A 57671-nucleotide genomic window follows, 5' to 3' on the forward strand; every position below is an offset into this window, starting at 1 on the left:
TACGTAGCCGGGGTTTTTTGCGTCTGGGGCTTAGGGTTTAGGCCTTTGGACGTACCGCTACCTTTTAGCGGTTGCGTGTGTTTGCTGTTGCTGCTTATACTCAATTGTATCTTGTCGGTTTTGAGGTTGTCAGTTTGAGTCGCCGTTTTTTGCTTTTATCTCTTTGTGTTTTTTCATTGTTGCCTTTATCCGCTCTAAGGGCGAGTGAGTGCTCTGTGTTAACTGCCGCAGGTAATGTGGAGTATTCCCCTTATTTATGGCGCCAAGGCGGAGATAGCGGAGAAGTTATTGGGGCTAACCGACTGGTAATTGATGAAATAGCTAGACGCTTAGATATTACTATTCAGTTATTAGATGTTGGATCTTGGGCGCGTGCGCAGGAGATGCTGAAGCGAGGGAAGGTAGACTTGATGGCGGGTATTTTTTATACAGAGCCGCGTACTATGTATATGAATTATATTTCCCCAGCTTTTTTTAAGACAGCCAGTGTGGTTTGGCGTAAATCGAATACGCAAGCCTCCTATAATTCCCGAGATGATTTAATCGATTTGCATGGTGTGACTGTCATCAATAATAGTTTTGGGCAGGGTTTTGATGAATATGCGAAAGAAAAGCTGAATCTAACTTATGTTCCCTCTTTAGGGCAGGCCTTTTTAATGCTTGATCGAGGCCGAGCTGATTATGTGCTGTATGAGAAAAATCCAGGTTTAGCTTACGCAGAGTTGCTCGGTTATAAAGGGCACTTTGATGTTCTAGAGCCGCCAATTAGTGCTGAAGGTCTTCATTTGGCAATATCTAAAAAATCAAAATGTAATACGGCCATCTTGAGAAAGCGCTTGGCGCTAGTGATCGCCGATATGCAAACTGAGGGTTTTATGGATCAGGCGCTATCTAAAGGCTTTGAAAACTGGCGCCTCTTTTTGGATTAATGCTGTTCTAAGCGACTCTTAAAAAACAATTTTGTTTAATTATGCCCTTTTCGCAATTGCGGAATAGACAGAAAGCGCCTTTATAGCATAAAATACAGCCGGTTTGCCTATAGCAAACCTTTTGTACAAGTTTCTTAACAAGGAAGCGAGGCTGAATTTCGGTTTGCCTCGCTTTTTTGCACGTATCGTTTCTGATTTTGTTGTTGCACATTTTGCGAGGAGGTTCAATTGGCGAGACCAGCCATTCTTGCTCTTGAAGACGGAAGTATATTCAAGGGCGTAGCCATTGGCGCAGACGGGCAGTCTAGCGGCGAGGTTGTATTTAATACCTCTATGACGGGTTATCAGGAAATTCTGACAGACCCTTCTTATTGTCGTCAGATAGTAACCCTTACTTATCCTCACATAGGTAACACTGGTACCAATACTGAGGATGAAGAGTCGTCTCGTACTTGGGCTGCGGGTTTAGTTATCCGCGATCTCCCTTTGGTTGCGAGTAACTTTCGTAACGAAAAAAACCTAGATGATTATCTGAAAGATAACAATATTGTAGGTATTGCAGACATTGATACACGTCGCTTAACTCGAATACTTCGTGAGAAAGGTTCGTTAAGTGGCTGTATTATGGCCGGTGATATTGATGAGGCTAAGGCGCTTTCTGATGCTAAGTCTTTTCCTGGCTTAAAGGGGATGGATCTTGCTCAGGTTGTTACTACTGAAACAGCTTATGAGTGGAACTCGTCAACTTGGAAACTAGGTTCAGGTCATGCTGATCTTGATCCAAAGTCTCAGCCTTTCCATGTTGTTGCTTATGATTACGGTGTCAAACGCAATATTTTGCGTATGTTGGTTGAGCGCGGTTGTCGTTTAACTGTAGTGCCAGCAAAAACTCCAGCTGCTGATGTCTTAGCTATGAATCCTGATGGTGTGTTTTTGTCTAATGGTCCAGGCGATCCAGAACCATGTGACTACGCTATTGCTGCAATTTCCGAGATCTGTAAAACAGATGTACCTGTTTTTGGGATCTGTTTGGGTCATCAGCTTTTAGCGTTGGCATCAGGTGCTAAAACGGTGAAAATGAAATTTGGTCATCACGGTGCTAACCATCCAGTTCAAGATTTAGATGGTAAGCAGGTAATGATCACATCTCAGAATCATGGTTTTGCGGTTGATGAGGATGCGCTTCCTGCGACGTTACGTGCAACGCATAAGTCATTATTTGATGGCTCTTTGCAAGGTATTGAGCGTACTGACCGTGCGGCGTTTAGTTTTCAGGGGCACCCTGAGGCGAGTCCGGGTCCGCATGATGTCGCGCCTCTGTTTGATCGCTTCATTGCTGATATGAAAGCAGCTAAAGCGTAAGTCATCTATAACCTAGAAATTAGGTTGTTTGAAACGATACAGGGAGGGTGTGAATTGTCCGCCTTCCTCAGCTTCTAACTGATACGACTGGTTTAATACCGATGCCAAAACGTACTGATATAAAAAGTATTTTGATTCTTGGTGCAGGTCCGATTGTAATTGGGCAAGCATGTGAATTTGATTATTCTGGCGCGCAAGCGTGTAAAGCTCTGCGTGAAGAGGGTTATCGAGTTATTCTTGTTAACTCTAACCCCGCTACTATTATGACTGACCCTGCGATGGCTGATTCTACTTATATCGAGCCTATCAATTGGAAAACAGTTGAAAAAATTATAGCGAAAGAACGCCCTGAAGCATTATTGCCTACAATGGGTGGGCAGACCGCTTTGAACTGTGCGCTTGATCTTGAGCGTGAAGGGGTTCTGGAAAAATATGGCGTTGAGATGATCGGCGCTAATGCTGATACTATCGATAAAGCTGAAGACCGCAACCGCTTTGATAAAGCGATGAAAGCTATAGGTCTTGAGTGTCCTCGTGCAGCTATTGCTCATAGTATGGAAGAAGCGCTTCAGGTTCAGGCTCAGCTTGGTTTTCCATGTATTATCCGACCTTCTTTTACTATGGGAGGTACCGGTGGCGGTATCGCTTATAACAAAGAAGAGTTTATCGAGATCTGTGAGCGTGGCTTAGATCTATCTCCAACAACAGAGCTATTGATTGATGAGTCTCTGATTGGTTGGAAAGAGTATGAGATGGAAGTTGTTCGTGATAAAAACGACAACTGCATTATTGTTTGTGCGATTGAAAACTTTGATGCAATGGGTGTACATACAGGCGACTCTATCACTGTTGCGCCAGCACAAACATTGACGGATAAAGAATATCAGATCATGCGTAACGCTTCTTTGGCGGTATTGCGTGAGATTGGTGTTGAGACGGGTGGTTCTAACGTTCAGTTTGGCGTAAACCCAGTTGATGGCCGTATGGTCGTTATCGAGATGAACCCGCGTGTATCTCGTTCATCAGCTTTAGCATCTAAAGCAACCGGTTTCCCGATTGCGAAAGTGGCTGCGAAGCTCGCTATTGGTTACACGCTGGATGAACTACAGAATGATATTACCGGCGGTCGTACACCTGCATCTTTCGAGCCTTCGATTGATTATGTTGTTACTAAGATACCGCGTTTTACCTTTGAGAAATTCCCACAAGCTAATGATCGTCTAACGACTCAAATGAAGTCGGTAGGTGAAGTTATGGCGATAGGCCGTACACAGCAAGAATCACTGCAGAAAGCGTTGCGTGGTTTAGAGGTTGGTGCGACTGGTTTTGACTCTATTATTGATATTGAGAGCGATGATGCTCGCGCCACCATTGTGCGTGAGATGAAAGAGCCGGGTGCTGAGCGTGTCTGGTATCTGGGCGATGCTTTCCGTTTAGGGATGACGGTCGAAGAGCTGTATGAAATTAGCGGTATTGATCCGTGGTTCCTTGTTCAAGTCGAAGATATTATCAAAGACGAGTTACGTGTATCTGAAATCGCGATGACTGATCTAGATAAAGATGCCGTCTTCAAGCTGAAGCGTAAAGGTTTCTCTGATGAGCGTTTGGCTAAGCTGCTTGGCGTATCAGAAAAACAGTTCCGTAAGCACCGTCATAATCTAGATGTTCGTCCTGTTTATAAACGTGTAGATACTTGTGCCGCTGAGTTTGCATCTGATACTGCCTATATGTATTCCACCTACGAAGAAGAGTGTGAAGCTAATCCGACAGACCGTGAGAAAATCATGGTTATCGGTGGCGGTCCTAACCGTATAGGTCAAGGTATCGAATTTGATTACTGCTGTGTTCATGCTGCGCTTGCTGCGCGTGACGATGGCTTTGAAACAATTATGGTTAATTGTAACCCTGAGACTGTTTCAACAGATTATGATACATCTGATCGCTTATTCTTTGAGCCGATCACGCTTGAAGATGTTTTGGAAATTGTACACGTTGAGAAGCCTAAAGGAGTCATTGTTCAGTATGGTGGTCAAACGCCGCTGAAGCTTGCAGTTGCTCTTGAGCAAGCGGGCGTGCCGGTTATTGGTACCTCACCTGAAGCGATTGATCGTGCAGAAGACCGTGAGCAGTTCCAGCAGATGCTTAAGCGTTTAGGTCTTAAGCAGCCTGAGAACGCGACAGTTCGCTCTTTAGAAGAAGCGATTATTGAAGCGGGTAAACTAGGTTATCCTCTGGTTGTTCGTCCATCTTATGTTTTGGGTGGTCGTGCAATGGAAATAGTGTACAAAGAGGAAGAACTACGCCGTTATATGACAACTGCGGTTCAGGTTTCTAATGACGCGCCTGTACTATTGGATCATTTCCTTAATGCGGCTATCGAAATTGATATTGATGCCGTATGTGATGGTGAAACTGTAGTTATCGGTGCAATCATGCAGCATATCGAGCAGGCGGGGGTTCACTCAGGTGACTCTGCATGTTCTTTCCCTCCATACAGTCTCCCGGCTGATGTGCAGGATGATATGCGGGAAATGATTCGTAAAATGGCGCTAGAGCTTGGCGTCGTTGGCTTGATGAATGCGCAGTTAGCTTATCAAGATGGTGAAATTTATGTGATTGAGGTTAACCCTCGTGCATCACGTACTGTGCCATTTGTATCTAAATGTATTGGTGTATCTTTAGCTAAAATTGGCGCTCAAGTGATGACTGGTAAGTCTCTGAAAGAGCTTGGTTTTACTGAAGAAATTGTGCCTAAGCTATTTAATGTCAAGGAAGCTGTTTTCCCATTTAATAAGTTCCAAGGCGTTGACCCAATCTTATCACCAGAGATGAAATCTACGGGTGAAGTGATGGGCGTAGGTGCGACCTTTGGTGAGGCCTTTATGAAGGCTCAGATCGGTGCCGGTGAGACTATGCCGCAAGCGGGTCTGGCATTTATCTCTGTACGTGAAGTCGATAAAGAAGCATCTATGCAGGTTGCCAAAGACCTTGTTGAGCTGGGCTTTTCGCTTGTAGCTACACGGGGTACTGCCGCATTAATGGAAAAACATGGTTTAGAGGCGAAAATTGTCAATAAAGTCATGGAAGGTCGTCCCAATATAGTGGATATGATCAAAAATGACGAAATTGCTTATATTATCAATACGACAGAAGGCCGTAAGGCAATTGAAGACTCTGCTGATATTCGTCGTAGTGCACTCCAGCATAAAGTTCCTTATACAACGACCTTGGCGGGTGCTGAAGCGATTACCATGGCGTTGCAATATGGCGAAGAGAAAGAAGTTCGTCGTATTCAAGACATAGGAGCTTAAGATGATTAGAGTACCGATGACTGCTGCTGGCGAGAAAGCGCTTCGTGCTGAGCTTGAGCAGCTAAAAACAGTTGATCGTCCACGTGTTATTGCTGATATTGCAGAGGCGCGGGAACACGGAGATCTAAAAGAAAATGCTGAATACCACGCGGCCCGTGAACAACAAGGCTTTATTGAGGGGCGTATTCAGGATTTAGAATCTAAGCTGTCAAACTGCCAAGTGATCGATGTTTCAGCGATCCCTGCAACAGGTAAAGTTATTTTTGGTACTACAGTGACAATCATTAATCTCGATACTGAAGAGTCTAAGACTTATCAGATTGTTGGAGATGATGAGGCTGATATCAAAGCGGGTAAAATATCGGTTAATTCCCCGATAGCACGGGGTTTAGTTGGCAAAGAAGAGGGTGATGTCGTTAATATTCAGACGCCGGGTGGTGCGACTGAATTTGAAATTGACGAAGTTGCTCACATCTAAAGCGATAAATAAAAAGGGGTGCCAGTTGGCACCCCTTTTTTGTATATAGATAATTCTTAACGAAGAAGATTGGATAGTTTAGGATTAGGTTCTAACGCTTTTCTGTAGATGAGCGCTATATGTCCAATTTCTTGTATGAGTTCTGCTTCAACGATTGAGCATAGTTCGCGTATAATGAGTTTCTTTGTATCTCGATCACCAACAGCAAACTTTACTTTGATTAATTCGTGATCTTCTAGAGCGCGATCGACCTCAAGTTGAACTGCTTCAGTTAAGCCTTTACCTGCTACAGTAACAACAGGGTTTAGTTTGTGACCAAGAGTGCGATAATGCTTCTTTTGCTCAGGATTCAAGCTCATATTAAAATACGCTGCCTTAAAGTGTTTTGATGAGCTTAGAGCTCAGAAAAGATAATATAACAATTTTACAACAGTTGTTCGCAGCTTAGTAGCGTACAACGCTTAAATCAGAGAGCAAGTGGTTAGTGGCGAAATCAGCAAGCAGTGAGCGTTGGCTAAAAGAACATTTTGATGATCACTATGTGAAACAAGCAAAAGAGCATGGTTATCGCTCCCGTGCGAGTTTCAAGCTTATTGAGCTTGATACAAAAGATAAATTATTCAAACCCGGCATGACTGTTGTGGACTTAGGTGCGGCCCCAGGTGGCTGGTCTCAAGTGGCGGCAGAGCGTGTTGGTGATCGGGGGCGAGTGGTTGCGTCTGATATATTGCCTATGGATGGAATGTCGGGAGTTGAGTTCGTGCAGGGTGATTTTACAGAGGAAGCTGTTTTGCAACAGATACTTTCTGCTTTAGGAGATGAACCGGCAGACCTTGTAATTTCAGATATGGCCCCCAATATGAGTGGTATGTCAGCAGTTGATCAGCCTGCGGCTATGTATTTGGTGGAGTTAGCCTTAGATATGGCGCGTGAGGTACTTAAGCCCGGCGGAAATTTTGTCGCTAAAGTATTTCAAGGCGAAGGTTTTGATCAGTATTTGCAAGATATGCGTACAAGTTTTAATAAAGTGGTCACCCGTAAGCCTGATTCTTCTCGTGCTCGGTCACGAGAAGTGTATTTATTAGGTAAAGGTTTTAAAGGGTAGGCCGTGTTTTAGTGGTCAAGTGTGGCCGCATAGTATAGTGTTTAGCGTCTCCAAGTAGAGCGCCAAGCTTAATCAGCAAATTGAGGGTATTCCATTGAATGATATGGCGAAAAATCTGGTTTTGTGGCTAGTGATCGCAGCGGTATTGCTGACAGTATTTAATAACTTTAATGAAAGTGCGGAATCTAAACGTCTTAGCTATTCTGAATTTGTTTCAGAAGTGAAAGCCGGAAGTGTAGAAAAAGTCATTATTGACGGTTATACAATCCAAGGGCACCGTAGTAATGGTGAGACATTTGAGACAACGCGACCAGCGTTGCAGGATCCTAAACTTGTTGATGACCTGTTTGCGAATGATGTAGTTATTGAGGGTAAACAACCAGAACAGCAGAGCATTTGGACTCAGCTGTTAGTTGCTTCCTTCCCTATATTAGTCATTATCGCTGTATTTATGTTCTTTATGCGTCAGATGCAAGGGGGTGGCGGTAAAGGCGGCCCTATGTCGTTTGGTAAATCCAAAGCGCGGATGATGGGTGAAGATCAGATTCAGACTACATTTGATGACGTGGCCGGTGTTGAAGAAGCGAAAGAGGATGTCCGTGAGTTAGTTGATTTTCTTCGTGATCCAGGTAAATTTCAGCGTCTTGGCGGTCATATTCCCCGTGGTGTACTTATGTCGGGTAGCCCCGGTACAGGTAAAACCCTATTGGCGAAAGCGATAGCGGGCGAAGCAAAAGTACCTTTCTTTACCATCTCAGGTTCTGATTTTGTTGAGATGTTTGTAGGTGTAGGTGCATCCCGTGTTCGTGATATGTTTGAGCAAGCGAAAAAGAACGCACCTTGTATTATCTTTATAGATGAGATCGATGCTGTTGGTCGTCACCGTGGTGTAGGCATGGGCGGCGGTAATGATGAGCGAGAGCAAACATTAAACCAGTTGTTAGTTGAAATGGATGGCTTTGAAGGTAATGAAGGCATTATTGTTATCGCGGCAACTAACCGACCTGATGTGTTGGATCCAGCATTATTACGTCCAGGACGTTTTGATAGGCAGGTACATGTAGGTCTTCCAGATATTCGTGGTAGAGAGAAAATCCTTAAAGTGCATATGCGGAAAGTGCCTTTAGGAGATGACGTAAAACCTGAGCTGATTGCCCGTGGTACGCCTGGTTTCTCTGGTGCTGATTTGGCAAATTTGGTCAATGAAGCCGCTCTTTTTGCCGCACGAGGCGGTAAACGTACCGTTAGAATGGAACAGTTTGAAAAAGCAAAAGACAAAATCATGATGGGCGCCGAGCGTAAATCGATGGTGATGTCTGAGAAGGAACGCTTGAATACAGCGTACCATGAAGCGGGGCACGCGATTGTTGGTCGTTTAATGCCTGAACATGATCCTGTATACAAAGTGTCCATTATTCCTCGTGGTCGTGCCTTAGGTGTGACTATGTTTTTGCCTTTGGAAGATCGCTATAGTCATAGCCGTCAGTCGATTATGTCCAACATCTGTTCGTTATATGGTGGTCGAATTGCTGAGGAGATGACCTTAGGTAAAGATGGTGTGACTACAGGTGCTTCTAACGATATACAGAGAGCGACTTCTTTTGCTCGGAGTATGGTTGCGAAGTGGGGTTTGACCGATGAGATGGGGCCTCTGCTATATGATGAGGAAGAGTCTGATCCGTTTAACCGTGGCTATGGTCAAGGCGCTAAACCGCTTGCTGAGGAAACTCAACGTAAAATCGATATGGAAACCCGTAAGATTATCGATGAATGTTACAAGCGTGCTGAGAAGATCCTCGTAGATAATCGCGATATTCTTGAGTCTATGTGCGCTGCACTTATGAAGTATGAAACTATTGATAGTAGTCAGATAGATGAGTTGATGGAGCGTAAGCCTGTTTCTCCGCCTGAAGGTTGGGTTGAGGGTGATGACAGTGAAGGTGATAAGCCTGCTGCATCGGCAGATGAGTCGACTAAACCATCCGCCGATGAAGTGGATATGAATGAAGGTGATGAGGGCGTTGATCCAGATGTGCCTGATTCATCAGATAAAAATATTCACTAATTATCAGGTGGATTGAAAGATAAAAGGCTAGCTTTGTAACGAAGCTGGCCTTTTTTAATATGTTAAACAACCAGAATAAGGCAGATACTATGCGTGAATTTCAGTTTGGCACGCGTACCTTAGATTTATCATACACGCATGTGATGGGTATTCTTAATGTCACGCCTGATTCGTTTTCCGATGGCGGAGTGTTGCATAACGGCGGTTCAGTTCAGTTAGATAAAATTCTAATTCAAGCTGAAAAAATGATCGGTGATGGCGCAACCATTTTGGATATTGGTGGTGAGTCAACGAGGCCTGGTGCTGTACCTGTATCGCTTCAGGAGGAAAAAGAGCGAGTGTTGCCGGTCATCGAGAAGATAGCCCAAGAGTTTGATGTGGTTATCTCTATCGATACCAGCGCTCCTGAACTCATAACAGAGGCGGCCAAGTTAGGCGCAGGACTGATTAACGATGTTCGTGCTTTAGGGCGAGAGGGGGCCTTAGAAGCGGCCTCTAGCACAGACTTACCTGTTTGCCTGATGCATATGTTGGGAAGTCCTGCGACTATGCAGGATCGTCCAGAGTATGCTGATGTTTTGGATGATGTCAGCGATTTCTTTGCCGAGCGTGTTTTGGCTTGTGAAGCTTCAGGTATAGCTAAAGAGCGCCTTATTCTTGATCCAGGTTTTGGTTTTGGTAAAACCGTGGAGCATAATCTAAGGCTGATGAATAATATATCTCAATTGCATGCATTTGGGTTGCCTTTGTTGATCGGTACTTCTCGTAAATCGATGCTGGGTGCGGTGTTAAATCGAGAAGTTGACCAGCGTTTGGCCGGTGGTTTAGCTACTGTTGTTATGTCGGTGATGCAAGGCGCCGCCATTGTTCGAGTGCATGATGTTAAAGAAACTGCGGATGCAGTAAAAATGACCCGCGCCGTTATGGCTGAAGCGGTTATTAAATAGAGGGAAGAAGATGACAAAGCGCTATTTTGGGACTGACGGTATTCGCGGTAGGGTTGGGCAGTTTCCAGTGACGCCAGACTTTGTTCTGAAGTTGGGTTGGGCGGCAGGTAAGGTCTTTGCTCGAGAGGGTTATAGTAAAATTTTGATCGGCAAAGATACGCGTATTTCCGGTTATATGTTTGAATCTGCTTTAGAGGCAGGTTTGTCTGCGGCGGGTGTGGATGTGCTGTTAACAGGCCCAATGCCTACACCGGCCGTCGCTTACTTAGCAAGAACCTTTCGTGCGGATGCGGGGATTGTGATTAGTGCGTCTCATAATCCTTTTTATGATAACGGCATTAAATTCTTCTCATCTGAAGGGACAAAGCTACCTGATGATGTTGAGCAAGCGATAGAAGCGCAAATGGATATAGCGATGACGACAGTGGATTCGTCTGAGCTGGGTAAAGCAAAAAGGATTGTTGATGCCGCTGGACGCTATATTGAATTTTGTAAAGCTACAGCGGGAGGCATCTCGCTAAAAGGATTAAAAATCATTTTAGACTGCGCAAATGGCGCAACTTACCATGTGGCTCCTTCTGTATTTACTGAATTAGGTGCAAAGGTTATTGAGATCGCATCCTCTCCAGATGGTTTGAATATAAATGAAAACTGTGGTGCTACAGAAACTGAACGTTTACGTACCGTTGTGTTGGCTGAAAAAGCGGATTTAGGTATAGCGTTGGATGGCGATGGTGATCGCGTCATCATGGTGGATCAGGATGGGCAGGAGGTTGATGGCGATGAGCTGTTATTTATTATCGCTGCCCAGATGCGCCGCGAAGGTGTATTCACCGGTGGCGTTGTCGGAACATTGATGAGTAATTTTGGACTCGAGCAGGCGTTCGTGCGTGAGAATATTCCATTTATCAGAGCAAGTGTAGGCGATCGTTATGTCATGGAGCAGTTGTACCTGAATGACTGGATTTTAGGTGGAGAAAGCTCCGGACATATTGTTTGTCGTCACCTGACAACGACTGGAGATGGAACTGTTGCTGCGTTACAAGTACTAAAAGCTATTGTTGAAACCGGTAAAACTTTGGCCGAGCTGCGTCATGGTATGACTAAAATGCCGCAAGTGATGATTAACGTGCGAGTGGCTCAAAAAGTTAATATTAATGAGATTGACAGTATTCAGCAGGCTGTTGTCAATGCAGAGAAAAAACTCGGCGAGCGGGGACGCATTTTGTTGCGCCCTTCGGGTACAGAGCCTTTGGTTCGAGTCATGGTTGAAGGGGAAGATGCGGATGAAGTGGCTAATCTCTGTCAACAGCTCGCGACCGATGTTGAAAAAGCCTTGATGGAGCTTGAAACTTAAGTGTAAGCCAGTTAATATTTGCGCCTCTTGAAATAGGGGGTATTAATGCGCAGAGCTTTAGTTGCCGGAAACTGGAAGATGAATGGCCGAACTGACTTCATTAATAAATTAATGAATGAGTTAGTTTCTGGTATTCAAACTTCAGCCGTTGATGTGCTAGTGTGTCCGCCTGCGATATACCTATCCCAAGTGAAGTCGCTGTCAGGTTCGTTCATTGCTGTGGGTGCACAGAATGTGAGCGAAAACCCAGACGGGGCTTTTACGGGCGAAATTTCACTGCCGATGTTGAGTGACTTAGGATGTGAGTATGTGATCCTAGGACATTCGGAACGTCGCAGTCTGTATGCAGAAACTGATTTAGTGGTTGCTGATAAGTTTATCGCAACAGTGGCTGCAGGGTTAAAGCCTATTCTTTGTGTAGGTGAAACTCTTGAAGAACGAGAGCAAGGTAAGACACTTGATGTTGTTGGACGTCAGTTAAAGGCAGTAATTGATGCTGCTGGAATTGATAAGTTTGCGGATGCTGTTATTGCCTATGAGCCTGTATGGGCAATAGGTACAGGTAAAACCGCGACATCTGAACAAGCGCAAGATGTACATGCTGCAATTCGCGCAATGATCGCAGAGTATGATGCAAAAACTGCATCAGCTACCCGTATCTTATACGGTGGTAGTGTCAATGCGGGAAATGCTGCAGAGTTGTTCGCGAACGATGACGTTGATGGAGGGCTAGTAGGTGGAGCCTCTCTTAAAGCAAATGATTTTATTGCCATCTGCCATGCGGCAGGTGCATAAATAGACGGTTAAACAATGGAAACAGTAGTTCTGATTATTCATGTGTTGTTAGCAGCGGCTGTAATTGGTCTGATTTTGCTGCAACAGGGCAAAGGCGCTGAAGCAGGTGCCTCTTTCGGTGCAGGCGCTTCCCAGACTGTTTTCGGTAGTACGGGTAGTGGTAACTTTCTGTCTCGTATGACGGGTATTGTTGCTGCAGGCATTTTTGTAACAAGCTTTATCTTAGCTATCTATGCTAAAGAGAAAGCAGAATCTATTGGTGACGCGGGAATCCCAGCAGCTACGGTTGTTGAGAGTCAAGCCCCTGCGCTACCTGCTGAGCCTCAGCTTCCTGCTTTGGAAGAGGAAGGAAAGGTTGTAGCGCCTGTTGAGTCAGATATTCCAAAAGCTGACTAATGGGTCGTAAAGGTTTGATGCCCAAGTGGTGGAATTGGTAGACACGCTACCTTGAGGGGGTAGTGGCCGTCAGGCCGTGCCGGTTCAAGTCCGGCCTTGGGCACCATTAATCTTGATTAAGGTCGCTGGTACATATACAATTTGCACCAGTTTTGATGCGGGGTGGAGCAGCTTGGTAGCTCGTCGGGCTCATAACCCGAAGGTCGTTGGTTCAAATCCAGCCCCCGCTACCAACCTTATTTAGCGTAAGGCCCCTTTTTAGGGGCTTTTTCGTCAGTGAATTACAGTATAAGAATATCTATACTGTAGGTCGGGAATGGGTCATTAGACCCATTTTTTGTTTGTGAAATTTGTAAATGCTTTAGTTAACTTATTGAAATATAAGAAATAAGCGTTTAAGTGTTAGTACGGGTGGGTTGTTCGTGTCAGCGAAAATGAAACTGTTACAAGAGTTAATTGAACCGTCAGTAATTGCGTTGGGGGTTGAGCTCTGGGGTATTGAGTTTCTCTCACAGGGAAAACACAGCACCTTAAGGGTGTACATTGATTCTGAAAATGGCATTAGCGTAGATGACTGCGCAAAGGTAAGTCATCAGATCAGTGGAATTATGGATGTTGAAGATCCGATAGCAGGAAATTATACCTTAGAGGTATCGTCGCCTGGTGTGGATCGTCCGTTATTTACTTTAGAACAGTTTGCGGCCTATGCCGGTTCTCATATCCAGCTGCGTTTGCGCATAGCATATGAAGGGCGTCGTAAGTTCAAAGGTATTTTAAATGGTATTGAAGGCGACGACATACTTGTCGTTGTTGATGATGAAGAATATATGCTGCCGATTGAGTATATCGATCGGGCAAACATTATCCCTCAGTTCTAAATATAGAATTGGGGTCTTGGGTGAGGCAGAGGCATGAATAAAGAGATTCTGTTGGTAGCAGAAGCAGTTTCTAACGAAAAAGAAGTTCCGAAAGAAGTTATTTTCGAAGCTATCGAAGTTGCATTGGCAACGGCGACAAAAAAACGTTATGACGAAGAAGCTGATATTCGCGTAGTAATTGATCGCGCAACAGGCGATTACGAAACATTCCGTCGTTGGTTAGTTGTAACCAACGAGGTTGTACCTGCACTAGGTACAGAGTTAACAATGCAGGAAGCTGAAGAGATTGATACAGCGCTGCAGCCAGGTGATATCCACGAAGAGCAGGTTGAATCTGTTAAGTTTGGTCGTATTGCGGCACAAACGGCTAAACAAGTTATCGTACAGAAAGTACGTGAAGCTGAAAGAGCAAAAGTGGTTGAACTCTATCGTGATCGCCAAGGTGAGTTGATCTCGGGCAGTGTCAAAAAAGTTACACGCGATAATATTATAGTGGACTTAGGTAACAACGCTGAAGCGTTGTTACCACGTGACCAGTTGATTCAGCGTGAAACGTTCCGCATGGGTGATCGTGTTCGTGCTGTTTTACTTGAAGTTCGCTCTGAAGGTCGCGGGCCTCAGTTAATTATGAGCCGTGCGTGCAACGAGATGTTGATTGAGTTGTTTCGTATTGAAGTGCCTGAAATTTCGGAAGAGGTTATCGAGATTCGAGCCGCTTCCCGTGATTTAGGTTCTCGTGCGAAAATTGCTGTAAAAACAAATGATGGCCGTATCGATCCGGTTGGTGCTTGTGTTGGTATGCGAGGTTCTCGTGTGCAAGCTGTATCAAATGAATTGAACGGTGAGCGTGTTGATATTGTGTTGTGGGATGATAATCCTGCACAGTTAGTGATTAACGCAATGGCGCCTGCTGAAGTTGCATCGATTGTCCTAGATGAAGAAACTCATTCTATGGATGTTGCTGTTGCAAGTGAAAATCTTGCTATGGCTATTGGCCGTAACGGACAAAATGTACGTTTGGCATCTGAGCTAACGGGCTGGGAACTTAACGTCATGACTGAAGAGGATGCACAGAATAAGCATCAATCTGAAGTTGGTTCTGTCATTGGTCAGTTTGTTGATCATCTTGATGTGGACGAAGACGTTGCAGAAGTATTAGTTGGCGAAGGCTTCACTACACTGGAAGAGGTTGCTTATGTTCCAGTTGATGAGATGCTTGAAATTGATGGATTCGATGAAGATATCGTCAATGAGCTGCGAAAACGTGCTAAAGACGCACTGCTTAACTTGGCGATAGCCAATGAAGAGCAACTGGATAAAGCAGAACCCGCTGCAGATCTTCTTGAGATGGAGGGAATGGATAAGCATTTAGCTTTCATTCTTGCTGCTCAAGGCATCATTACGATGGAAGATTTGGCGGAACAATCTATTGATGATTTGATAGATATCGAAGACCTGGACGAAGAACGAGCCGCATCGTTAATCATGACTGCTCGTGCTCCATGGTTTGCAGAAGAAGAGTAAGGTTAACGGAAGAGGAGCCCCTTAATAATGGCCGAAGTAACAGTAAAGCAACTCGCCGAAATGGTTGGTGTTTCCGTTGATCGTTTGCTCGAGCAAATGAAGGAAGCAGGTATATCTGGTAAGAATGTTGGCGCTGAAGTATCTGAATCAGAGCGTCAAACATTGCTGAATCATCTTAAGCGTAGTCACGGTGAAGATGCAGCAGATGGTGAACCAAAGAAAATCACTTTAAAGCGTAAAACTACATCTCAGCTTAAAGTGTCAGGTTCATCAGGTAAGAAGAAAACAGTTAATGTAGAAGTACGTAAAAAGCGTACCTATGTTAAACGCTCAGAAGTTGAAGGTGGTGATGAGCCAACTGAAACAGTTGACGAAGCTGCATTAGAAGCTCAGAAAGCTGAAGAATTGCGTTTAGAAGAAGAGCGTAAGCAGCAGGAAGCGAAAGAACAAGCTGCACGCGAAGCGGCTGAAGCAGAAGCTGCTAAAGAACGTGAAACTAAGCAAGAGCAGAGCCGAGAGCAAGAAGAAGTTGATGTTCAGCGTAAGCAGAAAGAAGCTGAAGAAGCGGCTCGTTTAAAACGTGAAGAGGAAGAAGAAGCTCGCCGTCGTAAGGCTGAAGCTGAAGCTGAAGCACGCTTTAAAGCACAAGAACAAGCTAAGAAGAAAGAGCCAGCGTCACAAGATAATCGTCGCGGTAAAGGCAAAAATAACCGTGGTGATAATCGTAACGATAACCGTCGTGGCGGGAAAATTAGCCGTAATCGCGGTAAAAATGGTCGTCCTCTTTCTAACAAGCCAAACGAACATGGCTTTAAAGAACCAACAACTCAGCAAGTCATTGATGTAACTGTTCCTGAAAGTATTACTGTTGCAGAATTAGCGAAGAAAATGAACGTTAAAGCTGCAGAAGTGATCAAGGTTATGTTTGGTATGGGCGCTATGGCGACTATTAACCAAGTGATTGACCAAGAAACAGGTATGCTTGTTGTAGAAGAGATGGGTCATACGCCAATCGCACTTCAAGAGAATGCGGTTGAAGAAGCGTTGATGGAAAGTATTCAAGCAATGCAGGGTGAGCAGGAAAGTCGCGCACCGGTTGTTACTGTTATGGGTCACGTTGACCATGGTAAAACATCATTGTTGGACTATATACGTTCATCACGTGTAGCTTCCGGTGAGTCCGGCGGTATTACGCAGCACATTGGTGCTTATCATGTAGAAACAGATAATGGCATGGTTACTTTCTTAGATACACCGGGACATGCTGCTTTTACAGCGATGCGTGCGCGTGGTGCTTCTGTAACTGATATCGTTATTCTTGTTGTGGCTGCTGATGATGGTGTAATGCCTCAGACTGAAGAAGCGGTACAGCATGCTAAAGCTGCGGGTGTACCACTCGTTGTTGCGGTCAATAAAATTGATAAAGAGCAAGCTGATCCTGATCGTGTTAAGAATGAACTTGCAGCACTGGATGTTATCCCTGAAGAGTGGGGTGGTGAAAATCAGTTTGTAAGTGTATCGGCTAAAACAGGCCAAGGTATTGATGAATTATTAGATGCAGTGTTACTGCAATCTGAAATTCTTGAACTAACTGCAGTGCCTAAGGCTCCAGCTCAAGGTGTAGTTGTTGAGTCCCGTCTTGATAAAGGCCGTGGTCCAGTTGCAACGGTACTGATCCAAAACGGAACCTTGGAAAAAGGTGATATCGTTCTTGCCGGTCTACATTATGGTCGTATTCGTGCGATGCTGGATGAAAATGGTAAGCCTATTCATGGTGCAGGTCCTGCTATCCCGGTTGAGATTCAAGGCCTAGATGGTACGCCTAATGCTGGTGATGAATTCACTGTTGTTAGCAGCGAGAAGAAAGCGCGTGAGATTGCACTGTTCCGTCAAGGTAAATACCGTGATGTGAAATTGGCCCGCCAGCAGAAATCTAAACTAGAAAACTTGTTTGCTAACATGCAAGCCGGTGATGTTAAAACTTTCAATATTGTCCTTAAAACAGACGTACGTGGTTCATTGGAAGCGCTAACTCACGCATTGGAAGATCTATCTACCGATGAAGTAAAAGTGAATATCGTTTCTGGCGGTGTTGGTGGTATTGCTGAGACTGATGCTAACCTTGCGGTTACAGCATCTGCATTGATGGTTGGTTTCAACGTCCGTGCTGATCAGCAGGCTCGTCAGGTAATGGAACGTGAAGGCATCGAACTTCGTTACTACAGCGTAATCTACGATATTATTGATGACGTTAAGCAGGCGATGGGCGGTCTTCTTTCTCCTGAATACCGTGAAGAGATCGTTGGTATTGCTGAAGTACGTGATGTATTTAAAGCACCTAAGATTGGTCTTGTGGCTGGTTGTATGGTTACTGAAGGTACAGTTTTCCGTAACAAGCGTATTCGTGTACTGCGTGACAACGTGGTTATCTATGAGGGCGAATTAGAATCTCTACGTCGCTTTAAAGATAACGTAAACGAAGTTCGTCAGGGTATGGAATGTGGTATCGGCGTTAAGAACTATAACGACGTTAAAGTAGGAGACCAGATTGAGGTCTTCGACACAGTCGAAGTTCAACGTACACTTTAAGGTAATAGATAACCTTTATGGCACGCGATTATAGTCGTACATCAAGGATTGCGGACCAGCTCCAACGTGAGCTGGCCCAGCTTATCCAGTTAGAAATTAAAGATCCTCGTCTTGGTATGGTGACAGTAAGCTATGCCAAGGTGAGTAAAGATCTTGGCTACGCTGATGTTTACATCACTGTTTTACCGCTTAATGGTAAAGATGAAGATGAAGCAATAGTTGATTCACTAAAAGTGCTTAATAATGCGGCCGGTTTCCTAAGAGGGGCGCTGGCTAAACAAGTTAAGTTACGAGTGATGCCGCAGTTGCGTTTCCATTTCGATGAAACTATCGAACGTGGTCGTCACTTGCATCATCTGATTGAGGCCGCAGTGCGCCAAGAAAATCAGAATTCAAATAACGACACCGACGGAGAGTAATGCGTGGGTCGTCGTAGAAACCGAGGCCGGGCGGTCGACGGTGTATTTCTGTTAAATAAACCGCCAGGTATCTCTTCTAATTTTGCTCTTCAACAAGTGCGTCGTCTTTATGGTGCCGCTAAAGGTGGGCATACAGGCGCGCTAGATCCTCTGGCAACCGGTATGCTTCCTATCTGTTTAGGTGAAGCGACAAAGTTTTCACAGCATCTGTTAGATTCAGATAAACGCTACATAACCACCGCAAAGCTAGGGATAAGAACAGACTCTAGTGATGCTGATGGCGTGGTTGTTGAAGAAAAACCTGTACCAGAAAATCTAACCGAAGCACAGATTGAGCAGTTTCTCGTCGAGCATTTTAGCGGCGAAATAGAACAAGTGCCGTCCATGTTTTCTGCGCTAAAGCATCAAGGCCAGCCTTTATATAAACTGGCACGCCAAGGGATCAAGATAGAAGTTAAGCCGCGTAAGGTCATTATCCACGAGATAAAAATGACGGCCTTTCGAGGTGATGAAATTGATCTTGAAGTGTATTGCTCAAAAGGGACTTACATCCGTTCAATTGTCGAAGATCTAGGCCACCTTATAGGCTGTGGAGCCCATGTAAAAATGCTGCATCGAAAAGATGTCGGCGCATTTACAGCGGACCAGATGATGACATTGGATGAGCTGCGTCAAAATGTACCGGAAAATGCCGATGAAGAGGCCCTAAAGGGCATACAATTTGAGCTAGATAAGCTATTATTGCCAGCGTGGGCAGCAGTGGCTGATTTGCCAGCGGTGCAACTTGATCCCTCCCAGTCGAAACTTTTGCTTCATGGTCATCATGTGTTATCGAATGAAGCACAAAAATATGAGACGGGTGGTTTGGTGCGTTTATTTGCATCTGCAACTGAGGTAGATCCTGAGCGTTTTTTGGGTGTTGCTGAGGTTAGCGATGAAGGAGCATTTAAGCCTAAACGGCTTATTTGTACTGAAAACGACCAATAGTACTAATTAAATAGAATTTTTTAGGTGTCTAAAGAGGCCTAAATAATGTGGCGTTGTACTGAAAATATGCTCGGTGCATCGTTTCTTTCAAATCCAGCGGCTAAATAACAGCCGTGTGCATATTTTTTTAGGAGAATGAAAATGGCATTAACTGCTGAAAATAAAGCGGCAATCGTTGCAGATTTCGCTCGCGCTGAAGGCGATACTGGTTCCCCAGAAGTTCAGGTAGCTTTGCTAACTGCTAACATCGAAGGCTTACAGGGTCACTTCAAAGTGAACAAGCATGACCATCACTCTCGTCGCGGTCTAATCCGCATGGTAAACCAGCGTCGTAAATTGCTGGATTACTTGAAAGGTAAAGATGCAGATCGTTACCTAGAGTTGATCAAGCGTCTTGGTCTACGTCGCTAAGTTAGTGTAAGTTTCTCAGGGCCATACATTGTATGGCCCTGATTTTATCTGAGGCAGTAAAGTAGTTAACAATTTCATCCCGCCTGTACTTCAATACACTTTTGGTTTTTATATAAAGAGTTTATTGAAGTACTGGCACTACTTAGGTATGGATGTTAACTCGCTGCGGCCTCATCCAATTTTAAGGAAATTATTGTGTTTCAAGTAACTACTAAAACATTTCAGTTTGGTGGTCAGGAAGTAACTATCGAAACTGGTCGCGTTGCGCGTCAGGCGACAGGTGCTGTTCTGGTCAAAATGGGCGGTAACGAAGTACTTTGTACGGTTGTTGGTGCTAAAGAAGAAAAACCAGGTCAAGGTTTCTTCCCTCTATCTGTTCACTACCAAGAGAAATACTACTCTGTTGGTCGTATTCCGGGTGGCTTCTTTAAGCGTGAAGCGCGTCCATCTGAGAAAGAGACTTTAACATCACGTCTAATCGACCGTCCAATTCGTCCATTGTTCCCGAAAGGCTACATGAACGAAGTACAGGTTGTTTGTACGGTTATGTCTGCAGATAAAAAGAATGATCCTGATATCGCTGCAATGATTGGTACATCCGCTGCACTTGCGATCTCTGGTATTCCATTCCAAGGTCCAATCGGTGCTGCACGTGTAGGCTTCACTGAGCAAGATGGTTATATTCTTAACCCAAGCTATGAGCAGCTTGCTACGTCTGAACTAGACATGGTAGTTGCGGGTACGGCTGACGCAGTATTGATGGTTGAGTCCCAAGCACAAGAGCTTTCAGAAGATGAGATGCTAGGTGCTGTTCTTTTTGCTCATCAAGAGATGCAAGCGGTTGTTACGGCGATTAACGAGCTATCTGCTGAAGCAGGTAAAGAAGCTTGGGTATGGACGCCGAAAGAAAAAGACGAGGAGCTTGTTGCTAAAGTACGTGCTGAAGTGGCTGAAGGTATTGCAGCTGCGTACCAAGTTGCAGACAAAATGCAGCGTCAAAACGCATTAGCTGAACTTCGCGCTAAAGCGGTTGAAGCGCTTTGTGGTGAAGAAGAAGGTCAGCCTTCTGCAAGCGATGTGTCTAGCATTGTTAGCTCACTTGAAAAAGAGATCGTACGTGCGCGCATCGTAAGTGGCGAGCCACGTATTGATGGTCGTGATAATAAAACTGTTCGTGCTATTGATGTACAGATCGATGTACTACAAGGTACTCATGGTTCTTCATTGTTCACACGTGGCGAAACGCAGTCTATTGTTACATGTACTTTAGGTACTGCACGTGATCAGCAGATCATCGATGCAATCGAAGGCGAGCGTAAAGACCCGTTCATGTTGCACTACAATTTCCCTCCATACTCTGTAGGTGAATGTGGTCGTATGATGGGTGCTGGTCGTCGTGAAATCGGTCATGGTCGTCTAGCCCGTCGTGGTGTTGCTGCGGTTCTACCAACACAAGAAGAGTTCCCATACACAATCCGTATCGTATCTGAGATCACTGAATCAAACGGTTCAAGCTCTATGGCATCGGTATGTGGTGCATCTCTATCTATGATGGATGCGGGTGTTCCTCTTAAGGCACCAGTTGCGGGTATCGCAATGGGTCTTGTTAAAGAAGAGAACGGCTTTGCTGTCCTAACTGATATTCTAGGTGATGAAGATCACTTAGGTGACATGGACTTTAAAGTGGCAGGTACTGAAACCGGTATTACTGCACTTCAGATGGATATCAAAATTACAGGTATCACTGAAGAGATCATGGATATAGCGCTTGAACAGGCATATGAAGCACGTGTTCATATCCTTAAAGAGATGGCTAAAGTTATCGGTTACGCTCGTCCAGAGCTTCCAGATAATGCACCAGCGTTGACTCAGCTTAAGATCAACCCTGAGAAGATCCGTGATGTTATCGGTAAAGGTGGTGCAACTATCCGTGCACTGACTGAAGAGACTGGCGCATCTATTGATATCGAAGATGATGGTACGGTCCGTGTTTATGCAGCTGATAAAGCAGCAGCAAAAGCCGCTACTGATAAGATCCTAGAGATCACTGCAGAAGCTGAGATCGGCAAAGTTTACGAAGGTAAAGTTGTTCGTATCGAAGACTTCGGTGCTTTCGTTAATATCTTACCAGGCAAAGATGGTCTAGTTCATATTTCTCAGATCGATAACAAACGTGTTGAGAAAGTAACAGATTACATCCAGATGGATCAGATGGTTAAGGTTAAAGTTCTGGACGTAGACCAGCGCGGCCGTATTAAACTATCTATGAAAGATCTAATTGCTGACAATGAAGTAAGCTAAGCATTGCTGCATAACACTTAGCTTCGGCTAAGATGGATTAAAAAACCGCCTTTGGTAACAATGGCGGTTTTTTTGTGCTGTTTTTTTACAAACAGTGGATAAGTAAAAGCGGGTTTGTTGATCATAGGTTTTAGGGGCTGATAACTTATCCCATAAATCTGTGGATAACTTCGTTAGTAGTCTGAGTGCTGATCGCTGGGAGCCACTAATAGTGAGGGGTGCCGAGAATTGGTTATATTTTTATCAGCGGTGGAAAACGCTTAAAATCTATCCATCATTTCGCCTAATGTTGCGATTGCTGTGATCTGTTCATTACTTTGCGTGTAATGGGCATAGCAGAGTCGGATATGGTGATTGAAGCGGTTATCTGCACAAAAAAGATTGCCTGGGGATATACCGATTCCTGCGGTTAACGCTTGTTGAAATAACTGATCACTGGCGACTCGCTCAGGTAGATTAAACCACTGTAAAATACCCCCTTGCGGTTTTATAAACATGGTTTCTTTGGGCCAAAAGCGCCTTACATCTTCTGTTAGCATATCAACACGTTCACTATAGATTCGGCTCACTTGCGCTAGGTGGCGACGGTAACGACGGCCAATGAGTAGTTCGCTAACAGCTTGCTGTGTAATGGCCGGACACGCGATATTTGTGACAAATTTATAGTAATTGATTTTGTCATAATAGCGTCCAGGAAGCACCCAGCCGAGTCGTATGTCTACATCGATGGTTTTTGAAAAAGAGCCGCAGTGGAGCACTCTTTGCTCCGTATCTAAAGCTTTTAATGGGGTTGGGCGTTGCTGGTTATAGCTGAGTTCTGCAAAAACATCATCTTCAATTAAGGCTATATCCCAGCGATTAGCTAGATCTATAAGCCGTTTGCGGGTCGATAAATCTAAGTTGAAACCGAGTGGGTTATTGAAGCTTGGATTAGTGAGCACGGCTTTAATCGGCCAGCGTTCTAGTGCACTTTCTAAAGCATCTAGGTTAGTACCTTGTATTGGGTCGGAGGGAAGCTCGATCACCTTTAAGCCTAATGCCTCTATGCATTGCAGTGTCCCGTAGTAGCAAGGAGACTCGACGGCAATGGTATCCCCTGCTTCGGCAACAGCACGTAGGCAGAGTGAGACCGCTTCCTGCCCCCCTTGGGTGATGACAATATCTTCACTATTGCAGGCGATAGAAGTGGAATTAAGGTGGTCAGCTAGGGCTTTTCGGAGTCTTGGGTCACCGGGTGGCGTGCTGTAATGACTTCTGCGTCGGCTGCTCTCTAGTGCCCATCGACGAGCGGTTTTAGCAAGTTGTTGATAATACCAGCCAACTGTTGGCCAGCGTGAATCTGGATAAGCAGAACCAAGAGCTAGGTTTCCAGGTTGGTTGGCTGAGCCTAATACACTAAAGGCGGTTGCACCCATGGTGACTTTTCTTGGTTTCAGGGGAGGGCTGTTTTTTAGTTGTGCCGAAACAAAAAAGCCCTGTCTATCTTTTACTTGGAGTTGTTTTAGGTTTTCCAGCTCAGTTAGTGCTCGAATGATGGTGTTTTTACTTAATTGATATTGCTGGCTGAGTGCTCTTATTGAGGGTAGGCGGGAGCCTGGTGGAAGGTCACCTTGTTCTATACGTAATTGAAGTTTCTGCACTAAGTGTTCATATTTTTTCATGGGTACAGCTTACTTTAATTTATTGATAAATTCATATATTGCTTCTCTGTACCCTAAAAGGTCGATGTTTTGTGTCCCTTTTCTGCTTGGACTCTAGCCTCTACAGTGTGCTTTTTTGTAATAGATATGTGGGGATTAACCTAATGCTGAGTCGGCAGCAAAAATTAACATTAGTACCTTGGGCTTTTGTCGGTATTTGGAGCACAGGTTTTATCGGTGCTAAGTATGCTGTGCCTTATATGGAGCCGTTTAGTGTTTTATTTTTGCGTATGTTTCTCACCTTGATCGTCTTTGCAGCTCTTATGTTTTGGCGCAAGCCTCAATGGTGTTCTCCTAAGCAAGCGGGTCACCAGATGGTGGTTGGGTTGTTGGTACATGCCTGTTATTTAGGTGGTGTTTTTGTTGCTATTGATTGGGCGCTACCGGCGGGTATTACTTCATTAATTATGGGGGTTCAGCCTCTATTGACTGCGTTAATTGGTTGGTTGTGGATAAGTGAGCGCTTACATAAAGCTCAGTGGTTAGGCCTGGTGCTTGGCTTTTTGGGTGTGTTGCTCGTGGTGAGTCAGAACGGCGCTCAAAATTCTGATGCTGCCGGTTGGGATGCATGGACCGCGGCGATTGTTGCTTTGTTGGCGATCTCTATTGGTACGCTCTATCAGAAACGTTTTGGCGGCGGTGTAGACTTGATGGTTGGCGCTTTCTATCAATATTTAGTGACAGCTATTGTGATGGCATTGCTGGCTTGGCAGTTTGATTCGGGTGAGGTGATTTGGAGTTGGCCCTTATTAGGTGCTGTTTTATGGATGGTGTTAGCTTTATCTGTGACAGCTATTTTACTGTTTCTTGTCATGATCCGTGAGGGGGAAGCGAGTAAGGTTGTTAGTTACTTTTATTTAGTGCCGCCATTGACTGCACTGGAAGCTTGGCTTCTTTTTGATGAAACACTGAATATTTATGCGCTATGCGGTATAGGCGTTACTGTAGCGGGTGTCTATCTGGCGGTTAAGCGTAGGGTATAGATTAAAACAGGCTAGTGTTTGCTAGCCTGTGGATAGCTTACATCTTGTGAGTTAGACGGATCAGCTTGAAGTTACCATTAGACATAATACATTCAGCTTGATGGAAGTATTTGAGGGCTTTGCGTTCTAATGGGATATGCATATTTGTAACAAAACAAGCAATACCTTGTTCATTGAGGTGATCATGGGCAGCTTTAAGAAAGCGATCGGTCAAGTCGCCATCCACGGCAAAGCCTGCGTGGAAGGGCGGATTGCAGACAATTAGATCAAACTTTTCACTAATGCCTTGTGCACAGTTAGCGGCGATGACCTTCGCATTGATGGGGTAGCGGGCAAAGTTACGTTCACAAGCAATAATAGCTGCAGCGTTGTTGTCTGTGGCCGTTACGGGGATGTCTAAGTGTGTCAGGTTGAGGGATAAGTAACCATAACCGCAGCCGAGATCTAGCGCACTTTTAGGAGGTTCAGGTAGGGTCATCAAAAAGCTATCTAAATGTTCTATTAGGTAAGCGCTGCCTTTATCTATTTTATCCCAGCCAAAGATCCCCGGTTTGCTCTGGTACTCAAATCTATCATCGGTACAACCTGTGCGCAGTTGGTGATAGTTTTTATCATCTAGGATGTCGTCGCTGTGTTCGTTGGTTTTTATGAGTTGGGCGAGCCATGTGTCTTTGTCTTTTTTACTGTTTTCACCCATACCAAAAAGCTTTTTAGCTTTTGTGAAATAGGTTTTTATGCCTTCGTTTTTATTACCGGCAAGAATTAGTTCGCCACCAACTTTTAGGCAGCGATAGGCTTCATTAATCAGGTGGTGGGCAACTAGTTTCTCTTTAGATACTCTATAAATGACACGCTCCAAGCTATTATCTTCAATAATGGAGAGATCATAGTCGGAGAAAAATGTTGTCCACCCTTGTCGCTGTAATTGAGCTTGAAGGTCTAAGCGATTAGTAATGCAGGTGACAGCATCGTTAGGCTGAAGGTTGGCGGCAAGTAAATTTTCATCCGCTAGCCACAGACTTTTTGTTTTTGCGCTCTTAATATAGGGAGCAAGTAGAGGAAACGCTGAATCACTCATCGGATGCTGTTGATCTCTTCGTCAGTTAAAAAGCGATATTCACCAAGCTCTAGTTCTTCATCAAGTTCAATTTGGCCTATTTTAGCTCTATGTAACTCTTCTACTTTGTTACCAATAGCAGCAAACATGCGCTTAACTTGATGATAGCGCCCCTCAGTTAAAATGACTTCGGCTTCGTGGCTACTAACAATGGTTAATTCTGCTGGTTTAGTGCGAACTTTGTCATTGATAAGAGTCAGCCCTTTCGCAAACTTTTCTATCGCATCCTCAGGGATAGGGTCAGCAGTGATTACTTGATAGAGCTTGCCGGTTTTATGTTTCGGTGAGGTGATTCTATGTGCCCATTGGCCATCGGTTGTAATAAGCACAAGTCCCGTGGTATCTACATCTAGTCGGCCACATATTGTAAGTTCATTCGCTCTTGGTAGATCGATAAAACTTAAAACGCTAGGGTGTGTACCGTCATCATTGGAGCAGACGCAGCCTATAGGTTTATTCAACATCAGGTATTTTTCCCCTGGTGCTTCTAGTGGATAGCCACTGAGGTATACCTCATCTTCAATCTCATCTATATGTAAGGCTGGATTGGATACCTCTTCGCCATTGAGTGTGACTTCGCCTGTTTTAAGAAAGCGGCGAACCTCTTTACGAGAAAAACCAGAAGACTGAGAAAGGTATTTATCTAGGCGCATGTAAGTACTTTTTTAGTAACTCGGTGAGTGAAGAATGGAATAAAGCAGCTATTATATCTGAAGGAGCTTATCCCCTACAGCCTGCGGCGTTTTTTACCTGCGCATTTTAGGCTAATATACGCGCCTTAACCGTGGAGCCTGCTTGTGAAATTGTTTGTAGATAACCTTACCAATGTGGATTTTTCCTATTTGCACCCTCAAAGAGGGTTATTGGGAGAGTCGTGGCTTGTTCAGCTGGAACTTGATGGCAGCTTGAATGATCAAGGGATGATTTGTGATTTTGGTATTGTTAAAAAAGAAGTTAAAAAGTGGTTCGATCTTTGGATTGATCATGCGTTGGTTGTGCCAACGGGGTTGCCAGAGTTGGTGTATAGGGTTGATGCCGGTTATACCGCGGTTGAGTGGGCTTATCCTAATGGCGAACGCTTTTCTTGTCGCTCGCCTGAAGCGGCTATCTGTTTAGTGGATATGGCTGAGATTAACGAAGCTACACTGGCTGATTGGTGTCAGGGAAAATTGCTTGAGTTGTTTCCCGGCGAAGTTAAGGGTTTAACCATTCGCTTTGTACCGGAAAAAATTGATGGGGCTTTTTATCATTACAGTCATGGCTTGCAGAAGCATGATGGTAATTGTCAGCGCATTGCTCATGGCCATCGTTCTAAAATTGAGTTGTTCATCAATGGACAGCGGGATAGATCTTTAGAAGCGGAGTGGGCGGAGCGGTTTAAGGATATATACATAGGCTCAGCGTCCCATGTAACATCCCAAAGTGATGATGAGCATAACTATGCTTACCAAGCCCCACAGGGCCGGTTTGAAATTAGTTTGCCTGCTCGGGTTTGTTACATAATCGATACGGATTCTACGGTGGAATTGATTGCCTCCCATTTGGCTAAGCAAATCAAGTTAAGTTACCCCAATGACCGGGTCATGGTTAAAGCGTATGAAGGGGTTGGTAAGGGAGCAATCGCAGAGGCGTAGTTATTGCCTGTTAGTGTGAATTAAAGAAAAAAACCGCAGAAAACTGCGGTTTTTTTATGTAAGGGAGGGGCGTTAATTAACCCCTCTTATCGCTATTAGCTACGTTCAACGGCTAATGCTGTACCCATACCGCCACCAATACAGAGTGTCGCTAGGCCTTTCTTAGCATCGCGTCGAGCCATCTCATGTAGAAGGCTTACGAATATACGACAACCTGAGGCACCAATAGGGTGACCCATAGCGATTGCGCCGCCGTTAACGTTGACCTTGTCAGTATCCCAGCCTAGGTCTTTATTTACAGACATGGCTTGAGCAGCAAAGGCTTCGTTTGCTTCAATTAGGTCAAGGTCGTCAACGCTCCAGCCTGCTTTAGCAAGGGCTTTCTGAGTCGCGCAGATTGGGCCTGTGCCCATGATTGCGGGATCAACACCTGCAGAGGCATAGGCTTTGACAGTCGCAAGAACAGGAAGACCTAATTCAGCCGCTTTCTCCGCTGAACATACGATCACAGCCGCAGCACCATCATTAATTGTTGAGGAGTTACCCGCTGTTACTGTGCCATCTTTTTTGAAGGCAGGGCGTAGTTTAGCCAGTGCTTCGGGTGTGCAGCCAAAACGTGGCTGTTCATCCGTATCAAATACGATAGGGTCGCCTTTACGTTGTGGAATCGTTACAGGGATGATTTCATCCTTAAAACGACCAGCTGTTACTGCAGCTTCTGCTTTGTTTTGAGATGCTGATGCGAAGGCGTCTTGCTCTTCGCGAGTAAAGCCATATTTATCTACGATGTTTTCAGTCGTGATACCCATATGGTAATCGTTGAAAGCATCCCATAGGCCATCCTTAATCATGGAGTCGATCATTTTCCAGTCGCCCATGCGAGCACCATTACGGGAATTTGGTAGGACATGAGGGGCTACACTCATGTTTTCCTGACCACCCGCAATGATAAGTTCTGCATCACCGCAACGAATGGCTTGTGTTGCCATCTGAATGGCTTTTAGACCAGAACCACATACTTTGTTGATCGTAAGTGCTGATACCTCATTTGACAATCCTGCATTTAGGGTTGCCTGGCGTGCTGGATTTTGACCGCAGCCTGCCGTTAAAACCTGGCCTAGAATAACTTCATCTACTTGATTTGGGTCTAAGTTGATTTTCTCAAGTAAACCTTTGATTACAGTTGCACCTAGATCAGATGCAGCGATTTTAGAAAGTGAACCACCAAAAGTACCAACTGCGGTACGGCCCGCAGCAACAATTACAACGTCACGCATTCGAAATGCCTCTTAGCTTAGCTATGTACAAAATTCATTCACGATGATCATAAGCCATATAGATGACTTGATTGTTTCAGGTGAAAAGCGGCATTTATACAAAAACCTTTATATGTCATTCCATCTTGCATGACTGGTTTAAAAACCGTTTTTCTATGCAGCAATACTATTCATATAGTTTTTATTGCATTGCAGGAACTCATCGTTCTTGCAGTCTGCGCGACCAGAGCCCTGCTTGTCAAGCCACGAAAGTAGGGGGCTTATAAGACTTACGTTGATGATTAGATATTTTGCGCTGCAAAATAAAAGCGGGAAGGATAGAGTTAAGAAATATGAAAACTAAGCTAATTCAGCGGGTTCCGAGCGAGGTTTCCTCGCTCGGGATGTGATTTATAGATCGATTTGAAGGTTATCAATAAGACGAGCTGCCCCTATATAAGCTGCAGCTAAAATAACAATTTGATGATCTGTGTCGGTTGCTGGTTGTAAATCACTTCGGCGGCAGATCTTATAATAATCTCTTTTAAAACCAGCAGCTTCTAGAGTAGCTTGAGCTTGCTCTTCGATTTCGTTAAAGGCTTTATTGCCACTCACAATCGCTGTCTTAGCTGTTTGCAGTGTTTGGTTAAGTAGAGGGGCAATCTCAAGTTCTGATGGTGTTAGATAGCCGTTACGGGAACTTAAAGCGAGTCCCTTATCATCACGAGCAATGGGGGCGCCTTGGATCTCAACAGGCAGACTGAGATCTTCGGTCATTCGACGAATGACCATCAATTGTTGAAAATCTTTTTCGCCAAAGATAGCAACATCAGGCTGTACCATGCCGAAAAGCTTACAAACAACCGTAGCGACGCCACGGAAATGTCCGGGGCGTGTTATGCCACAGTACATGTCTGAGATAACAGGTACTTCAACTTGGGTCTGGGCTTCTCGACCGTGGGGATAGACCTCTGCATCTGTAGGTGCAAATAGGTAATCACAACCTCGGGAGGATAGCTTTTCCTGATCCTGCTTAAGTGTCCTAGGATAGCTGTCTAAATCTTCACCTGCGCCAAATTGTAGCGGATTAACGAAAATAGAGGAGACAACAATATCGCTAGTGGACTTTGCTTGGTCTATTAGTTGTAGATGACCTTCATGTAGGTTGCCCATAGTAGGAACAAAACCTATGCGCCGACCTTGCAAACGCTCCTGTTTGAGAGCAGCTCGTAATTCGGCAATCGAGTGTATAGTTTGCATGCTTATTCGAATCCGTGTTCCTGTGCGGGGAAAGTGCCATCTTTAACCTCTTTAATATAGAGGGATATAGCAGCTTCAATACTGTCGGCATTTTGCATAAAGTTTTTAACAAACTTAGGGCTTCGGCCGGGTGTGAGGCCTAGCATATCGTGCATAACCAATACCTGTGCATCGGTATCTGACCCAGCACCGATACCAATAACAGGAATATCGAGCGCTAAAGTGATCTCTTCTGCTAAAAGTGAAGGTACGCACTCTAATAAGATAATGCTTGCGCCTGCATCTTGTAATAAGACGGCATCATTCAGCATCTGCTTGGCGCTTTCTGTATCGCGCCCTTGAACGCGATAGCCGCCGAGCTTGTTTACGGTTTGTGGTGTTAGGCCTAAATGAGCGCAGACGGGAATACCACGTTCTGCCAGCATAGATACTGTATCAGAAAGCCATGCGCCACCTTCTAGCTTCACCATGTTTGCACCGGCTTGCATAAGTGCCGCGGAACTGTCCATCGCCTGTTCAGGTGTTGAATAGCTCATAAACGGGAGGTCAGCCATGATTAAACTACCCTGATTGCCTCGGGCAACCGACTGGGTGTGATAAGCCATCTCTTCAACGGTCACAGGGAGCGTGCTGTCGTTTCCCTGAAGTACCATACCTAAAGAGTCGCCTACCAGAATGACTTCGGTACCAGCAGAACTGATCAGGTGAGAGAAACAAGCATCGTAGGCAGTTAGAACTGCGAACTTCTCGCCGGCCTTTTTCATTGATGACAACGTGTGCAGAGTTATTTTGCTCATGGAATTAGCTTCCTAATATTACGCGTTGGCGCGATTATACCTATATCTTTAGCAGGCTGCCCATAGGACATGCTGTTAATAGTTCAGATAAAGGTAAGCCTTTTGGCATAGAAAGGTGCGGATTAATTTCCGCTAAGGGGTATAGAACAAAGCTACGTTCATACATATAGGGATGGGGAATACTAAGGCGCTCGGTTTCTATGATCTGATGACCGTAGAGCAAGATATCAAGATCGAGTGTTCTTGGGCCCCAATGCCTCTCCCTGATGCGTTGGTGCTTCTGTTCTAAAAGCTGTAGCTGATCTAGTAAAGCTTCAGGGGAGAGCTCTGTTTCTATCTCTGCTACTGCATTAATAAAGTCTGGCTGGTCTTGTGGGCCGACGGGTGTTGAGGCGTATAAAGACGATGCGTTAATTAGTTCGCACTTGTCTAGTAATGCTAGCTCGTTTAACGCACTTGATACTTGCTGTATTGGGTCGTCTAAATTACTACCTAAACCAATAAAACAACGGAATTTAACTTTCATTGCCTGAGCGTTCTTTTTTTGGTTTATATGTTTTTTTTCGGCGTGTACGGCGAGGCTTATCTATTTTATCTAAGCCATTTAGCATTTCGTCTTGTGCTTCGCTATTCACATTTTGGAAATCAGTCCACCACTGGCTTAACCCATCAAGTTGTTCGCCACTGCTTTCTCGTAGGAGTAGTAGGTCGTAGGCGGCTCTGAATCTTGGCATTTCCATTAGACGATGAGCGCGATGACCTTGACGGCGAGGCAAGCGCAACTGCATCTCCCAGATCTCTCGGATTGGAGTCGAAAAACGGCGAGGAATGGCTGTAGAACGCACCTGTTCCGCAATGACCTGATTCGCTGCTTCATGCAAAGCGGGCAGTGGAGGCATTTTTTTCTCACGCATTAGCTTTTGCATACGTTTCTGTGTGGGATACCAGAGGATAGCTGCGAACAGAAAAGCAGGGGTTACACTTTTTCTTTGTGCTAAGCGTCGGTCTGTATTTTTTAATGCATTCTCAATAAGCCTTTCCATAGGAACATCTAATTGAGGATCGTTCAGTAAGTCTTGGACTTGAGAGAAAAGAGGTTCAAATAGCTCAAGGCGTCGAAGTTGCTGGTAGGATTTGAGTGCGTGCCCAGACTGAAATAATTTTAATGTTTCATCAAATAAACGAGCGGGAGCTATACGCTTTAGCATGGGCGCTAAAGGTCGGATAGGGCTTTCAGATGCTGGCTCAATCGTGAAATCAAGTTTAGCGGCAAAACGAGCGGCCCTTAGCATGCGGACAGGGTCTTCTTTATAGCGATCTTCTGGATCGCCGATCATGCGCAGCACACCTTTTTGTAAGTCTTCGAAGCCGTTGGTGAAATCGTATACGCAATGGTCTTTCGGACAGTAATATAAAGCATTAACTGTAAAGTCTCTGCGTAGGGCATCATCTTCTATAGTGCCATAAACATTATCACGCAGGATCATTCCGCTATCGCACTGTTCACCGGAGCCATCTTCTGGCTGGCTATCATGGCTCGCTCTAAAGGTTGCAACTTCTATTAAGTCACGGCCAAAACGGACATGAACAAGTTTAAAACGACGGCCAATCAGGCGACCGCGGCGGAATAGCTCAGCCGCTTCTTCTGGGTGAGCGTTAGTTGTAACGTCGAAGTCTTTAGGTTTTTTATTCAGTAATAAATCACGAATACAGCCCCCGACTAGTAAACCGTCATAGCCTGCATCTTGCAGGCGATAGGCTACTTTAAGAGCGTTGTCATCTAAAAGTCGACGGGGAATTTTATGCTCTTCTTCTGTTATCCGGTGCTTTTTAGCTTCGGTTATTATTGCAGAAGTCGGCATTGAGCCATCATCATTTTTTGTTTGTGGGTTGCCGCGGAATACTTTACCCAGCGCTTTGCTAATGGTTTTAAGCAATTTAGTGCCTATTTAATACAAATTTAATATCTAGTATGAGGGTTTGTAGGCTAGGTGTCTTAGAAGGATTTTAAGTGGTAATGATCCTTTTAGCCGTTCCCTTATAAAAAATCGGGTGCGCAATCATACCATTGATAGAGGGTATAATGGGAGTGCTAGCTGGTTTCAATTATTATTCGGAAAGAGGGGGATGGAATAGCTGACCGCATCTCAGGTAACAACTGCTATATATGTTTCTTAGCTTGTTGTTATTTTTTCTAAGAGCCTTCTAGATCGTTACAACTTCGCTACGATCAGCTTTACTAAACCTCATTATTATTTTTATTCGAGGCGGGTGCTTTTAAATTCTAATTCCAGTTTTTATTTTTATTGGTGGTCTAGATTTTAAAGCGTGCTTCTTTTTGTTTTCGAACTAATAGAGTGCATGACATGTGCCAGTTTTTAAAAGTCCTTTTAAAACATGGTGTTATTATTTTGTTGTTATTGGGCTACCTACTTTGGTACTTATTTTGTTACTAGTTGTTACGCTAAGTTGTGCTGCGTGGGTAGTAAGGTAACACCTGCTTTGTTACCGTTGCGGGTGAGGTGTCATACCTTTATCTAATTGAATTATAATGTATTTGTTTATTTTCGTGCTTTGCGAGGAATACCTAATTTTTGGCGGCGTTCCCATAAGCACTTTCGACTAACCCCTAGTTTTTTCGCTAGCTCTGTTTCACTCAATTTATCTTGGTTTTCTATAACAAAACGTTGAAAGTAATCATCTAAAGATAAGTTGGCTTGTTCTTCAGTGCTTAAAGAAAGATCGGGTTCGGGGGTTCTTGCGGCAAACTGGGTTTCTAGTTCATCCAAGGAGGTTTTAGGTATGTCGAGACCTAAGTCTTCTAAAGTGATTACAGTGCCTTCTGCAAGAATTACTGCGCGTTCAATTGCATTTTCTAGTTCTCGAACATTACCTGGCCAACGATAGGTGCGCATAGCTTGTCTTGCCTCATGGGAAAAATGAGACTCAGCTGTATTCATTCGTTGGCAAGCATTGGCTAGCATTTTATCTGCAATTTCAAGGATATCTGAACCGCGTTCCCTTAGCGGTGGGATACGTAACTCCATTACATAAAGTCGGTAATAGAGATCTTCACGGAAATTATTTTGCTTGGCGAGCTCTTTTAAATTTCGATGAGTTGCTGCTATAAGTCGCACATCCACTTTCTTTGAGTGGACTGAGCCGACGCGGCGAATTTCACCCTCTTGTAAAAAGCGCAGGAGCCTTGCTTGAGCTTCGAGGGGTAGTTCGCCAATCTCATCGAGGAATAATGTGCCGCCATCAGCCGCTTCTAAAAGCCCGCTGCGACCTGTATTTGCACCGGTAAAGGCCCCTTTTTCATGACCAAATAGTTCTGATTCTATTAAGCTTTCAGGTATAGCGGCACAGTTAACCGATATCATTGGTATATGAGCACGTGTGCTTTGCTCATGAATGGAGCGAGCGGCTAGCTCTTTACCTGTACCCGATTCGCCTTGAATAAGGACCGTTGCATTGGTGCGAGCCACCTTTGTAATACGTTTTGCAAGTTCTTGCATAGATGAGCAAGAACCAAAAATCTGAGTTTGATCTGTAGAGCCATTATCGCTCTCTACTCGAGGGGCTTGAGTTCCGTTAGTTGTATTGTTTTCAATTATTTTTCTTACAGAGAGTAGCATTTCATCATGATCAAATGGCTTTGCAATGTAATCTACCGCGCCGAGTTTCATAGCATCAACTGCTGAGCGAAGGCTGGCATAGCTGGTCATAATGAGTACAGGAACGGATTTAGCTAAAGAGATAAGGTCTGTACCGGGAGCGCCTGGCAAGCGAAGGTCGCTGATGATTAGATTGAAATCGTCTAGTTTGAAACGACTGGTTGCTTCATCAACTGATGCGGCATCATCAACATTAAAATCGTTCTTTTCGAGTAATCTGCGTAACGCAGCTCGAATAATTGTTTCATCTTCTACAATCAGAATACGGCTCATAGGCTCTCTACCTTACATCCCACTATCTCGCGCGGTCAGGATCTTCTGTCCATCTCAGACGCGGGAGCGTTATTGCCACTTGAGTGCCTTTCTTCTGTTTTTTGTTGGCCGGGCTTAGTATCTCAATACTACCATAATGCTCTTCAATTATGTTATAGACTAATGATAGTCCTAAGCCGGTACCTTGACCTGGATCTTTTGTTGTAAAGAAGGGTTCGAATAGCCGGTCTTGAGATTCTGCTGTTATACCGCTGCCTTCATCGGTTACACGCAAAATTACAATTTCGTTTGTTTCTTCTGCTTCGAGCCATATAGTGTCTTGGTTTTTTGAGGCATCGCTGGCGTTCTGTAATAAGTTCACAAAAACTTGATGCATCTGTTGTGGATCACCCATGATTCTTAAATTATTAGGGATCTGATTAATATATTTTAAATGCTTGCCGTGGCTATCTAATGATAGGAGGTGTATCGCTTCTTCTGCGCATTGAGCGAGAGAGACGGGCAATTGTTCACGATCAGCTTCCGGTCTGCCGGCATGAGCAAATCGAACCAATGATTGCACTATTCGGCTAATACGTTTGGTTTGATCAACGATTTGGTCGCCTGTTTCTAAAATATATGGGTTTTTTGTTTCTAGTTTAAGATTTTGTGCTAAACAGGCGATGCCGGTCACTGGATTACCTATTTCGTGGGCAACCCCTGCCGCAAAGCGACCAATGGAGGCTAAACGTTCATTGTGGGCCAGTTTGTCCTGCATGTTTTTTGTATCTGTATCATTTTCTAATAGGATAACCATGCCGATATCTCTACGTTCCTTAAGAATCGACTTATGCAGGCTAAACCAGTGCGTGTGTCCGTCAATAATAAGTTTTTGCCCTAGCTGGTGGGCAATGGGAGCATCGACGAACTGTTCTAGCACTTGGCTCCAAGGATTGCTGTTACTGCTTAGGGCGCTGCCGATCACCTCTTCGTTGCGTATATGCGTTAAACGCTCCATCTCATGATTCCAAAACAGTACCTGGCCTTCTGTATCTAAAGTGCACACCCCTATAGGTAGTTTTTGCAGGGTCAGGCGGTGGTAGCGTCGCATTTCGTCAAGTTCAGCGGCAAGGCCGGTTAGTTGTAATTGATAGTCTTCTAATTGATTTTCAATTAAGTGCACATTACTGGCTTTGAAACCAACTCCCATAGGATCAGCCGGACGGTCAATAGGTTCGAGTAAAGCGGCGGCTTCTACTGGGCCTAGTAGTCCAGAAAGGTTGTTTTCTAGCATGGCCCGTAGTCGAAGTAGATCAACAGGGCGAATACTATCAGGGTGGATATTCATACTATCTAAGGCTTGCTGAACTTCTCTTTCTGCTGCTTTTCGCCCCAGCCTAGAGGCTAGCATCTCCGTAAAATCGCTGATACGAGAGGCTCGTAAGTTGGTTGTATTTGTTTTTTGGAGTGCATTCATTAAACAAGCTTGAGCGGCCTGGGATTCCTCCGTCGATTGATGAGTAAAAATCGAAACAATGCTCATAACCGCTGTATTCACTAACAGTGAAAGGATCGCAATATGATCCCAATTACTATCGTTAATATTGAAAGGTAATGTTTCTGCGGGTGATGCACTCAATACGGGAATAAGCATGCTGAATAGCCAGATTCCCATGCCTGATAGCAAGCCTAATAGTAATCCCCAGCGATTAGCGTGCTGCCAAAAAAGGGTAACAAGTAACCCCGGTAAAAATTGTAGAAAGGCAACTATAGCGACAATCCCCATTTGATGGAGGTCGAAGTGGTTACCTATTAAACGGTAGAACAGATAACTACCTAATATCATCGCCATGATTAGAATACGTCTAAGCCAAAGTAGACGTGCGTAAAAGCGAGGTGTTTTAGGTTTTGGTATAAGGGGTAAGATCACATGGTTTTGTAGCATAGAGGCAAGCGCTACCGTAGCAACGATCATAATACCGCTGGCTGCTGATAGCCCACCGATAAACGCTAGAACGGTTAACCATGAAGAATCTAATAGTAGTCCTATATTTAGGATAATAAATTGTGGATCACCTCCGACGTTTAAGGATTGTCCGGCCCAAATGATAGGGGGAACTGAACAAGCGAGTAAAAGTAGGAAAAGGGGCATGGCCCAAGTGGCTTTGTAGAGTGTTTCATCTGAGGCGTTTTCGGTAAACAACATATGAAAAGTATGGGGCATTACAATCGTGGCGGTAAAAAAGGCTAATATAAGCGTGCGCCAAGCTTCACTGTTAACGGGGGTTTTTAGTTGTTCTAGTACCTCCGGGTGATCTGTGATGAAACTCTCAGTGCCTCCTATGCCGCCTAAAATGCCAAAAATGGCGAAGCCTGCTATGACCAATAAAGCACTTAGCTTAATGACGGATTCAACCGCCATCGCGACCATCAAACCGTGGTGATTGGTTCTTAATGAAGCGTGTCTCGCCCCAAAGAGGATAGAAAATAGCGCGATAATAAAACAGAATCCTATACTGATCTGATTCGCGCTAAATTGATCATTCAGTATATACAACGTATCGGAAACAGCTTGTATCTGAATTGATAGCATGGGCAGTGTGGCGAATACAGAGATGAGTGCTGTTAAAGTGCCTATTGCCCCGCTTCTAAACCTAAAAGCAAATAGGTCGGGTAGGGAGCTTAATTGATAAGTACGGGTTATGCGTAAGATCGGGATAAGCAAAGCAGGTGCTAATAGGAATGTCAGTACTGGGCCAAAATATGATCCAAAAAAGTTATAGCCTGATTCCTTGGCTAGGCTGAATGCCCCGTAGAAGGTCCAGACGCTGGCGTAAACACCAATAGAAAGCACATGGGTTAGAGGATGGCGAACGATCTTTTTGGGTAGAGCTCCTCGTTCAGTTAGGTAAGCGGTCCCAAAGAGGAATAATAGGTAGGCAACGCCAATTAATATTAGGGAGGGCAAACTAAACATCGGAGCGTTTCCTATCAATTAGGAAGGCGATGGCAATAACCGCCAGCCAAATGATATAAGGTAAAAACCAAGGTGTATCCATGCTTTGCCAGCTATCAATAACGAGAGGGACCACTAAATAAAGCATAATTACTAACAGGATAAGTAAGCGATGAAAATACATAAATTATTCGCTCCTATCGACCGGTTTGGCTAGCGTTTGGCTAATCTTTTCTAGATCCCAGTTTTCAATTCCCCAACGAATAATTTCATCTCTACTTGCATCGAGTAATTCGCTCGGTGGTTGTTGGTCTAAAAATACAAGCACGTTGAATAGGGAGGGAACGATATTATCTAACTTCAGTGCGGGTGCAAATGTTTGTTTACTGAGCTTTTGGCCCTGTGTGTTACTCGCGACAGGGATATGGGCATAGGCTGGTGTTGGATAATCGAGTAGTTGTTGTAGGTGGATCTGTCGCGGAGTTTCATTGAGTAGATCTGAGCCTCTAACCACGTGAGTCACTCCTTGTAGATAGTCATCAACAACGACTGCGAGTAGATAAGCGTATAGATTATCGCGCCGATAAACAACGAAATCACCGCTCTGACTTAGGGAGCTAAGGTATGGGCCTTGGATTTGGTCATTGAAACTGATCGAGATGTTTTTACATTTAATACGAATGGCACATTGTGCGTCGTTGTTGGGGGGATTTAACAAGCAGTGACGGTCATATGTTGAGCTGTTACTGCGCGCTAAAATCTCTTTCCGTGAACAATCGCAGCGGTAGGCATAGTGTTCTGATAATAGAGTATCTAGAGCATCTTGGTAGTAGTGGTGGCGTTTACTTTGAAAGCTTAGTTCTTCATCCCAATAGAGGCCAAAAGCATCGAGAATTTTTGGGAATTGCTCTTTTGCACCCGTTTGTTCGCGGGGCGGGTCAAGATCTTCAATGCGAAGTAGCCATTTGCCGCCGTTAGCTCGAGCGTCAAGGAAGCTGGCAAACGCGGCGATTAGCGAGCCAAAATGAAGAGGCCCTGTTGGGGATGGGGCAAATCGACCGATATAGGTCACAAGGTTTATCCTAAAGAGCCAGCCTTGGGCCGGCTCTATATCGGATTAGCGACCGAGTTGTTTTTCTTTAATCTCAGCCAACGTTTTGCAATCGATGCAAAGTGACGCTGTTGGACGAGCTTCAAGACGGCGGATACCTATTTCAATGCCACAAGCATCGCAGTACCCATATTCATCTTCATCGATAAGATCCAATGATTCATTGATTTTTTTAATCAACTTGCGTTCACGGTCACGAGTTCGAAGTTCGAGGCTAAATTCCTCTTCCTGACTGGCTCGGTCACTTGGGTCTGCAAAGTTGGATGGCTCTTCCCGTAAATGGTGAATAGTGCTGTCCACCTCTTCCATGAGTTCTTGTTTCCAAGCCCCAAGAATGTTGCGGAAGTGCTCTTTGTGCTTTTCATTCATGTACTCCTCACCTTCAGTAATCTGGTAAGGATCAAAATGTGTGAAAGATTCGCTCTTGTTTGGCATAAGCGCTGCCTCACTCTTTTGCGTAAGCCATCATTAGGATGACTTCACTTGCCCGTGTTATTAATGCAAGAAATGCATTTAGCATGAAAGGCAGGCAAATTACCAGATGCGCTGCCGTTGTGCTAGCCCTAAATTTGTTCAATAGACACCTAAGAGTAATAAATTAGGCTTGGTTTTTGCTTTAACCCTTGAAAGTAGAGGCTTGCGGCGTTGTTTTGATTATTACTTTGTTGAATCTAGGTATACTTAACTTATTTGTTGTGGAATCAGGAATCAATATGAGTTTTCAGCCTTCTAAGCGTGTTGCTGAGATCGAAACCTTTAAAGTAATGGATCTCTTAAAGAGAGCTAAGCAATTAGATGCGGCTGGATTTGATGTAGTGCATATGGAGGCCGGCGAACCTGATTTCGCTACCGCTCCTGCGATAGCTGAAGCCGCAAAAGCAGCGATCGATAAAGGCTTTACCCAATATACACCTGCGGCGGGTATTCCAGAGTTACGTGAAGCGATCAGCCAGTGGTATCAGCATAAATATAATTTAGATATTTCAGCGGAGCGAATTATTGTTACGACGGGTGCGTCCAGCGCGTTGTTGATGATTTTTTCATTGCTTACTGATGCGGGTGATAGTTTTATGATGGCGGATCCAGGTTATCCCTGTAATCGCCAATTTTTACGCTTCTTAGAAGCTAAGTCTCAGCTTGTACCTGTAGATGCGGAACAGAATTTCCAACTGAATGCGGAATTAGTTAAACAGTATTGGCGACCAGAAACTGCAGGTGTGCTACTCGCCTCTCCTGCGAACCCAACGGGGGCTGTTGTACCTTATGACGAGCTTGTTGCTATCGCTGCCGAGGTTAAGCGGCAACATGGTTCGCTTGTAGTGGATGAGCTTTATCACGGTTTGACCTACGAGGCGGATACGCCTTCGGTATTAGCGATTGATCCCGATGCTTTTGTTATTAATAGTTTCTCTAAATATTTTGGTATGACCGGGTGGCGGTTAGGTTGGCTGGTAGCTCCTGCTGATGTAGCGCCAGAATTAGAAAAACTCGCACAAAACTTAATGATCTCTCCCCATACGATCTCCCAATATGCGGCATTAGCTGCATTTGAACCTGACACTATTGCCCTTTTTGAAGAACGTAAAGATCAGTTTAGATTACGTCGAAATCTGCTTGTTAAAGGGTTGAGGGAATTAGGTTTTTCTATACCTGTTATGCCAGAAGGAGCCTTTTATGTTTATGCGGGGGCGCAACATCTAACCAATAATACCTTTGATTACTGTTGGTCGTTATTAGAAGAGAATCATATTGCTGCCACCCCTGGATTAGATTTTGGCCGCCATCGCTGTAATGAATATATACGTTTTTCGTACACTACGGGCTTGGACCGAATAGAGCTGGCACTTGAACGTTTAGAGAAAAGGATTAAAGGTTTATGAAGCTAGATAATTTAATTCAAGGCCGACTAGTTAAACGTTATAAGCGGTTTCTTGCAGATATAGTGCTTGATAATGGGGCTGAGGTTACCGCTCACTGCCCTAACACAGGTTCAATGAAAAATTGCGCGGATGAAGGTAGTCGGGTTTGGGTGCTTGATAGCCAAAATGAAAAGCGAAAGTATCCCCTTGGTTGGGAGCTTGTTGAGGTTGAGGGTCAATACCTTGCCTGTATCAATACCGGACGGGCGAATAAGCTGGTTAAGGAGGCGATAGAGAACGGTACGATTAAAACCTTGCAAGGCTATGAGTCCATACGACAAGAGGTTAAATATGGGGAAAATAGTCGTATCGATCTATTGCTAGAAGATCAGGAAAAAGGACGGGTCTGGGTTGAAGTTAAGAATGTCACGCTGCTCGAAGAGGATAATCTAGGTAGTTTTCCTGATGCTGTTACGGTGCGGGGTGCGAAACATCTACGTGAGCTGATGGCGATGGTCGAGCAGGGGGATCGTGCAGTTATGTTATTTTGTGTGCCCCATACAGGTATTGAGCGTGTCAGACCTGCAGATCATATAGATCCTGAATATGGGCGTTTGCTCCGAGAAGCTAAAGCGGCGGGAGTTGAGGTGATTGCCTATGGTGCTGATATCAGTGAAGCACAGATTAGTCTTGTACGTGAATTACCGGTCGTGCTTTAAATACCCTCTTAAAGATCAATCAGTATGTCATCGCCTTGGCGGATAAATGCAATTTTATTAAGTTGATCTTCCACGCAAGGCCCTGCGATACATTCGCCTGTATCGATTTTAAATAAGGCCCCGTGCGTTGCACATTGAATAAAGGTTTTTTCATAATCTAAAAACTGATCGGGCTGCCATTCCAATGGAATGCTGCGGTGGGGGCAGCTGTTTTCGTATATGTAGATCTCATTTCGATAATTTAAAGCGACTAGCTTTTTGCCTTGGATCTCAAATCCTTTAGCATCCCCTTCGGGAATATCTGAATAGGAGCATAATTTGATCATTAAAAAATAACTTCCTGGATTCTAAGTTGCTCTAATAATCGGTTGATTGCATCATCATCATCGGTTTCAACGATAACGGTGATCTTCTCTTCTTCAGGTGTTAATGGCTGCTCATGCTGTTTTTGCTCTTGCATTACCGAAATGTCAGCGTCTGAGGCATCACTTCCTTCACTTTCTCGGCGTTTTAGGCGAGCTTCTATTAGTTTTTGTTCGCATTGACAGCTAATGATTCTGATAGGAATACCGCGTTTTTTAGCGAGATCAATATAGCTCTGTCGGGTGCGCTGGCGAATAAAGGTGGCATCAACAATAACGGAATAGCCGTTATGCAGTAGATTGGAGCTTGTATCAAACAGTAAATTGAAAGTATGAGCGTTCATCTTAGGGCTATAAAGCTCGAGTTTTTCGCCTTTTAAACTCAGTTCCCTAAAGAGGCGTTTACGCTCAACATCGGATCGAATTCTAATGGTATCTGTAGTATCAACGAGCTGCTGACTTAAATGACTTTTTCCGCTACCTGATACTCCATGCATTAAAAACAGGGTGGGTTTAGGTTTATGTACATAATAATCGGTAAGGCGGAGGTATCGTCGCAGGCTGTTCATATCATGCATATCACCTAATACGGAAACCTTGGCGCGCACCATTGAACGGTAGGCTTTGTAGAAATTCAAAAGCGGTAGGGCTTGGTAGTCACCACTAATCTCTAAATATCTATTGAGGCAACGGTTAGCCCAACGGAATTCGCCATTTGCTTCTAGGTCCATCAGTAGAAAAGCAATATCACTGATTGTATCTATCCAACGAAACTGCAAGTTAAACTCTATACAATCAAATAGACGCAGCTCGTTGTTATAAAGTGTGATATTGGAAAGGTGAAGGTCGCCATGACACTCTCGTACATGACCTTCTAGTTTCCGCTGTTGCATGAGTGGCGTTAACTTGCGGAAACGCTGAGCAATGTACATTGATAATTGTTGAACTTTATCGCAATCATCTAAGTTCGTTGTGTGCTCTAAGGTGTCGAGTATATGCGTGAAGTTATCGGCAACAACGTCCCAAATAGTATCGGGCTCCCCCCAAGGACTATCTTGAGCGACAATAGGGACTACACTATGGAATTCGGCAACTTGTTCAGCCAGTGTGTCAATCCAGCTGGCTTCAAAGCGTTGGTTTGCTAAAAGTAGGTCAAGGCGTTGTTCTGTATCGAATTGATGCATCTGTACTGCGTATTCGATAGCTGAGTCGTTGTCTGCAATATCAAAGATCGGCTGCTCTTCAGTGCCGCCAATAGCGATGACCCGCTGATAGATATCTGGTGCAAGGCGCTGGTTAAGACGCAGTTCTTCCTCACAAAAGTGCTGTCGCTTAAGGAGCGTGGTAAAATCCAGAAAACCAAAGTCCACTGGCTTTTTAATCTTATAGGCATACTTGCCCGTTAAGATTAGCCAGGAGATATGGGTTTCTATCAACTCGATCTTATCAACCGGATGAGGATAGAAATCCGCTTTTTGTAGAGAATCTAACAGCGTCATAAAGGTTCTAAATAATTTATTAGGTCGGGTTAGCTGCTTTTTCGCTAGCCCCAAGGACAGGCATTATACTTAGCGAATGGCAAAAAAGAGAGCACCAAAATCATCAAGTCGAGGTAGAGCATCAAAAAAACCTCGCAGTTTCTTAAAAAAGACACTGTTTTTATTATTAAAACTTTCGCTGCTAGGCCTTGTTCTAGGCGGTATTGGATTGATTTATCTGGACGTCCAAGTAAAAAATAAATTTGAAGGTAAACGCTGGGCATTACCTGCAAAGGTCTATGCGCGACCCTTGGAACTTTATGCGGGACAGGTACTAGATCGAGAAGCGCTGAAGCAGGAATTAAAAGGGCTTGGCTATCGTTTTGTTAATCGGGCTGATCGTCCGGGTATGGTTGAATGGGCATCAAGTCGAGCGCGGGTTTATACGCGTGGTTTTAGCTTTCCGGATAGTGATGAGCCTGCTAGAAGGTTGATGCTTAACTTTAGTGGAAAGCAGTTAAGCTCGATTAGAGATGATCGAGGTAAAAATATCTCCCTAAGCCGTTTAGAGCCTATTCTTATTGGCGGTATTTATCCGAAAGATAACGAAGATCGCGACCTTATTCGGTTAGATCAAGCGCCTGAGGCTTTGCTATCTGCTCTTATTCAAATAGAGGATAGAGATTATTACAACCATTTTGGTATCTCACTAAAAGGCATAGCCCGAGCTATGGTGGTGAATGTCAAAGCGGGGCGTTTTATTCAGGGTGGTAGTACCTTAACACAGCAGTTGATTAAAAATTTCTATCTAACCTCTGATCGTACGCTGGCAAGGAAGTTGATGGAGCTTCCTATGGCTGTGTTACTGGATCTGCACTACAGCAAAGATGAGATTCTTGAGGCATATCTTAATGAGGTCTATTTAGGTCAGGCGGGTTCTCGTGCGGTTCATGGCTTTGGATTAGCGAGCCAGTACTATTTTGCGCAGCCTATTAATGAGCTTAAGCTTCATCAAGTTGCTCTATTGGCCGGTCTTGTGAAAGGGCCTTCTTATTATGATCCGAGACGCCACCCAGAAAGAGCTAAGGCGCGTCGGGATCTTGTGTTGAAGGTCTTGCAAGAGCAAGATGTTATTAGCATGAAGGAACGCTTGGATGCAGAAAAACGCCCGTTAGGCATAGTAAAACAACGCAGCTTACATAAAGGGGCATACCCTGCATATTTAGATCTAGTTAAACGTCAGTTGAGAGAGGAATACCCTGAGGAAGTTCTCAATTCAGAAGGGTTAAGAGTTTTCACAAGTCTTAATCCAACCGTACAAGCACATAGTGAGTCTGCATTAGCAACAACCGTGACTGCGTTGCAGAAGCGTTACGGAAAACCGGTCAAAGAACTTCAAGGTGGCATGGTTGTAACCGATCCACAAACAGGGGAGGTGCTAGCGCTGGTGGGGGGGCGTAATGCTCGCTATCAAGGTTTTAATCGGGCACTTGATGCACAGCGTTCAATCGGATCATTAGTTAAGCCTGCGGTTTATTTGGCGGGGCTTGAGGAGGGTTATACGCTTGCAACCTTACTTGATGATCAACCAGTCAGTGTGCCGCTGCCAAATGGTAAAAGTTGGGTGCCCCAGAACTTTGACCATGTGAGTCATGGCAAGGTCCCTTATTTTCGCGCATTAGCAAAGTCCTACAATCAAAGTACAGCGCAATTAGGGATGGCGATAGGTTTAGACCGTGTTATCGACATGTTGCAGCGTTTAGGCATTAGCCGCAAACCTAAACCTTACCCTTCATTGCTACTAGGCGCAGAATCAATGAGTCCATTTGAGATTGCGACGGTCTACCAAACCATTGCAGCTAATGGCTTTAGAGCGCCGATGAGAGCGATACGTTTAGTGACGGATTCAGAAGGTGTGGAGTTGTCACGTTACCCCTTTGATGTAAAACAAGTGGTGTCAGCGGAGAATATGCACTTGATCCAATACGCTTTACAAGCCGTAACGCGGGAAGGGACAGGACGAGCGGTTTATAACCGCTTACCCGCGGCTTTAAATGTGGCGGGTAAAACCGGCACGAGTAATGATCAACGTGATAGCTGGTTTGCTGGTTTTGCGGGTGACCGTATGGCAGTGGTGTGGTTGGGACTAGATAATAACGGTAAGTTACCTTTTACGGGCTCTGGTGGCGCGTTAAAAGTATGGACCGAATTAATGGTTAAAGAGCAACCGCATTCCTTTATGTCAGTACAACCGGAAGGTATTGAGTATCATTGGATCGAAGAAAGTACAGGGTTATTGTCTGCCGAACAGTGTGAAGGTGTGAGACAATTACCGTTCATAAAAGGTACAGCTCCGCAAGAATATGCTGTGTGTGCTGATAATCAAAAGAATGAATCTTTGGATTGGTTTAAAAGATGGTTCAGGTAGCAATGTTGCAGACAGCAGTTCAGACAAGAAAATTACGTATGAGTACGGCTGTTAAAGCTGTGTGTGTGAGCTTCGCTATATTAGGGTTGGCTGGATGTGTAAGTGGAACAGGAGGCTATCGCCCGCCGGTTGAGGATAGAACCGAGCAAGGTGGTGTTATTCAGCCAGTAGAGTCAGGATCAACAGGTGTTATTGTAAAACCCGCTGTTATTAGTGAGAGTAGAACCGAGCAGCAAGTATCTGTGCCTGTACCTACTCCAATGACATCAAGGCCGCAAAATCCTGCTGTGATAGCCTTATTGAAAAGTGCCGATCAGCAGAAAAATAGTGGTTCGATGCAGGCCGCGGAAAGTAGTTTAGAGCGGGCCCAGCGTATCGCACCACGAGATCCAGAGATTTATTATCAGTGGGCCGATATTCGACGGCTTGAGGGGCAGTGGTCTCAAGCAGAACAATTGGCTCTTAAAGGTACTAATATGGCCATAGGTGATGCAGTTATGTTGCGTCGCTTATGGCTATTGATTGCTGATATTCGATCAGGTATTGGCGATAGTGCAGGGGCTAAGCAAGCGAAGAATAAGGCTTTTAGCTACTAAATTAAGAATACTTGATGACTATAGAAAGGGACGCCAATGCGTCCCTTTTTTTATGCTCAGTCCTAACAGAAGTTATCCACTGCTAGAGTTTGCTTTTTCGAAGTGTTGCGGAGAGCATAAATAAAGAGATACCTAAGAAAAAATGACTCCCAATACTGTTTTGTAGAGAAGGTATCAAAGAGCCTTGGCTGAATAGCAATAAGCTTAGGGCAAAGAAAATAGCTGCGGTTATACCGGGTATGCGAGCTAATGGGGATGGTGTCTTTAACAGACTTACAAAGAGCGCTATTACCGTTAATACCACCATTATTTGACTATATTGCACCCCGAAATCGGCCCGTCGAGTGACTTCGAATAATGCGAATAATGCTAGCAGCCAGCGTCCCCACGCAGGTTTTGACCACTTGAAATTCCAAGCAAGGTCGACAAATGCGCTGGCAATAAAGGGAATGCCCGCGAAGAATGCAAGGTTGTCCAACATCAGCTTTAGTGTCTGTATCTCTTGTGCTGGCAGGTATATAAGTAGTGAGCCAGCAGCAGAACAAGCAATAAACACTGATGCTAGGCAAAGAACCATGCAGGCGCGTTGATCTTTTTGCTCACTAATATTGTAGCTGCGCCGTGCCAGAAGCAGGGCGCCTACAAATAAAAACAGATCGATGAGTAAGAAGAAAATTGTCATTTGAGGGTCGCAAATACTTTATCAGCGGCAGCAATAGTCGCCTCAATATCTTCTTGGGTATGAGCCGCTGAAATAAAGCCCGCTTCAAATGCCGATGGCGCTAAGTAAATCCCTTGTTCCAACATACCGTGGAAAAATGCAGAGAACTTATCAGCATCACAAAGCATTGTTTCTGAGAAGCTTGTCACCTGTTTTTGATCGGTAAAGAATAGGCCAAACATTCCCCCTACACGACTAGTCGTGAATGGAACGCCATTTGCCATCGCTACGGCTTCTAACCCTTCGGTTAAAAGTTCCACCTTTGCGCTTAACTGTTCGTAAAAGCCCGGAGCTGAAATGGCATTTAACATAGTTAAGCCTGCTGCCATCGCAAGAGGATTGCCGGATAGCGTACCTGCTTGGTAGACCGGGCCTAAAGGTGCGATATGGGACATGATCTCTTTTTTGCCACCAAAGGCACCGACCGGTAAACCACCGCCAATGACTTTACCTAAAGTGGTTAGATCAGGTTTGATATTGTAGACCGCTTGAGCACCGCCTAAAGCAACGCGGAAACCGGTCATGACTTCATCAAAAATAAGTACAGTGCCATATTCATCACAAACTTCACGCAAGCCTTCTAAAAATCCAGGAGAAGGAGGGATGCAGTTCATGTTACCGGCAACAGGTTCAACAATGATGCAAGCGATCTGATCACCACAGTCTGCAAATGCTTTGCGGACATTGTCTATGTCGTTATAAGTTAGGGTGATTGTGTGTTCGGCTAGTGAAGCGGGTACGCCTGGAGAGCTGGGTTCGCCTAAGGTCAGCATGCCAGAGCCTGCTTTTACTAATAGCGAATCTGAATGGCCATGATAGCAACCTTCGAATTTGATGATTTTGTCACGTTTTGTGAAGCCGCGAGCGAGACGAATTGCGCTCATCGTTGCTTCTGTTCCGGAGCTGACCATACGAACCATATCCATAGAGGGCATGATGTCGCAAACTTTATCAGCCATCTCTATTTCGATCTCTGTTGGCGCGCCGAAACCAAGGCCGTTATCTAAAGAGGCTTTGACTGCATCGATTACTGCTGTATTACAATGACCTAAGATCATGGGCCCCCATGAACCGACATAATCTATATATTTATTGTCATCTTCATCAAACAGGTAGGCGCCTTGACCGCGTTTAAAGAAAATTGGTGTGCCGCCGACGCCTTTGAATGCGCGTACAGGAGAGTTTACTCCGCCAGGGATATGGATTTGTGCGGCTTGAAAGAGTTCTTCGGAACGGGACATCTGTCTATACTCTCTAAAATTCAGTTATTAAATTGCTGGTGGAATTGTTGGGCGGTTGCTTTTATGTCGTTCTGGGCATAAAGCGCGTGAATCACAGCAACCATATCCGCACCGGCAGCGATAATTTTGCTTGCATTATCCACGCTAATGCCTCCAATCGCCACTACTGGTAGGGTAAGTTTTTGCTTGGCTAGTTGCATTAATTCGAGTGGGGCAGGTTTCGCGTTAGGTTTGGTTTTGGATGGGAAGAACGCGCCAAACGCTACATAATCAGCACCTTGTTGCTCAGCTTTTTCGGCAAGCGGGAGTGAATCGTGGCAGGTTATTCCTATGATTGCGTCATTGCCTAATCTATCTCTGGCATCTTTTAGTTCACCATCACTTTGTCCCAAATGAACCCCCGCAGCGCCAGTGCTTAATGCCAGTTCAATATCATCATTAATGATGAGTGCGACGTTATAGCTTTGGCATAAGTTGTTCAGCGCGCTCGCTTCATTCTGCCTTTTCACAGGGTCAGAGGATTTATCTCTATACTGAATAAGGTGGGCGCCACCTAAAATACTAAGTTCAACTTGGGTCAACATTTGATCAAGTGTAGGCATAAGTACAGAGTCTGTAATGCCGTATAATCCGGATAAGGCTGTTCGCATATATAATATTGCCGGTAAAATTAGTTTTCGCGATAAAACGCTTCAATTTGATCGCGAGTAAGAAGGCCAAGAACCTCGTTGCGATCTGTCACAATGCATAAAGCTTCGACCCCATCTCTAGTCATCTGCTCTAGTGCTTGCTGCAGTGTGGCTTTGCTGTCAATCATACTCGTATCAAGCCTAAGGGCAGGAATTCTAAGTAAATCAATCAGCTCTTCTGATGATGACGCTTGTTGTACCGCCGTATGCAAATCGCCAGGAGAGAGTAGTATATACTTACTCTCTTCTGTTATTAGCAGCCAGCTTGGAGAGCTTTCGAGTATTTTACTCGCGCCTTGAGTGGAGATGGTTGGATCACTATTAATAAAATTACGATTCATCAAGCTTTGTGCCGATGAAGAATTCAGCATTTGGGTGAGAGGCCGGTAGCGATAATCCATTCCTTGAAGATGCATACTTATGACAAAAATGGAGGGCATCTTGAATACGTATCTAGCAATAAGGTTGGAGACAACAATTGATATCATCGCTGGAAAGATAATGTTTGGATTGCCGGTTAGTTCTAAAATAGCAACTAATGCGGCCATAGGCGCGTTAGCGACGGCTCCCATCATGCTCCCCATGCCTAGAAGGGCATAAAAACCAGGATGAGCTACGGTTTGATTAACTGCGCTGCTGCCTAAAATGCCTAATAAACCACCGGCTATAGCTCCAATAAAAAAGGTGGGACCGATTAAGCCTGCCGGCATGCCAAGTCCCAAGACGATGGGAGTTAATAAACACTTAGCGATAAGTATCCCAAAGAGTAAACCCAGTCCTATCTCCCCCTGTAGAGCGGAGGTTACAGTGTCATATCCCATCCCCATAACTTGAGGATAGAAAACAGCCACGCTACCTGTGAGTACGCCTGCCAGCAGAAGTCTAGATTTATAACCAAACGTCGAATGATTAGACCATTGCATTGCTGCTTTCATTAGCGCAATAAAAATTACAGCGAGTAAACCAATGATACCGCCAAGAAACGCCACATAAGGTATCTCCTGCAACGATTCTATCTGCATAGTAGGTACGGTAAGTGCCCAAGCATTGCCAAACATAAACTGCACGACTAATGCACCGGTCGCTGCGGAGACCATAACCGGCATAAAGCCGATTACCGTGTACTCGAGAAGTACCACCTCCATCGCAAAAACAACCCCTGCGAGGGGGGTGTTAAATGTTGCGGCTATGCCCGCTGCAGAACCACATCCAACTAAAATTCTTAAGGTGTTATTGGGTAAGTTCAGGCGTTGGCCGAGCTGGCTTCCGCAGGCTGCACCTAAATGTATAGCCGGCCCCTCTTTACCAACTGAGTGCCCAAATAGTAAAGCGAGGGCTGCCACAAAAAACTGTATTATTGCGTTAGTTATAGGTAGATAGCCCTGATGGTAAGCCATGCGTTCAAGGAGGTGAGTAATACCAACCTTTCGATTGAGGGGTGTGACTCTCGATAGAATAGCGATCAGTACTAGGCTGCCGATAATGGGCAGAAGAAAATGAAGCCAAGTGGGTAGGCCTTCAAAATTTTCACTGTCTTGATTAGGTAATAGGTGCTCTAACGGCGTTTCAAGTAGTGTTCGGAATGAGCCTAACACTAAGCCGCAAATGAGACCGCATAGGATACCTAATATAACCATTTGTGGGAGCGCTTCACCGTATGCTAGACGATGGCGAAACTGCTTCATGGAAAATGTGTTTCGAAACATTATATTTATTACTTAATTGAGAGGCCTTGGCTTGGCGGCTAGATCTTAGTATACGTTAACAGTACATCAACGCTAAGTGCTTGTGATGTGGTTTTTTTGATGTGGAACTATTATAGCCATCAAAATAGTATGTATATGTTAAATAAGGAGGGGATTAAGGCGTGACAATCTCTTTAATTGGACTGCTTATTCCAAGGCTTTCGTATGCCTCAACTGACAGATAAAGAGTATAAGGTGTTTGTTTATTGAAGTGTCTGTCTTATGGATTTAACTCAAAACATGGGAAATATAAATTTTTGCTGTTATTCCAAAAAGTGTTAGGCCCGTTATTAAGCCTAAAAAAATAACGCGTCCTTCTCTATTCGCTCCTGCCTTAAGTGATACGTGCCATACGCTCCAAAGTTTAAAAACAATCATTCCTATTACTGCAAAAAAGACAAAAATTTCCCCTGTAGACCAGATGACCATAGTGCACTTCCTTATAATATTCATTTGACATGAATATTATATATAAATAACATGTATTTCAAATAAATGTTATGGTTTTTGTGTTTTGGGGTGGAGCTAGGTTGTGAAAAGATCAGAAATTCTTAAGCCTTTAAGTCGAGAGCATCATATGGCATTGGTTCATGCAAAACGGCTGTTAGCGTTTTCTGATCAAGAGGCTAAAGCGATGCTGGATTATTGGTGCGAAGTGAAAACAGTCGTGCTTGCTGATCTTAATCGTCACTTCGAAGAGGAAGAGTGCTTAGTTCAGGATGTTAATGAGCCATTGTTGGCCCGTTTTTATGATGAACATCGACAATTACGAACACTGATGCACGCCGATAATGTTAAGCAGCTGAAGACCTTTGCGATGCTGCTGACCGATCATATACGTTTTGAAGAACGGGAACTGTTTCCGTGTTTGGAAAGCGTTCATTACGCCAGACTATGTCGAAATAGAGAGGGTTAACATTTAATTTTAGTGCTCCTCTATTTCTATCTAAATGAAATAAAACCTCAAATTTTATAGATCAGTAAGGGTGATTATGCAAACTGAAACAATGACCATTGTAAAATCGACTGTGCCTGTTATTCAGGCATCAGGTGAAGCTATTACAAAGCATTTTTATGAGCTGCTATTTGCAGAAAATCCAGAACTGCAGCATGTTTTTAATATGGCCAGTCAGGCCAGTGGGCGTCAGCAATCAACCTTAGCGGCGGCTATATTAGGCTATGCTGCGAATATTGATAATCTTGGGGCATTAGGCGGGACGGTCGAAAAAATTGCGACTAAACATTTTAGTCTTGATATTTCCCCTGCTCAATATGAGATCGTCGGACGAAATCTGCTTAAAGCGATTCGAGATGTGCTTGGTAAAGAAGTGGCTACTGAGAGTGTATTAAAGGCTTGGGAGGAGGCTTATCAGCAGTTAGCGAAGATTTTGATCGGGCGGGAGCAGCAACTTTATGCAAATGCTGAAGCTGAAGGCTGGATTGGGTTTAAGGCATTTAGTGTGAGTAATATAGTTGAGGAAAGTGACGAGATTCGTTCAATCTACCTGAAACCAGTAGATGGTGAACCGCTCCCTTCTTATCGTGCTGGGCAATTTCTCAGCGTTAAGATAGTTAACTCAGAGTGGGAGCATGAAGAGATTCGTCAATATAGTCTTTCTGACAGCTACTCCCCTGATGAATATCGTATATCCGTTAAGCGGGAACCAGCGCCGACGGCTGAGATACCAGAAGGGCGGGTGTCTAACTACCTGCATACGCAGCTTGAGATAGGTAGCCATTTAGCTATTCATATGCCAGGGGGTGATCTGTTTTTGAAAGACAATAGCCGGCCTGTTGTTTTGCTGAGTGGTGGCGTTGGTATTACGCCGATGCTAAGCATGCTAAATGAGCTGGTGAAGAATCAGGATGCGCGGGACATTGTTTGGCTGCATGGAACCCGTAATCGCCATACCCATGCGTTTGGGCAGCATATAGCGAAATTGAAACGGGACGTTCCTGGATTAACGGCACTCACTTTTTATGAGGATGTTTCGGGGGCCCAAGAGGGGGTTGATTACGATAGTCAGGGTTATATTACGTCTGATTGGATTGAGCGTTGCTGTCCGATTGATGCTGAGTATTATTTTTGTGGGCCTCTGCCCTTTATGAAAGTAATTTATCGTCAATTAAAGGCGCAGAAAATCGATGATAATCGACTTCATTATGAGGTGTTCGGGCCAAGTGAAAGTCTTAACTAATTTCATAGATAAAGATTGAGAGGCGTTAAAACCTACAGCGATTTTTTGATATGGATATTATGAGCACTTCTGCTATTGCGTGACAATTAAACGGGGTATAGTTGCGTATATCCCGTTTTATTTATTAGAGATATTAATCGCTTCAGGAGTGTCTATGAGATTAAGCGCTTTTACCGACTTTGGTTTGCGAACCTTGATTTATCTTGCCAGCCTAGAGGAGAAGCGATTAAGCAGTGTGGCGGAAGTATCCGCTGTTTATCAGGTATCTCAGAGTCATATGGTTAAAGTGATCGGGCAGTTGGCAAAGCTAGGTTATGTGCAAACGATTCGTGGTAAAAATGGTGGAATCCGATTAGGGGCTTCTCCAGAGATGATTAATATTGGCGAGGTTATAGAGCAGCTGGAAAACCACCTAGATGGTGTGGACTGCCTGTCAACTGACTGTCAGCTGCTTCCCTGTTGCGAGTTGAAAAAAGCGTTAGTTGAAGGGATGAAGGCTTTTACGGATACCATGCGGAAATATACGTTGGAGGATTTAACGGCAAATAAAAATGAGCTGATTCCGTTGCTGCTTGTGAGCTGAGCGGGCTGAAAGCTCCTTGATTGTAAGATGCATAGCTGTTGAATTTTTCTCTCCTGTGTTTGTTAGACGATACTCGTTCCCCATCTTTTTCCCTTAAGTCATTCTCTGTAAAGATAATTTTTTAGATTCTGGTTAGGTGCAATTTGGCATATATAAAAAATTATGTCGCTTCATTTGATTTGGTGCGTATTTCATCGGTAATCTTTGTTTCTGTAAGTATTCCTGCGGGAATCTATTTCAAATTATCGATTTAGTAGTTATTGAATTATAGCTTTGTAGTAATATATACAATCGTTTTTTAAACTCGATGAGAGGTTATTGTGATTAAGGTAGGTATTGTCGGTGGCACAGGGTATACAGGCGTAGAATTACTACGGTTGTTGGCAAATCATCCCGAAGCTGTGGTTGAGGTAATCACTTCTCGATCTGAAGAGGGAATTAGCATAGCTGACATGTATCCTAATCTCCGAGGTATTTATGACCTTAAGTTCTCAGTGCCTGATGTTAAAACGTTAAGTGCATGTGATGTCGTGTTTTTTGCTACTCCTCACGGGGTTGCCATGAAGATGGCAGCAGAGCTTATAGATAATGGTGTCAAAGTTATCGATTTAGGTGCAGATTTCCGTATTAAAGATCTTGATGTTTGGTCTCAATGGTATGGTATGGAGCATACGTCTCCAGAGATGGCTGAGCTGGCTGTTTATGGTTTACCTGAAGTGAATCGGGAGCAAATCAAAGAGGCTAAATTAATAGCCTGTCCAGGCTGTTATCCGACAGCAACGCAGCTTGCTTTTCTGCCGCTACTGGAGAATAAGCTTATTGATCATCGTCGTCTTATTGCTGATTGTAAATCCGGTGTGAGCGGTGGCGGGCGCGGAGCCAAAGTCGGCATGCTTATGTGTGAAGCTAGTGAAAGTATGATGGCCTATGGTGTTCATGGGCACCGTCATCTACCTGAAATTAAGCAAGGCTTGGCGCTAGTGACTGAAAGACCGGTGAATCTGACCTTTGTCCCCCATTTAACACCGATGATTCGGGGTATTCACTCTACCTGCTACGGAGTTTTAAAAGATCCGGTTGAGCATGATCTACAGCGTTTGTTTGAAGAGCGTTACGCCGATGAGCCGTTTGTTGATGTGATGCCTGCTGGTAGCCATCCCCAAACGCGGAGTGTTAAAGGCGGCAATATGTGTCGTATTAGTATTCATCGCCCACAGAATGACGATACTGTGGTCGTGCTTTCGGTTATCGATAACTTAGTAAAAGGTGCTGCAGGTCAGGCGATTCAGAATATGAATATTATGTTCGGTATTAATGAGGCTTCAGGACTAAATGTTGTCGGCTTAATGCCTTAATACTTGACTAAATTGGTTGGTTAAGGTGATAATTACACTCTACCTGTGGGTAGGGTGTATATTAAAAGATCGGTATATGTGCTGAATCAAATACCGAAATAGTCCCTGTGCTCATATACTAAGTACCTAAAAGTACCTAAAAAGTACCTAGAAGAAGTATCTATGATAGAAACTGTCGATCCAAGCCTAGAGTCTCCTATGTTGTTTACTGAGGCTGCGGCTGCAAAAGTACAATCTCTAATTGATGAAGAGGAAAACGATAACTTGAAACTACGTGTGTTTATCACAGGTGGTGGTTGTGCTGGTTTCTCTTACGGTTTTACCTTTGATGAGCAGGCTGCGGAAGATGATACAATCGTTGAGCGCGATGGCGTAACTATGGTTGTTGACCCTATGAGCTTCCAGTACTTAGCGGGCGCAGAAGTGGACTTTAAAGAGGGTTTGCAGGGATCACAGTTCGTTATTAATAATCCAAATGCAACAACAACTTGTGGTTGCGGTTCCTCCTTCTCTATTTGATCCTGATCATTAGGGCTATGGATGATTGATTCATAGCCTATTCATATCCCTTCTGCTCTGATATAAGAGATAATTATCCCTTAAGGAGAGTATATGCGCCTTTTATTTACGAGCTTGCTTTTTCTGGTCTCTAGCTTTTGTTCGGCTGATTCGCTGCCGCAATCTCCTGTGGCTCCTGAGGTTGCGAATCCGCATTATCTAGCGCTAATAAAAACAAATTCCCCAAGTGAAGTTGAGATGCTTTTTCAGCGGGCAAGTATGCTTGCGGATGATGTCGATAATTTGAATGCATATGAGCCTATTGTTTTTGTCTTGCATGGTGATGAGGCTCACGCGTTCCGGAATCGTAATATGGAGCAATATAAAGAGTTACTAGATTTAGCTGAGCGGCTTGAGAAGAAGCATGTTATTGATATTCGCGTTTGCGAAAGTTGGATGAGAATGAATAATGTGGATCGTTCCGAGCTTCCAGATTTTGTTGATACCGTGCCACTAGGGCCTGCAGAAAAAGAGCGGCTTCGTCGCGAAGGCTACATCTATTTTTAGTTGGTCGAGCTAAATTTGATAGATTGCACCTAAAATTCGCTCTCCTTTTGCGCCAGTGACACTGGGTTTATTTCCTGAGTTACTTTCCATACATTGCTTGGCAAGCCAAGCAAAAGCTGCCGCTTCCATCCAATCAGCATCGATTCCTGCATCATCCGTCGTGTAGACTTTGTTGTGGGGGAGTAATTCTTGTAAGCGATTCATAAGGGCTTTGTTTCTGCTTCCGCCGCCACAGACTAATAATTCAAATGTTTTGCTGGGAATATACTTGTTGATCGAATCCGTTACTGTTCTTGCCGTCAGATCTAATAGAGTGGCTTGTACATCTGCGGCTGCTGTTGAGTAAGGTTTCAATTTGTGACTTAGCCAGCTTAGATGAAACTGCTCTCGTCCTGTGCTTTTGGGTGGCTTTTCGTGAAAATAAGGTAGCTGTAACAGGTCGTTGAGCAATTTTTCATCACAGTTTCCAGTCTGCGCCCATGCGCCATTCTTATCGTAAGGGCAGTCCTTAGCTTGTGTGATCCAAGCATCCATTAGTACATTGCCAGGGCCTGTATCAAAGCCGAGTACATCTTCTGTGGCTATTGCTGGTAGATACGTTAAATTTGCCATTCCGCCAATGTTAAGCAGGATTCGGTCGCGATTAGCTGTTCGGAAAATCTGGTCATGAAAAGCTGGAACTAAGGGAGCACCTTGGCCGCCAGCGGCCATATCTCTGCGCCTGAAATCACTGACGGTGGTAATGCCTGTATTTTCAGCGATGATATTTGCATCACCTATCTGTAGTGTGTAATTAAACTCAGGGCGGTGTCTTATGGTTTGACCGTGACTACCTATTGCGCGGATCTGCTTTTTATCTAAGCCTTGGTTGCGGATAAGTGAGTTGGCCGCTTTGGCGAATAGTTGGCCCAGTTCAATATCAACTAGGCCCATAAGATCGATTTCATTATCGCCGGGTTGGGTTAGCTGCAAGATCTTTTGTTTAAGTCGCTCAGGGATTGCTTCTGAGTGAGTGGCAATGAGTTGCAATTTAGGGTTGAAGCTAACCGCAGCAACATCAATGCCGTCTAAGCTCGTTCCTGACATAAGGCCAATGTAGATATCAGGAGTACCCATAATCGTTACTGTTTTTGCGTATCAAGGGCTGCCAATGTTGTTGCTTGATAAGTTTCAAGCTGGGCAAGCAAGGCGCTAGCTGTTGATTTAAAGGTCGGACGTTCGTTCTCAGCTATTGGGAGTGCTTGCGGGAGCTTAACGGTTAATGGGTTTTTATGGACACCATTAACGCGAAATTCGTAATGAAGGTGAGGGCCGCTTGCTAACCCTGTTTGGCCAACGAAACCGATGACCTGTCCTTGCTTAATGCGAGTTCCTGTTTTTTGCCCACCTTTAAACTTGCTCATATGTGCATAAAGTGTCGTTATATTGCTGCCATGTTGAACAATAACCACATTGCCGAAACCGCCTTTTTTCCCTCGGAATATTATTTTTCCATCGCCCGCCGCTTTTATAGGTGTCCCTGTGCGCGCAGCATAATCAACACCTTTGTGGGCTCTTATGCGATTAAGTACGGGGTGTTTTCTGTTTAAGCTAAACTTAGAGCTGATGCGAGCAAAGCCGACAGGGGCTCTAAGAAATGCTTTGCGCATGCTGTAGCCTTCAGGAGTAAAATAACTGCTATCGCCTTCTGAATTGGTATAGCGTAGCGCAGTGAATTTGCTACCTCTATTTATAAATTGAGCGGCAATAATAGGCCCTTCGCCTATTTTCTTTCCGTCTAAAAACTTCTCTTCGTAAATTAAGCTAAAACTATCACCTTTTCTGATATCAAGTACAAAATCAACATCCCAGCCGAAGATGCTGGCAAGTTCCATAATCTTTTTGCTGGATAACCCTGCTTCTTCGCCTGCTAGAAATAAAGAGTCCTGAATAGTACCGGCAGTATATTTGTGCTCAATATCGGGTTTACGTTCAATAATATCAACATTGAACCCTGTAGGTGTTTTCGTGAGAAGTGTATGCTTAAGCTCTGATT

Annotated in this window: 51 protein-coding genes and 2 tRNA genes (1 of these 53 running past the window's edge); 31 read left to right on the top strand and 22 right to left on the bottom strand. The window is 44.4% G+C overall.

All coding sequences use genetic code 11. The features are described 5' to 3' along the window. Positions 1 to 134 precede the first annotated feature (134 nt). The 4 genes from Q4486_RS13725 (at position 135) to greA (ending at position 6080) form a co-directional block, all read left to right on the top strand. A complete protein-coding gene (locus tag Q4486_RS13725) occupies positions 135 to 929 on the top strand; it encodes an ABC transporter substrate-binding protein (protein ID WP_303519814.1) in 795 nt (264 codons plus the stop codon). A 228-nt stretch (positions 930 to 1157) separates the two neighbouring features. Next, positions 1158 to 2291 (top strand): glutamine-hydrolyzing carbamoyl-phosphate synthase small subunit, encoded by a 1134-nt coding sequence (gene carA / locus Q4486_RS13730; protein ID WP_303419194.1) that lies wholly within the window; start codon positions 1158 to 1160, stop codon positions 2289 to 2291. A gap of 101 nt (positions 2292 to 2392) precedes the next feature. Beyond that, on the top strand, positions 2393 to 5602 hold the full coding sequence (carB, locus tag Q4486_RS13735) for a carbamoyl-phosphate synthase large subunit (protein ID WP_303519815.1): 3210 nt from the start codon (positions 2393 to 2395) through the stop codon (positions 5600 to 5602). 1 nt (position 5603) lies between these two features. Beyond that, positions 5604 to 6080, top strand: coding sequence for a transcription elongation factor GreA (gene greA / locus Q4486_RS13740; RefSeq protein WP_303419200.1), 477 nt, complete (start codon positions 5604 to 5606; stop codon positions 6078 to 6080). 56 nt (positions 6081 to 6136) lie between these two features. Here the strand turns inward: greA and Q4486_RS13745 are convergent, their stop codons facing one another. Next, positions 6137 to 6439: a YhbY family RNA-binding protein gene (locus Q4486_RS13745; protein WP_067868174.1), complete on the bottom strand. Its 303-nt coding sequence runs from the start codon at positions 6437 to 6439 to the stop codon at positions 6137 to 6139. Positions 6440 to 6564: 125 nt separating this feature from the next. Between Q4486_RS13745 and rlmE the strand changes: the two genes are divergently transcribed. The 15 genes from rlmE (at position 6565) to pnp (ending at position 21854) form a co-directional block, all read left to right on the top strand. After that, positions 6565 to 7185 (top strand): 23S rRNA (uridine(2552)-2'-O)-methyltransferase RlmE, encoded by a 621-nt coding sequence (gene rlmE / locus Q4486_RS13750; RefSeq protein ID WP_303419204.1) that lies wholly within the window; start codon positions 6565 to 6567, stop codon positions 7183 to 7185. Between the two features lie 103 nt (positions 7186 to 7288). Beyond that, complete coding sequence (gene ftsH, locus Q4486_RS13755; RefSeq protein ID WP_303519816.1) at positions 7289 to 9250, top strand: ATP-dependent zinc metalloprotease FtsH; 1962 nt, start codon at positions 7289 to 7291, stop codon at positions 9248 to 9250. An 89-nt stretch (positions 9251 to 9339) separates the two neighbouring features. After that, complete coding sequence (folP, locus tag Q4486_RS13760) at positions 9340 to 10197, top strand: dihydropteroate synthase (RefSeq protein WP_303519818.1); 858 nt, start codon at positions 9340 to 9342, stop codon at positions 10195 to 10197. A 10-nt stretch (positions 10198 to 10207) separates the two neighbouring features. Then, positions 10208 to 11554 (top strand): phosphoglucosamine mutase, encoded by a 1347-nt coding sequence (glmM, locus tag Q4486_RS13765; RefSeq protein ID WP_303519819.1) that lies wholly within the window; start codon positions 10208 to 10210, stop codon positions 11552 to 11554. 45 nt (positions 11555 to 11599) lie between these two features. Then, positions 11600 to 12349 carry a triose-phosphate isomerase gene (gene tpiA, locus Q4486_RS13770; RefSeq protein ID WP_303419214.1) on the top strand — a complete coding sequence of 250 codons (750 nt, stop codon included), beginning with the start codon at positions 11600 to 11602 and terminating at the stop codon, positions 12347 to 12349. Between the two features lie 15 nt (positions 12350 to 12364). Beyond that, a complete protein-coding gene (gene secG / locus Q4486_RS13775) occupies positions 12365 to 12745 on the top strand; it encodes a preprotein translocase subunit SecG (RefSeq protein WP_303519820.1) in 381 nt (126 codons plus the stop codon). A 19-nt stretch (positions 12746 to 12764) separates the two neighbouring features. Further along, positions 12765 to 12851, top strand: a tRNA-Leu gene (locus tag Q4486_RS13780). Between the two features lie 50 nt (positions 12852 to 12901). Beyond that, positions 12902 to 12978, top strand: a tRNA-Met gene (locus tag Q4486_RS13785). Positions 12979 to 13167: 189 nt separating this feature from the next. Continuing rightward, positions 13168 to 13623, top strand: coding sequence for a ribosome maturation factor RimP (gene rimP / locus Q4486_RS13790; RefSeq protein ID WP_067868160.1), 456 nt, complete (start codon positions 13168 to 13170; stop codon positions 13621 to 13623). 33 nt (positions 13624 to 13656) lie between these two features. Continuing rightward, positions 13657 to 15147 carry a transcription termination factor NusA gene (nusA, locus tag Q4486_RS13795; protein WP_303419222.1) on the top strand — a complete coding sequence of 497 codons (1491 nt, stop codon included), beginning with the start codon at positions 13657 to 13659 and terminating at the stop codon, positions 15145 to 15147. 27 nt (positions 15148 to 15174) lie between these two features. Then, positions 15175 to 17736, top strand: coding sequence for a translation initiation factor IF-2 (gene infB / locus Q4486_RS13800; protein ID WP_303419225.1), 2562 nt, complete (start codon positions 15175 to 15177; stop codon positions 17734 to 17736). A 17-nt stretch (positions 17737 to 17753) separates the two neighbouring features. Beyond that, complete coding sequence (rbfA, locus tag Q4486_RS13805) at positions 17754 to 18155, top strand: 30S ribosome-binding factor RbfA (protein WP_067868151.1); 402 nt, start codon at positions 17754 to 17756, stop codon at positions 18153 to 18155. A gap of 3 nt (positions 18156 to 18158) precedes the next feature. Continuing rightward, on the top strand, positions 18159 to 19142 hold the full coding sequence (truB, locus tag Q4486_RS13810) for a tRNA pseudouridine(55) synthase TruB (RefSeq protein WP_303419230.1): 984 nt from the start codon (positions 18159 to 18161) through the stop codon (positions 19140 to 19142). Positions 19143 to 19283: 141 nt separating this feature from the next. After that, complete coding sequence (gene rpsO, locus Q4486_RS13815; RefSeq protein WP_303419234.1) at positions 19284 to 19553, top strand: 30S ribosomal protein S15; 270 nt, start codon at positions 19284 to 19286, stop codon at positions 19551 to 19553. Positions 19554 to 19748: 195 nt separating this feature from the next. Beyond that, positions 19749 to 21854 carry a polyribonucleotide nucleotidyltransferase gene (gene pnp / locus Q4486_RS13820; protein WP_303419237.1) on the top strand — a complete coding sequence of 702 codons (2106 nt, stop codon included), beginning with the start codon at positions 19749 to 19751 and terminating at the stop codon, positions 21852 to 21854. A 260-nt stretch (positions 21855 to 22114) separates the two neighbouring features. Here pnp and Q4486_RS13825 read toward each other — a convergent pair whose 3' ends face one another. Beyond that, positions 22115 to 23515, bottom strand: a complete 1401-nt coding sequence (locus Q4486_RS13825) for a PLP-dependent aminotransferase family protein (protein WP_303419240.1) — start codon at positions 23513 to 23515, stop codon at positions 22115 to 22117. Positions 23516 to 23658: 143 nt separating this feature from the next. On the opposite strand from Q4486_RS13825, the gene Q4486_RS13830 reads away from it, so the two are divergent. Beyond that, positions 23659 to 24537 carry a DMT family transporter gene (locus Q4486_RS13830; protein ID WP_303519821.1) on the top strand — a complete coding sequence of 293 codons (879 nt, stop codon included), beginning with the start codon at positions 23659 to 23661 and terminating at the stop codon, positions 24535 to 24537. A 37-nt stretch (positions 24538 to 24574) separates the two neighbouring features. Here Q4486_RS13830 and Q4486_RS13835 read toward each other — a convergent pair whose 3' ends face one another. Together Q4486_RS13835 and rsuA are read right to left on the bottom strand one after the other, a co-directional pair. After that, positions 24575 to 25615, bottom strand: coding sequence for a methyltransferase (locus tag Q4486_RS13835; RefSeq protein ID WP_303419246.1), 1041 nt, complete (start codon positions 25613 to 25615; stop codon positions 24575 to 24577). Then, entirely contained in the window at positions 25612 to 26307 is a 696-nt protein-coding gene (rsuA, locus tag Q4486_RS13840; protein WP_303419249.1) for a 16S rRNA pseudouridine(516) synthase RsuA, read from the bottom strand. The genes Q4486_RS13835 and rsuA overlap by 4 nt, the downstream gene beginning before the upstream one ends. Before the next feature lie 144 nt (positions 26308 to 26451). Between rsuA and Q4486_RS13845 the strand changes: the two genes are divergently transcribed. Beyond that, complete coding sequence (locus Q4486_RS13845; RefSeq protein WP_303519822.1) at positions 26452 to 27288, top strand: 6-carboxytetrahydropterin synthase; 837 nt, start codon at positions 26452 to 26454, stop codon at positions 27286 to 27288. Positions 27289 to 27383: 95 nt separating this feature from the next. Here Q4486_RS13845 and Q4486_RS13850 read toward each other — a convergent pair whose 3' ends face one another. The 10 genes from Q4486_RS13850 to dksA form a co-directional block, all read right to left on the bottom strand. Beyond that, positions 27384 to 28565: an acetyl-CoA C-acetyltransferase gene (locus Q4486_RS13850; RefSeq protein ID WP_303519823.1), complete on the bottom strand. Its 1182-nt coding sequence runs from the start codon at positions 28563 to 28565 to the stop codon at positions 27384 to 27386. A gap of 390 nt (positions 28566 to 28955) precedes the next feature. Further along, positions 28956 to 29804 carry a pantoate--beta-alanine ligase gene (gene panC / locus Q4486_RS13855; RefSeq protein WP_303419257.1) on the bottom strand — a complete coding sequence of 283 codons (849 nt, stop codon included), beginning with the start codon at positions 29802 to 29804 and terminating at the stop codon, positions 28956 to 28958. Between the two features lie 2 nt (positions 29805 to 29806). After that, complete coding sequence (gene panB, locus Q4486_RS13860) at positions 29807 to 30601, bottom strand: 3-methyl-2-oxobutanoate hydroxymethyltransferase (RefSeq protein ID WP_067868117.1); 795 nt, start codon at positions 30599 to 30601, stop codon at positions 29807 to 29809. Positions 30602 to 30641: 40 nt separating this feature from the next. Next, positions 30642 to 31127: a 2-amino-4-hydroxy-6-hydroxymethyldihydropteridine diphosphokinase gene (folK, locus tag Q4486_RS13865; RefSeq protein ID WP_303519824.1), complete on the bottom strand. Its 486-nt coding sequence runs from the start codon at positions 31125 to 31127 to the stop codon at positions 30642 to 30644. Further along, positions 31117 to 32538, bottom strand: a complete 1422-nt coding sequence (pcnB, locus tag Q4486_RS13870) for a polynucleotide adenylyltransferase PcnB (RefSeq protein ID WP_303419262.1) — start codon at positions 32536 to 32538, stop codon at positions 31117 to 31119. Before pcnB ends, folK begins: the two co-directional genes overlap by 11 nt. 624 nt (positions 32539 to 33162) lie before the next feature. Next, entirely contained in the window at positions 33163 to 34551 is a 1389-nt protein-coding gene (locus Q4486_RS13875; RefSeq protein WP_303419265.1) for a sigma-54 dependent transcriptional regulator, read from the bottom strand. A 22-nt stretch (positions 34552 to 34573) separates the two neighbouring features. Beyond that, positions 34574 to 37507 carry an ATP-binding protein gene (locus Q4486_RS13880; protein ID WP_303419268.1) on the bottom strand — a complete coding sequence of 978 codons (2934 nt, stop codon included), beginning with the start codon at positions 37505 to 37507 and terminating at the stop codon, positions 34574 to 34576. Beyond that, on the bottom strand, positions 37500 to 37670 hold the full coding sequence (locus Q4486_RS13885; protein ID WP_156473713.1) for a hypothetical protein: 171 nt from the start codon (positions 37668 to 37670) through the stop codon (positions 37500 to 37502). The genes Q4486_RS13880 and Q4486_RS13885 overlap by 8 nt, the downstream gene beginning before the upstream one ends. Positions 37671 to 37673: 3 nt before the next feature. Beyond that, positions 37674 to 38558: a tRNA glutamyl-Q(34) synthetase GluQRS gene (gene gluQRS / locus Q4486_RS13890; protein ID WP_303519826.1), complete on the bottom strand. Its 885-nt coding sequence runs from the start codon at positions 38556 to 38558 to the stop codon at positions 37674 to 37676. Positions 38559 to 38603: 45 nt separating this feature from the next. After that, a complete protein-coding gene (gene dksA / locus Q4486_RS13895; RefSeq protein WP_303419275.1) occupies positions 38604 to 39032 on the bottom strand; it encodes an RNA polymerase-binding protein DksA in 429 nt (142 codons plus the stop codon). Between the two features lie 278 nt (positions 39033 to 39310). Here dksA and Q4486_RS13900 point away from each other — a divergent pair, with 278 nt between their 5' ends. Both Q4486_RS13900 and sfsA read left to right on the top strand, forming a co-directional pair. Further along, on the top strand, positions 39311 to 40477 hold the full coding sequence (locus tag Q4486_RS13900) for a pyridoxal phosphate-dependent aminotransferase (RefSeq protein ID WP_303419278.1): 1167 nt from the start codon (positions 39311 to 39313) through the stop codon (positions 40475 to 40477). After that, entirely contained in the window at positions 40474 to 41175 is a 702-nt protein-coding gene (sfsA, locus tag Q4486_RS13905) for a DNA/RNA nuclease SfsA (protein ID WP_303519827.1), read from the top strand. Before Q4486_RS13900 ends, sfsA begins: the two co-directional genes overlap by 4 nt. A gap of 8 nt (positions 41176 to 41183) precedes the next feature. Here sfsA and Q4486_RS13910 read toward each other — a convergent pair whose 3' ends face one another. Then, positions 41184 to 41501 (bottom strand): Rieske (2Fe-2S) protein, encoded by a 318-nt coding sequence (locus Q4486_RS13910; protein WP_067868094.1) that lies wholly within the window; start codon positions 41499 to 41501, stop codon positions 41184 to 41186. Further along, complete coding sequence (locus Q4486_RS13915; RefSeq protein WP_303419282.1) at positions 41501 to 43036, bottom strand: bifunctional aminoglycoside phosphotransferase/ATP-binding protein; 1536 nt, start codon at positions 43034 to 43036, stop codon at positions 41501 to 41503. The genes Q4486_RS13910 and Q4486_RS13915 overlap by 1 nt, the downstream gene beginning before the upstream one ends. A 76-nt stretch (positions 43037 to 43112) precedes the next feature. On the opposite strand from Q4486_RS13915, the gene mrcB reads away from it, so the two are divergent. Next, on the top strand, positions 43113 to 45443 hold the full coding sequence (mrcB, locus tag Q4486_RS13920; protein WP_303419283.1) for a penicillin-binding protein 1B: 2331 nt from the start codon (positions 43113 to 43115) through the stop codon (positions 45441 to 45443). After that, positions 45431 to 46039: a M48 family metallopeptidase gene (locus tag Q4486_RS13925; protein ID WP_303419285.1), complete on the top strand. Its 609-nt coding sequence runs from the start codon at positions 45431 to 45433 to the stop codon at positions 46037 to 46039. Before mrcB ends, Q4486_RS13925 begins: the two co-directional genes overlap by 13 nt. Positions 46040 to 46121: 82 nt before the next feature. On the opposite strand, the gene Q4486_RS13930 is transcribed toward Q4486_RS13925, so the two are convergent. The 4 genes from Q4486_RS13930 to Q4486_RS13945 are packed head-to-tail and all read right to left on the bottom strand — an operon-like array spanning position 46122 to position 50375. Next, positions 46122 to 46721 carry a hypothetical protein gene (locus Q4486_RS13930; protein ID WP_303519829.1) on the bottom strand — a complete coding sequence of 200 codons (600 nt, stop codon included), beginning with the start codon at positions 46719 to 46721 and terminating at the stop codon, positions 46122 to 46124. Continuing rightward, positions 46718 to 48001, bottom strand: coding sequence for a glutamate-1-semialdehyde 2,1-aminomutase (gene hemL / locus Q4486_RS13935; protein ID WP_303519831.1), 1284 nt, complete (start codon positions 47999 to 48001; stop codon positions 46718 to 46720). The genes Q4486_RS13930 and hemL overlap by 4 nt, the downstream gene beginning before the upstream one ends. A 20-nt stretch (positions 48002 to 48021) precedes the next feature. Continuing rightward, positions 48022 to 48651: a thiamine phosphate synthase gene (gene thiE / locus Q4486_RS13940; protein ID WP_303519833.1), complete on the bottom strand. Its 630-nt coding sequence runs from the start codon at positions 48649 to 48651 to the stop codon at positions 48022 to 48024. A 20-nt stretch (positions 48652 to 48671) separates the two neighbouring features. Then, positions 48672 to 50375: a chloride channel protein gene (locus tag Q4486_RS13945; protein ID WP_303519834.1), complete on the bottom strand. Its 1704-nt coding sequence runs from the start codon at positions 50373 to 50375 to the stop codon at positions 48672 to 48674. Between the two features lie 592 nt (positions 50376 to 50967). Here Q4486_RS13945 and Q4486_RS13950 point away from each other — a divergent pair. The 6 genes from Q4486_RS13950 to Q4486_RS13975 all read left to right on the top strand — a co-directional run bounded on the left by Q4486_RS13950 (position 50968) and on the right by Q4486_RS13975 (position 55636). Continuing rightward, positions 50968 to 51351, top strand: a complete 384-nt coding sequence (locus Q4486_RS13950) for a hemerythrin domain-containing protein (protein ID WP_303519836.1) — start codon at positions 50968 to 50970, stop codon at positions 51349 to 51351. Between the two features lie 76 nt (positions 51352 to 51427). Beyond that, complete coding sequence (gene hmpA, locus Q4486_RS13955) at positions 51428 to 52633, top strand: NO-inducible flavohemoprotein (protein ID WP_303519838.1); 1206 nt, start codon at positions 51428 to 51430, stop codon at positions 52631 to 52633. 154 nt (positions 52634 to 52787) lie between these two features. Further along, entirely contained in the window at positions 52788 to 53216 is a 429-nt protein-coding gene (locus Q4486_RS13960) for an Rrf2 family transcriptional regulator (protein ID WP_067868064.1), read from the top strand. A gap of 320 nt (positions 53217 to 53536) precedes the next feature. After that, positions 53537 to 54571: an N-acetyl-gamma-glutamyl-phosphate reductase gene (argC, locus tag Q4486_RS13965; protein ID WP_303519839.1), complete on the top strand. Its 1035-nt coding sequence runs from the start codon at positions 53537 to 53539 to the stop codon at positions 54569 to 54571. A gap of 162 nt (positions 54572 to 54733) precedes the next feature. Further along, positions 54734 to 55090 (top strand): iron-sulfur cluster insertion protein ErpA, encoded by a 357-nt coding sequence (gene erpA / locus Q4486_RS13970; RefSeq protein WP_303419317.1) that lies wholly within the window; start codon positions 54734 to 54736, stop codon positions 55088 to 55090. A 93-nt stretch (positions 55091 to 55183) separates the two neighbouring features. Then, complete coding sequence (locus Q4486_RS13975; RefSeq protein WP_303419319.1) at positions 55184 to 55636, top strand: DsrE family protein; 453 nt, start codon at positions 55184 to 55186, stop codon at positions 55634 to 55636. Between the two features lie 9 nt (positions 55637 to 55645). On the opposite strand, the gene Q4486_RS13980 is transcribed toward Q4486_RS13975, so the two are convergent. Both Q4486_RS13980 and Q4486_RS13985 read right to left on the bottom strand, forming a co-directional pair. Then, complete coding sequence (locus Q4486_RS13980; RefSeq protein WP_303519840.1) at positions 55646 to 56752, bottom strand: anhydro-N-acetylmuramic acid kinase; 1107 nt, start codon at positions 56750 to 56752, stop codon at positions 55646 to 55648. Positions 56753 to 56757: 5 nt separating this feature from the next. Beyond that, positions 56758 to 57671, bottom strand: partial view of an OapA family protein gene (locus Q4486_RS13985; RefSeq protein ID WP_303519841.1) — the 3' portion only. 454 nt of this gene lie beyond the right edge of the window; the window shows 914 of its 1368 coding nt (coding positions 455–1368); its start codon lies off the right edge, out of view — the gene reads right to left on this strand; the stop codon is at positions 56758 to 56760.

It is taken from the genome of Neptuniibacter sp. 2_MG-2023 (assembly GCF_030547495.1).
In the GTDB taxonomy this organism is placed as follows: domain Bacteria; phylum Pseudomonadota; class Gammaproteobacteria; order Pseudomonadales; family Balneatricaceae; genus Neptuniibacter.

Coding starts and splice junctions, on each gene's coding strand:
- carB (WP_303519815.1), top strand. CDS start 2,393: ATGCCAAAACGTACTGATATAAAAAGTATTTTGATTCTTGGTGCAGGT.
- greA (WP_303419200.1), top strand. CDS start 5,604: ATGATTAGAGTACCGATGACTGCTGCTGGCGAGAAAGCGCTTCGTGCT.
- Q4486_RS13745 (WP_067868174.1), bottom strand. CDS start 6,439: ATGAGCTTGAATCCTGAGCAAAAGAAGCATTATCGCACTCTTGGTCAC.
- ftsH (WP_303519816.1), top strand. CDS start 7,289: ATGGCGAAAAATCTGGTTTTGTGGCTAGTGATCGCAGCGGTATTGCTG.
- folP (WP_303519818.1), top strand. CDS start 9,340: ATGCGTGAATTTCAGTTTGGCACGCGTACCTTAGATTTATCATACACG.
- glmM (WP_303519819.1), top strand. CDS start 10,208: ATGACAAAGCGCTATTTTGGGACTGACGGTATTCGCGGTAGGGTTGGG.
- tpiA (WP_303419214.1), top strand. CDS start 11,600: ATGCGCAGAGCTTTAGTTGCCGGAAACTGGAAGATGAATGGCCGAACT.
- secG (WP_303519820.1), top strand. CDS start 12,365: ATGGAAACAGTAGTTCTGATTATTCATGTGTTGTTAGCAGCGGCTGTA.
- nusA (WP_303419222.1), top strand. CDS start 13,657: ATGAATAAAGAGATTCTGTTGGTAGCAGAAGCAGTTTCTAACGAAAAA.
- infB (WP_303419225.1), top strand. CDS start 15,175: ATGGCCGAAGTAACAGTAAAGCAACTCGCCGAAATGGTTGGTGTTTCC.
- rbfA (WP_067868151.1), top strand. CDS start 17,754: ATGGCACGCGATTATAGTCGTACATCAAGGATTGCGGACCAGCTCCAA.
- rpsO (WP_303419234.1), top strand. CDS start 19,284: ATGGCATTAACTGCTGAAAATAAAGCGGCAATCGTTGCAGATTTCGCT.
- Q4486_RS13825 (WP_303419240.1), bottom strand. CDS start 23,515: ATGAAAAAATATGAACACTTAGTGCAGAAACTTCAATTACGTATAGAA.
- Q4486_RS13830 (WP_303519821.1), top strand. CDS start 23,659: ATGCTGAGTCGGCAGCAAAAATTAACATTAGTACCTTGGGCTTTTGTC.
- Q4486_RS13835 (WP_303419246.1), bottom strand. CDS start 25,615: ATGAGTGATTCAGCGTTTCCTCTACTTGCTCCCTATATTAAGAGCGCA.
- rsuA (WP_303419249.1), bottom strand. CDS start 26,307: ATGCGCCTAGATAAATACCTTTCTCAGTCTTCTGGTTTTTCTCGTAAA.
- Q4486_RS13850 (WP_303519823.1), bottom strand. CDS start 28,565: ATGCGTGACGTTGTAATTGTTGCTGCGGGCCGTACCGCAGTTGGTACT.
- panC (WP_303419257.1), bottom strand. CDS start 29,804: ATGCAAACTATACACTCGATTGCCGAATTACGAGCTGCTCTCAAACAG.
- panB (WP_067868117.1), bottom strand. CDS start 30,601: ATGAGCAAAATAACTCTGCACACGTTGTCATCAATGAAAAAGGCCGGC.
- folK (WP_303519824.1), bottom strand. CDS start 31,127: ATGAAAGTTAAATTCCGTTGTTTTATTGGTTTAGGTAGTAATTTAGAC.
- Q4486_RS13875 (WP_303419265.1), bottom strand. CDS start 34,551: ATGAGCCGTATTCTGATTGTAGAAGATGAAACAATTATTCGAGCTGCG.
- Q4486_RS13880 (WP_303419268.1), bottom strand. CDS start 37,507: ATGTTTAGTTTGCCCTCCCTAATATTAATTGGCGTTGCCTACCTATTA.
- Q4486_RS13885 (WP_156473713.1), bottom strand. CDS start 37,670: ATGTATTTTCATCGCTTACTTATCCTGTTAGTAATTATGCTTTATTTA.
- dksA (WP_303419275.1), bottom strand. CDS start 39,032: ATGCCAAACAAGAGCGAATCTTTCACACATTTTGATCCTTACCAGATT.
- Q4486_RS13900 (WP_303419278.1), top strand. CDS start 39,311: ATGAGTTTTCAGCCTTCTAAGCGTGTTGCTGAGATCGAAACCTTTAAA.
- sfsA (WP_303519827.1), top strand. CDS start 40,474: ATGAAGCTAGATAATTTAATTCAAGGCCGACTAGTTAAACGTTATAAG.
- Q4486_RS13910 (WP_067868094.1), bottom strand. CDS start 41,501: ATGATCAAATTATGCTCCTATTCAGATATTCCCGAAGGGGATGCTAAA.
- Q4486_RS13915 (WP_303419282.1), bottom strand. CDS start 43,036: ATGACGCTGTTAGATTCTCTACAAAAAGCGGATTTCTATCCTCATCCG.
- mrcB (WP_303419283.1), top strand. CDS start 43,113: ATGGCAAAAAAGAGAGCACCAAAATCATCAAGTCGAGGTAGAGCATCA.
- Q4486_RS13925 (WP_303419285.1), top strand. CDS start 45,431: ATGGTTCAGGTAGCAATGTTGCAGACAGCAGTTCAGACAAGAAAATTA.
- Q4486_RS13930 (WP_303519829.1), bottom strand. CDS start 46,721: ATGACAATTTTCTTCTTACTCATCGATCTGTTTTTATTTGTAGGCGCC.
- hemL (WP_303519831.1), bottom strand. CDS start 48,001: ATGTCCCGTTCCGAAGAACTCTTTCAAGCCGCACAAATCCATATCCCT.
- thiE (WP_303519833.1), bottom strand. CDS start 48,651: ATGCGAACAGCCTTATCCGGATTATACGGCATTACAGACTCTGTACTT.
- Q4486_RS13945 (WP_303519834.1), bottom strand. CDS start 50,375: ATGAAGCAGTTTCGCCATCGTCTAGCATACGGTGAAGCGCTCCCACAA.
- hmpA (WP_303519838.1), top strand. CDS start 51,428: ATGCAAACTGAAACAATGACCATTGTAAAATCGACTGTGCCTGTTATT.
- Q4486_RS13960 (WP_067868064.1), top strand. CDS start 52,788: ATGAGATTAAGCGCTTTTACCGACTTTGGTTTGCGAACCTTGATTTAT.
- erpA (WP_303419317.1), top strand. CDS start 54,734: ATGATAGAAACTGTCGATCCAAGCCTAGAGTCTCCTATGTTGTTTACT.
- Q4486_RS13975 (WP_303419319.1), top strand. CDS start 55,184: ATGCGCCTTTTATTTACGAGCTTGCTTTTTCTGGTCTCTAGCTTTTGT.
- Q4486_RS13980 (WP_303519840.1), bottom strand. CDS start 56,752: ATGGGTACTCCTGATATCTACATTGGCCTTATGTCAGGAACGAGCTTA.